49 protein-coding genes (1 of these 49 cut by a window edge) are annotated in these 56,929 nt (G+C 65.0%); 26 read left to right on the forward strand and 23 right to left on the reverse strand.

Translation table 11 applies throughout. From position 1 onward, the window contains the following. Window positions 1-156: 156 nt before the first annotated feature. From IEX32_RS04375 to IEX32_RS04385, 3 genes are read left to right on the forward strand one after another with little or no spacing between them, the layout of a single operon-like run. Window positions 157-1,293 carry a thiolase family protein gene (locus tag IEX32_RS04375; protein WP_188768781.1) on the forward strand — a complete coding sequence of 379 codons (1,137 nt, stop codon included), beginning with the start codon at window positions 157-159 and terminating at the stop codon, window positions 1,291-1,293. Further along, window positions 1,290-3,620 (forward strand): 3-hydroxyacyl-CoA dehydrogenase/enoyl-CoA hydratase family protein, encoded by a 2,331-nt coding sequence (locus IEX32_RS04380; protein ID WP_188768783.1) that lies wholly within the window; start codon window positions 1,290-1,292, stop codon window positions 3,618-3,620. Before IEX32_RS04375 ends, IEX32_RS04380 begins: the two co-directional genes overlap by 4 nt. 60 nt (window positions 3,621-3,680) lie before the next feature. Then, window positions 3,681-5,471, forward strand: a complete 1,791-nt coding sequence (locus IEX32_RS04385; protein ID WP_188768784.1) for an acyl-CoA dehydrogenase C-terminal domain-containing protein — start codon at window positions 3,681-3,683, stop codon at window positions 5,469-5,471. 120 nt (window positions 5,472-5,591) lie between these two features. Here the strand turns inward: IEX32_RS04385 and IEX32_RS04390 are convergent, their stop codons facing one another. Together IEX32_RS04390 and IEX32_RS04395 are read right to left on the reverse strand one after the other, a co-directional pair. After that, a complete protein-coding gene (locus IEX32_RS04390) occupies window positions 5,592-6,938 on the reverse strand; it encodes a TldD/PmbA family protein (RefSeq protein WP_188768786.1) in 1,347 nt (448 codons plus the stop codon). A 137-nt stretch (window positions 6,939-7,075) separates the two neighbouring features. Continuing rightward, window positions 7,076-7,456, reverse strand: a complete 381-nt coding sequence (locus tag IEX32_RS04395; RefSeq protein ID WP_229735951.1) for a hypothetical protein — start codon at window positions 7,454-7,456, stop codon at window positions 7,076-7,078. A gap of 204 nt (window positions 7,457-7,660) precedes the next feature. Here IEX32_RS04395 and lptB point away from each other — a divergent pair, with 204 nt between their 5' ends. The 3 genes from lptB to IEX32_RS04410 all read left to right on the forward strand — a co-directional run bounded on the left by lptB (window position 7,661) and on the right by IEX32_RS04410 (window position 10,834). After that, window positions 7,661-8,449, forward strand: a complete 789-nt coding sequence (gene lptB / locus IEX32_RS04400) for an LPS export ABC transporter ATP-binding protein (RefSeq protein ID WP_188768787.1) — start codon at window positions 7,661-7,663, stop codon at window positions 8,447-8,449. 26 nt (window positions 8,450-8,475) lie between these two features. Beyond that, entirely contained in the window at window positions 8,476-9,999 is a 1,524-nt protein-coding gene (rpoN, locus tag IEX32_RS04405) for an RNA polymerase factor sigma-54 (RefSeq protein ID WP_188768788.1), read from the forward strand. 163 nt (window positions 10,000-10,162) lie between these two features. Continuing rightward, the gene (locus IEX32_RS04410; RefSeq protein ID WP_188768790.1) at window positions 10,163-10,834 is read left to right on the forward strand and encodes an energy transducer TonB; all 672 of its coding nucleotides are present in this window, start codon (window positions 10,163-10,165) and stop codon (window positions 10,832-10,834) included. A gap of 728 nt (window positions 10,835-11,562) precedes the next feature. Here IEX32_RS04410 and IEX32_RS04415 read toward each other — a convergent pair. The 4 genes from IEX32_RS04415 to IEX32_RS04430 are packed head-to-tail and all read right to left on the reverse strand — an operon-like array spanning window position 11,563 to window position 15,899. Next, window positions 11,563-12,798, reverse strand: a complete 1,236-nt coding sequence (locus IEX32_RS04415) for a DUF1214 domain-containing protein (protein WP_188768792.1) — start codon at window positions 12,796-12,798, stop codon at window positions 11,563-11,565. 2 nt (window positions 12,799-12,800) lie between these two features. Next, on the reverse strand, window positions 12,801-13,610 hold the full coding sequence (locus IEX32_RS04420; protein WP_188768795.1) for a sugar phosphate isomerase/epimerase family protein: 810 nt from the start codon (window positions 13,608-13,610) through the stop codon (window positions 12,801-12,803). A gap of 2 nt (window positions 13,611-13,612) precedes the next feature. Further along, window positions 13,613-14,779 (reverse strand): sulfotransferase family protein, encoded by a 1,167-nt coding sequence (locus IEX32_RS04425; RefSeq protein WP_188768797.1) that lies wholly within the window; start codon window positions 14,777-14,779, stop codon window positions 13,613-13,615. Window position 14,780: 1 nt separating this feature from the next. Then, window positions 14,781-15,899, reverse strand: a complete 1,119-nt coding sequence (locus tag IEX32_RS04430; RefSeq protein ID WP_188768799.1) for an LLM class flavin-dependent oxidoreductase — start codon at window positions 15,897-15,899, stop codon at window positions 14,781-14,783. Window positions 15,900-16,025: 126 nt separating this feature from the next. On the opposite strand from IEX32_RS04430, the gene IEX32_RS04435 reads away from it, so the two are divergent. From IEX32_RS04435 to IEX32_RS04450, 4 genes are all read left to right on the forward strand, one after another. After that, window positions 16,026-17,138, forward strand: a complete 1,113-nt coding sequence (locus tag IEX32_RS04435) for a helix-turn-helix transcriptional regulator (protein WP_188768801.1) — start codon at window positions 16,026-16,028, stop codon at window positions 17,136-17,138. Between the two features lie 156 nt (window positions 17,139-17,294). Next, entirely contained in the window at window positions 17,295-18,047 is a 753-nt protein-coding gene (locus tag IEX32_RS04440; RefSeq protein WP_188768803.1) for an SDR family oxidoreductase, read from the forward strand. Between the two features lie 31 nt (window positions 18,048-18,078). Beyond that, on the forward strand, window positions 18,079-18,888 hold the full coding sequence (locus IEX32_RS04445) for an SDR family NAD(P)-dependent oxidoreductase (protein ID WP_188768805.1): 810 nt from the start codon (window positions 18,079-18,081) through the stop codon (window positions 18,886-18,888). 87 nt (window positions 18,889-18,975) lie between these two features. Further along, window positions 18,976-19,407, forward strand: a complete 432-nt coding sequence (locus tag IEX32_RS04450; RefSeq protein ID WP_188768807.1) for a nuclear transport factor 2 family protein — start codon at window positions 18,976-18,978, stop codon at window positions 19,405-19,407. 33 nt (window positions 19,408-19,440) lie between these two features. Here the strand turns inward: IEX32_RS04450 and IEX32_RS20990 are convergent, their stop codons facing one another. Then, window positions 19,441-19,872 (reverse strand): hypothetical protein, encoded by a 432-nt coding sequence (locus IEX32_RS20990; protein ID WP_188768809.1) that lies wholly within the window; start codon window positions 19,870-19,872, stop codon window positions 19,441-19,443. Window positions 19,873-20,147: 275 nt separating this feature from the next. Between IEX32_RS20990 and IEX32_RS04460 the strand changes: the two genes are divergently transcribed. The 3 genes from IEX32_RS04460 (at window position 20,148) to IEX32_RS04470 (ending at window position 23,297) form a co-directional block, all read left to right on the forward strand. Then, window positions 20,148-21,302 carry an aminotransferase class I/II-fold pyridoxal phosphate-dependent enzyme gene (locus IEX32_RS04460; RefSeq protein ID WP_188768812.1) on the forward strand — a complete coding sequence of 385 codons (1,155 nt, stop codon included), beginning with the start codon at window positions 20,148-20,150 and terminating at the stop codon, window positions 21,300-21,302. 190 nt (window positions 21,303-21,492) lie between these two features. Further along, complete coding sequence (locus tag IEX32_RS04465) at window positions 21,493-21,927, forward strand: hypothetical protein (protein ID WP_188768814.1); 435 nt, start codon at window positions 21,493-21,495, stop codon at window positions 21,925-21,927. 300 nt (window positions 21,928-22,227) lie between these two features. Continuing rightward, window positions 22,228-23,297, forward strand: a protein-coding gene (locus tag IEX32_RS04470; protein ID WP_188768816.1) for an IS630 family transposase whose coding sequence is annotated in 2 segments (ribosomal slippage) — window positions 22,228-22,720 and window positions 22,720-23,297 — 1,071 coding nt in all. Because the reading frame shifts where the segments join, the coding sequence is not laid out codon by codon here. A 62-nt stretch (window positions 23,298-23,359) separates the two neighbouring features. Here the strand turns inward: IEX32_RS04470 and IEX32_RS04475 are convergent. Continuing rightward, window positions 23,360-23,962 (reverse strand): response regulator transcription factor, encoded by a 603-nt coding sequence (locus tag IEX32_RS04475; protein WP_188768818.1) that lies wholly within the window; start codon window positions 23,960-23,962, stop codon window positions 23,360-23,362. Window positions 23,963-24,130: 168 nt separating this feature from the next. Between IEX32_RS04475 and IEX32_RS04480 the strand changes: the two genes are divergently transcribed. Then, window positions 24,131-24,433, forward strand: a complete 303-nt coding sequence (locus IEX32_RS04480; RefSeq protein WP_373285413.1) for a GIY-YIG nuclease family protein — start codon at window positions 24,131-24,133, stop codon at window positions 24,431-24,433. Window positions 24,434-24,660: 227 nt separating this feature from the next. Here the strand turns inward: IEX32_RS04480 and IEX32_RS04485 are convergent, their stop codons facing one another. The 3 genes from IEX32_RS04485 to IEX32_RS04495 all read right to left on the reverse strand — a co-directional run bounded on the left by IEX32_RS04485 (window position 24,661) and on the right by IEX32_RS04495 (window position 27,107). Continuing rightward, window positions 24,661-25,332 (reverse strand): DUF4145 domain-containing protein, encoded by a 672-nt coding sequence (locus IEX32_RS04485; protein ID WP_188768820.1) that lies wholly within the window; start codon window positions 25,330-25,332, stop codon window positions 24,661-24,663. A gap of 8 nt (window positions 25,333-25,340) precedes the next feature. Next, window positions 25,341-26,402 (reverse strand): ribonucleotide-diphosphate reductase subunit beta, encoded by a 1,062-nt coding sequence (locus tag IEX32_RS04490; RefSeq protein WP_188768822.1) that lies wholly within the window; start codon window positions 26,400-26,402, stop codon window positions 25,341-25,343. A gap of 252 nt (window positions 26,403-26,654) precedes the next feature. Then, on the reverse strand, window positions 26,655-27,107 hold the full coding sequence (locus tag IEX32_RS04495; RefSeq protein WP_188768824.1) for a cupin domain-containing protein: 453 nt from the start codon (window positions 27,105-27,107) through the stop codon (window positions 26,655-26,657). A 117-nt stretch (window positions 27,108-27,224) separates the two neighbouring features. On the opposite strand from IEX32_RS04495, the gene IEX32_RS04500 reads away from it, so the two are divergent. The 3 genes from IEX32_RS04500 (at window position 27,225) to IEX32_RS04510 (ending at window position 30,203) form a co-directional block, all read left to right on the forward strand. Beyond that, window positions 27,225-27,509 carry a DUF2171 domain-containing protein gene (locus IEX32_RS04500; protein ID WP_229735953.1) on the forward strand — a complete coding sequence of 95 codons (285 nt, stop codon included), beginning with the start codon at window positions 27,225-27,227 and terminating at the stop codon, window positions 27,507-27,509. A 107-nt stretch (window positions 27,510-27,616) separates the two neighbouring features. After that, window positions 27,617-27,844, forward strand: a complete 228-nt coding sequence (locus tag IEX32_RS04505; protein WP_188768826.1) for a DUF2171 domain-containing protein — start codon at window positions 27,617-27,619, stop codon at window positions 27,842-27,844. A 187-nt stretch (window positions 27,845-28,031) separates the two neighbouring features. Continuing rightward, the gene (locus IEX32_RS04510) at window positions 28,032-30,203 is read left to right on the forward strand and encodes a PQQ-dependent dehydrogenase, methanol/ethanol family (RefSeq protein WP_229735954.1); all 2,172 of its coding nucleotides are present in this window, start codon (window positions 28,032-28,034) and stop codon (window positions 30,201-30,203) included. Between the two features lie 82 nt (window positions 30,204-30,285). On the opposite strand, the gene IEX32_RS04515 is transcribed toward IEX32_RS04510, so the two are convergent. Together IEX32_RS04515 and IEX32_RS04520 are read right to left on the reverse strand one after the other, a co-directional pair. Next, window positions 30,286-31,275, reverse strand: a complete 990-nt coding sequence (locus tag IEX32_RS04515) for a copper resistance protein B (RefSeq protein ID WP_188768828.1) — start codon at window positions 31,273-31,275, stop codon at window positions 30,286-30,288. Then, on the reverse strand, window positions 31,275-33,023 hold the full coding sequence (locus tag IEX32_RS04520) for a copper resistance system multicopper oxidase (RefSeq protein ID WP_229735959.1): 1,749 nt from the start codon (window positions 33,021-33,023) through the stop codon (window positions 31,275-31,277). Before IEX32_RS04520 ends, IEX32_RS04515 begins: the two co-directional genes overlap by 1 nt. Before the next feature lie 507 nt (window positions 33,024-33,530). Here IEX32_RS04520 and IEX32_RS04525 point away from each other — a divergent pair. Beyond that, complete coding sequence (locus IEX32_RS04525) at window positions 33,531-33,938, forward strand: hypothetical protein (protein ID WP_229735968.1); 408 nt, start codon at window positions 33,531-33,533, stop codon at window positions 33,936-33,938. A gap of 119 nt (window positions 33,939-34,057) precedes the next feature. Here the strand turns inward: IEX32_RS04525 and IEX32_RS04530 are convergent, their stop codons facing one another. Continuing rightward, a complete protein-coding gene (locus IEX32_RS04530; RefSeq protein WP_188768832.1) occupies window positions 34,058-34,369 on the reverse strand; it encodes a hypothetical protein in 312 nt (103 codons plus the stop codon). A gap of 4 nt (window positions 34,370-34,373) precedes the next feature. Next, window positions 34,374-36,350 carry a ribonucleoside-diphosphate reductase subunit alpha gene (locus IEX32_RS04535; RefSeq protein ID WP_188768996.1) on the reverse strand — a complete coding sequence of 659 codons (1,977 nt, stop codon included), beginning with the start codon at window positions 36,348-36,350 and terminating at the stop codon, window positions 34,374-34,376. 650 nt (window positions 36,351-37,000) lie between these two features. Between IEX32_RS04535 and IEX32_RS04540 the strand changes: the two genes are divergently transcribed. Next, a complete protein-coding gene (locus IEX32_RS04540) occupies window positions 37,001-37,246 on the forward strand; it encodes a GlsB/YeaQ/YmgE family stress response membrane protein (protein ID WP_188768834.1) in 246 nt (81 codons plus the stop codon). Between the two features lie 60 nt (window positions 37,247-37,306). Here the strand turns inward: IEX32_RS04540 and nadB are convergent, their stop codons facing one another. Both nadB and IEX32_RS04550 read right to left on the reverse strand, forming a co-directional pair. Further along, entirely contained in the window at window positions 37,307-38,905 is a 1,599-nt protein-coding gene (nadB, locus tag IEX32_RS04545; RefSeq protein WP_229735970.1) for an L-aspartate oxidase, read from the reverse strand. Window positions 38,906-39,349: 444 nt separating this feature from the next. Beyond that, on the reverse strand, window positions 39,350-40,303 hold the full coding sequence (locus IEX32_RS04550; RefSeq protein WP_188768835.1) for an ABC transporter ATP-binding protein: 954 nt from the start codon (window positions 40,301-40,303) through the stop codon (window positions 39,350-39,352). 197 nt (window positions 40,304-40,500) lie between these two features. Between IEX32_RS04550 and IEX32_RS04555 the strand changes: the two genes are divergently transcribed. The 6 genes from IEX32_RS04555 to IEX32_RS04580 all read left to right on the forward strand — a co-directional run bounded on the left by IEX32_RS04555 (window position 40,501) and on the right by IEX32_RS04580 (window position 47,374). Next, a complete protein-coding gene (locus tag IEX32_RS04555) occupies window positions 40,501-41,775 on the forward strand; it encodes a cytochrome P450 (RefSeq protein WP_188768837.1) in 1,275 nt (424 codons plus the stop codon). A 59-nt stretch (window positions 41,776-41,834) separates the two neighbouring features. Then, complete coding sequence (locus tag IEX32_RS04560) at window positions 41,835-42,047, forward strand: zinc-finger domain-containing protein (protein ID WP_188768839.1); 213 nt, start codon at window positions 41,835-41,837, stop codon at window positions 42,045-42,047. 168 nt (window positions 42,048-42,215) lie between these two features. Continuing rightward, window positions 42,216-43,634: a metalloprotease TldD gene (tldD, locus tag IEX32_RS04565; RefSeq protein WP_188768848.1), complete on the forward strand. Its 1,419-nt coding sequence runs from the start codon at window positions 42,216-42,218 to the stop codon at window positions 43,632-43,634. 71 nt (window positions 43,635-43,705) lie between these two features. Continuing rightward, on the forward strand, window positions 43,706-44,110 hold the full coding sequence (locus IEX32_RS04570; RefSeq protein WP_188768849.1) for a hypothetical protein: 405 nt from the start codon (window positions 43,706-43,708) through the stop codon (window positions 44,108-44,110). Between the two features lie 190 nt (window positions 44,111-44,300). After that, the gene (locus tag IEX32_RS04575; protein ID WP_188768852.1) at window positions 44,301-44,846 is read left to right on the forward strand and encodes a TetR/AcrR family transcriptional regulator; all 546 of its coding nucleotides are present in this window, start codon (window positions 44,301-44,303) and stop codon (window positions 44,844-44,846) included. Between the two features lie 269 nt (window positions 44,847-45,115). Continuing rightward, window positions 45,116-47,374 (forward strand): TonB-dependent receptor, encoded by a 2,259-nt coding sequence (locus tag IEX32_RS04580; protein ID WP_188768854.1) that lies wholly within the window; start codon window positions 45,116-45,118, stop codon window positions 47,372-47,374. A gap of 78 nt (window positions 47,375-47,452) precedes the next feature. Here IEX32_RS04580 and IEX32_RS04585 read toward each other — a convergent pair whose 3' ends face one another. The 4 genes from IEX32_RS04585 to IEX32_RS04600 all read right to left on the reverse strand — a co-directional run bounded on the left by IEX32_RS04585 (window position 47,453) and on the right by IEX32_RS04600 (window position 53,592). Then, window positions 47,453-47,887 (reverse strand): CHRD domain-containing protein, encoded by a 435-nt coding sequence (locus IEX32_RS04585; RefSeq protein ID WP_188768856.1) that lies wholly within the window; start codon window positions 47,885-47,887, stop codon window positions 47,453-47,455. Between the two features lie 166 nt (window positions 47,888-48,053). Continuing rightward, window positions 48,054-48,353, reverse strand: coding sequence for a hypothetical protein (locus tag IEX32_RS04590; RefSeq protein ID WP_229735972.1), 300 nt, complete (start codon window positions 48,351-48,353; stop codon window positions 48,054-48,056). A gap of 519 nt (window positions 48,354-48,872) precedes the next feature. After that, window positions 48,873-49,880: an SDR family oxidoreductase gene (locus tag IEX32_RS04595; RefSeq protein WP_188768858.1), complete on the reverse strand. Its 1,008-nt coding sequence runs from the start codon at window positions 49,878-49,880 to the stop codon at window positions 48,873-48,875. 94 nt (window positions 49,881-49,974) lie between these two features. Continuing rightward, on the reverse strand, window positions 49,975-53,592 hold the full coding sequence (locus IEX32_RS04600; RefSeq protein WP_188768860.1) for a hydantoinase B/oxoprolinase family protein: 3,618 nt from the start codon (window positions 53,590-53,592) through the stop codon (window positions 49,975-49,977). A 707-nt stretch (window positions 53,593-54,299) separates the two neighbouring features. Here IEX32_RS04600 and IEX32_RS04605 point away from each other — a divergent pair. Further along, window positions 54,300-54,545, forward strand: coding sequence for a hypothetical protein (locus tag IEX32_RS04605; RefSeq protein WP_188768862.1), 246 nt, complete (start codon window positions 54,300-54,302; stop codon window positions 54,543-54,545). 30 nt (window positions 54,546-54,575) lie between these two features. On the opposite strand, the gene IEX32_RS04610 is transcribed toward IEX32_RS04605, so the two are convergent. Beyond that, the gene (locus IEX32_RS04610) at window positions 54,576-56,639 is read right to left on the reverse strand and encodes a TonB-dependent siderophore receptor (protein ID WP_229735974.1); all 2,064 of its coding nucleotides are present in this window, start codon (window positions 56,637-56,639) and stop codon (window positions 54,576-54,578) included. A 184-nt stretch (window positions 56,640-56,823) separates the two neighbouring features. Beyond that, window positions 56,824-56,929, reverse strand: partial view of a DUF2238 domain-containing protein gene (locus IEX32_RS04615; protein ID WP_229735976.1) — the final stretch only. It continues 590 nt past the right edge of the window; only the last 106 of its 696 coding nucleotides appear in the window; the start codon falls outside the window, past its right edge; its stop codon occupies window positions 56,824-56,826.

Genomic DNA, 56,929 nt, shown 5'->3' on the forward strand with positions numbered 1-56,929 from the left:
CCGGCCTGTGTTCCCGTGAGCGGCTCGCCGATCGGTTTCCTCGGTAATCCGGATAACGCAAAATCTGCTTGACGTATAGGGAAAGAATCGCACCCTAAGGGAAGAAGGTTCCGCGGCCCGCGGTACGACGGGCTGGTCCGCTCATGGAGACTGTGCATGCAAAGCGTTGTGATCGCGGGTTACGCCCGTTCCCCGTTTCACCTTGCGGGCAAGGGTGCTCTGGCGCGCGTGCGGCCCGATGATCTCGCGGCCCAGGTGATTCGCGGGCTGATCGGAAAGACCGGCGTCGATCCGGCCGATGTCGAGGACCTGATCGTCGGCTGCGCTTTCCCAGAGGGCGAGCAGGGCCTCAACGTCGCGCGGCTGATCGGGCTGCTCGCGGATCTGCCGCTGAGCGTCGGCGGCATGACCGTGAACCGCTTCTGCGGTTCCTCGATGAGCGCGGTGCAGATCGCGATGGGCCAGATCGCGGTCGGCGCGGGCGACGTGTTCATCTGCGCCGGCGTGGAATCGATGAGCCGGGTGCCGATGATGGGCTTCAACCCGCTGCCCAATCCCGAACTGGCGAAGAAGAGCGCGGTTTACATGGGCATGGGCGAGACGGCCGAGAACGTCGCGGAGAAGTACCAGATCGGGCGTGCCGATCAGGAGGCGCTCGCGGTCGAGAGTCAGAAGCGCGCGGCGGCAGCGCGCGCGGCCGGCAAGCTCGCCGACGAGATCGTTCCGATCGAGACCAGGGGCGGCACCGTGAGCGAGGACGGCACCATTCGTCCCGATACGACTGCGGATGCGCTCGCCGGTCTCAAGCCGGCCTTCGACGCCAAGGGTTCCGTAACCGCCGGAACGTCCTCGCCGCTGACGGACGGAGCGAGCGCGGTGCTTGTCGCCACCGAGGACTATGCCCGCAAGCACAACCTGCCGATTCTGGCCCGGATCAAGTCGGTCAGCATCAGCGGCTGCGCGCCGGAGACCATGGGCCTCGGCCCCATCGAAGCGAGCCGGAAGGCCATGGAGCGCGCCGGCATTACCGCCGCCGATCTCGATGTGGTCGAACTCAACGAGGCTTTCGCCAGCCAGGCGCTCGCCTGCATCAAGGACATTGGCCTCGATCCGGCGAAGACCAACATCGACGGCGGCGCGATCGCCATCGGTCACCCGCTCGGGGCGACGGGGGCGCGCATTGTCGGAAAAGCGGCCTCACTGCTCAAGCGCGAAGGCGGCAGGTACGCGCTCGCCACGCAGTGTATCGGCGGGGGTCAGGGCATCGCCACTATCCTGGAGGCGGTGGAATGAGCGAACAGGCCATCCGGAAAGTCTGCGTGATCGGCGCCGGTACCATGGGCGCCGGCATCGCCGCGCAAGTTGCGAACGCCGGTGTGCCGGTGCTGCTGCTGGACATCGTTCCCAAGGACGGAAGCAACCGCAACGCGATTGCCGAAGGCGCGGTCGCGAAGATGCTCAAGACCGAGCCGGCGCCATTCATGAGCAAGGCGGCCGCCCGGCTGGTCGAAACCGGCAATATAGAGGATCATCTTGAGAAGGTCGCGGAATGCGACTGGGTGATCGAGGCGGTGATAGAGCGGCTCGATATCAAGCAGGGGCTCTACGCGAAGCTGGAAGCCGTGAAGCGGCCGGGCACGGCGGTGTCCTCCAACACCTCGACGATCCCGCTCGCCAATCTGGTCGAAGGGCGTTCTGATGCGTTCAGGCGCGATTTCCTGATTACCCATTTCTTCAACCCGCCGCGCTACATGCGCCTGCTGGAGATCGTCACCGGCCCCGCGACCGATGCCGGCGTTGCCGCCGCGGTCGAGCGTTTCGCCGACGTGGCGATGGGCAAGACGGTGGTTCACGCCAAGGATACTCCGGGCTTCATCGCCAACCGTATCGGCACTTACTGGATCCAGCTCGGCCTCAATGCGGCCTTCGACATGGGGCTGAGCGTCGAGCTTGCCGATGCCGTCGCCGGTCCGCCGATGGGCGTTCCCAAGACCGGCATCTTCGGCCTTGTTGATCTGGTCGGCATCGACCTCATGCCGCATCTGCAGGAGAGCCTGACCGCGACCCTGCCCGACGACGATCAGTACCACGCCATCGCGCAATCCCATCCGCTGATCGATAAGATGATCGCGGAAGGGTTCACCGGCCGCAAGGGCAAGGGCGGTTTCTACCGCCTTGCAAGGGACACCGATGGCCGCCGCAAGGAGGCCATTGACCTTGCGGCCGGTGAATACCGCCCGGCGATCAAGCCGCTCGGTCCCACCGGCCCCGCCGCCAGGGGCGATCTGCGGGCGTTGGTCGAGACGAAGGGCGTGATCGGCGATTATGCATGGGCGGTGCTGGGGGACACGCTGGCCTATGCCGCCGGTCTGGTGCCCTCGGCGGCGGCTGACGTGGTCGCGATCGATGATGCGATGAAGCTCGGCTATAACTGGAAAGCCGGGCCTTTCGAGATGATCGACAGGCTCGGCGCGAAATACCTCGCCGGGCGCCTGGAGGCCGAAGGCAAGCCCGTGCCGCAAATGCTGCGGATCGCGGGCGAGCGCACGTTCTATCGTGTCGAGAACGGCCAGCGCCGGTTCCTCGGCCTCGATGGCGAATACCACGACGTGGTGCGCCCCGAGGGCGTGCTGCGCCTTGCCGATATCAAGCTGGCGTCGAAACCGCTCCTCAAGAACGCCTCCGCCGCTCTCTGGGATGTGGGCGACGGTGTCGTCGCCCTCGAGTTCACCGGCAAGATGAACGCGCTCGACGGCGATGTCATGAAGCTGATCCTGCAGGCGATCCCGCTGATCCAGTCGCAGTACAAGGCACTCGTCATCTACAACGATGCGGACAGCTTCTCGGCCGGCGCCAATCTGGGCCTTGCGCTCTTTGCGCTGAACATTGCCGCATGGGGCGAGATCGAGAAGCTCGTCGCTGGGGGGCAGATGGCCTACAAGGGCCTGAAATACGCCCCGTTCCCGGTGGTTGGCGCGCCCGCGGGTCTTGCCGTAGGCGGCGGATGCGAGATCCTGCTTCATTGCGATGCGATCCAGGCCCATGCCGAGCTTTACACCGGCCTCGTCGAATGCGGCGTCGGCCTGATCCCCGGATGGGGCGGCAATGGCGAGATGATCGAGCGCGCCCGCAATGCGAAGATGATGCCTAAGGGCCCGATGCCCTCCGTCGCCAAGGTGTTCGAGACGGTCTCCACCGCTACGGTTTCGAAGTCGGCGGCCGAGGCGAAGGAGCTGCTGTTCCTGCGCCCCGAGGACGGAATCACCATGAACCGCGACCGGTTGCTCCACGATGCCAAGCAAAAGGCGCTTTCGATGGTGGAAGGCTACACCCCGCCCGAAGCGCCGACATTCCGGCTGCCCGGCGAAAGCGGCCACGTGGCGCTGAACATGGCGGCCGAGGGGTTCCGCAAGCGCGGCCTCGCGACCGACTACGACATGGTCGTCTCGGACGCGCTGGCGAGGGTGCTGAGCGGCGGCGAGGCTGATCTGGTCGATACCGTCAGCGAGCAGGATCTGCTTGGGCTGGAGCGCGAGACATTCATGCGGCTGGTGCGTGAACCGCGCTCGATCGCGCGGGTCGAGCACATGCTGGGAACCGGAAAGCCGCTGCGGAACTGATCGGGCGGGACAACGCCCCAGGATTGCATGGCGCGCCGCCGCGCGCGAGGAGAGTGAGAAATGCAGGTCTACGAAGCGCCATTGCGCGACATGAAGTTCGTGCTGCACGAGCTGCACACCGATGACGGCTTCGGCAATCTGGAGGCGCTGGAGGAATTCACGCCCGATCTCGTCGACGCTGTGCTGGAGGAAGCGGCCAAGGTAGCGCAGGAAGTGCTGCTGCCGCTCAACCGCGTCGGTGACATCGAGGGCTGCACGCTGGAAAACGGCGTGGTGCGCACGCCCAAGGGCTTCAGGGAAGCCTATGACCTGTTCCGCGAGGGCGGCTGGTGTGCGCTGGCTTCCGATCCCGAATGGGGCGGGCAGGGCCTGCCGGAGCAGGTCAACAAGATGACCGAGGAGATGATCTGCTCGGCCAATCTGGCGTTCAGCCTCTATCCCGGCCTGACCCACGGCGGCACCACTGCTATGGAAGGCTATGCCAGCGACGAGCTGAAGCAGGCCTATCTGCCGAAGATGGTCTCGGGCGAATGGTCGGGCACCATGTGCCTCACCGAACCGCACTGCGGCACCGATCTGGGTATGCTGCGCACCAAGGCCGTGCCGCAGGACGATGGCAGTTACAAGCTCTCCGGCGCCAAGATATTCATTTCCGCGGGCGAGCATGACCTGACGGAGAATATCGTCCACCTCGTCCTGGCCCGCCTGCCCGACGCGCCCGAGGGCGTAAAGGGAATCAGCCTGTTCCTCGTGCCCAAGTACCTGCCGAAAGACGATGGCACCCCCGGTCCGGCCAACGGGGTTTCGGTTGCCGCGATCGAGCACAAGATGGGCCTCAAGGGCTCGGCCACCTGCCAGCTCAATTTCGACGAATCGACCGGCTGGCTGGTCGGCAAGCCGAACAAGGGCATGGAGGCCATGTTCACGATGATGAACATCGAGCGCGTCTCGGTGGGCATCCAGGGGCTGGGCGTGGGCGAGGCGGCCTACCAGTCCGCGGTATGGTACGCGAAGGAGCGTCTGCAGGGCCGCTCGCTCTCGGGCGTGAAGAACCCGGACGGTCCGGCCGACCCCATCATCGTCCACCCGGACGTGCGGCGCATGCTGATGACCATGCGCGCCTACAACGAAGGTTGCCGCGCCATCTCCGGCTGGGTCAGCCGCGCGCTGGATGCGCAAAAGCATGCGACCGACCCGGAAGTGAAGCAGCGCGCCGAGGATTTCGTGGCGCTGATGACGCCGGTGGTGAAGGCGCTCTTCACCGACCTCGGCTTCGAAAGCGCGAACCTGGCGGTGCAGTGCTACGGCGGCCACGGCTACATCGCCGAAAGCGGCGTGGAGCAGTACGTGCGCGATGCGCGCATCGCCATGATCTATGAAGGCACCAACGGTATCCAGGCTCTTGACCTCGTCGGCCGTAAATTGCCGGCCCACACCGGGCGCTACCTGCGGGCGTTCTTTCACCCCGTCGCGCAGTTCATCGAGGCGCACAAGGAAGACGAGGCGGCGGGACCGATGATCGAGGCGCTGGAAAAGGCCTTCGGCGCGCTACAGCTCTCGACCGCGACAATTGCGCAGAAAGGCATGGCCGACCCCGAGGAAGCCGCCGCCGCCGCAACCGATTACCTGCGCCTGACCGGCCTCGTCGCCATGGGCTACTGTTTCGCCAGGGCGGCGCTGATCGCGCAGGCCAGGCTGGCGGAAGGCGTGGAGGACGCCGCGTTCTACAAGGCCAAGATCGCCACCGCGCGCTTTTTCTTCGACCGCATCCTGCCGCAGGCGACCGCCGCGTTCCTGGCGATCAAGTCGGGCAAGGCCTCGATAATGTCACTGGAGGTAGAGGCATTCTGAGGCGGGCGGGGTTTCCGGCGGAAAACGGCCATGTCGCCGGGGGGAGTGGACCTGCCAAATCCTCCCCGTTCCGGGAAGGATCTGGATGACAGCAGTGTCACGTAAGCCGCCGAACCAGAATCAATCTCCCGCGACGGTCATCCCGTCAACCCGCAGCGTCGGCACGTTGATCGCGCGGTACCATTCGAGGTCGCTTGCAGGTGTGAGCCCGGCGAATATTCCGAGCAGGTTCCCGGCGACGGTGAATTCCGCGACCGGACCGGCGATCTCGCCGCCCACGATGCGAAAGCCCGAGGCGCCGCGGCTGTAATCGCCGGTCACGCCGTTGACGCCCTGGCCGATCAGCTCGGTGACGTAGATGCCCTCGGCGATGTCCGCGATCAGTTCGGCGGGAGACAGCGGGCCTGCAGCGAGGTGGATATCGCCTACCGTTACCCCCGGCGCGCCGCCGCCGCTGCGCGCCGCGTGGCCGGTGGGTGCGAGGCCGAGCTGCCGCGCCGAGGCGCTGTCGAGCAGCCAGGTCGTGATCCTGCCGTCTTCCACCAGATTGCGCGCCCGGGTGGCCAGCCCCTCGCCATCGAACGGGCGGGCGCGCAGGCCGCGCCGTGTGTGCGGATCTTCCACCATTGTCGTGCCGGCGGGGAAGAGCTGTTCGCCCAGCTTGTCGAGCAGGAAACTCGACCGCCGCGCGATGGCCGCGCCCGACATCGCGCCGATCAGGTGGCCCAAGAGAGTCCCGCCCACGCGCGAATCGAATACGACCGGCATCGGGCCGCTCTTGACCCGGCCGGGGTTGAGCCGGGCTGTGGCGCGCGTGCCCGCCAGTTCGCCAATCTCGCGCGGTGGCGGCAGGTCTTCGGCGTGGCGGGCCTGCCGCGAGGTGTGATCGCGCTGCTTGCCGGCGCCTTCGCCGGCCACGACGGAGGCGCTGGTGGAATGGCTCGTCGCGCCATAGGCGCCCGCGAAGCCGTGGCTGGTCGCCAGCGCGAAGATCCCGAAGCCGGCGCTGGCTGTCGCGCCATCGGAATTGGTGACGCCGCGAACCGCGCGCGCCGCATCCTCGGCCTCTTCGGCGCGTTGCCGCAGGGCCGGCGGGCTGGGTTCGGCGGGATCGATCAGGTCGAGCTCGGGCCAGGGGGCGTGGCTCAGCAGCTCTTCGGGGGCAAGCCCGGCATAGCGGTCCTCGGGCGCCGCGCGGGCCATGGCGACCGCGCGCGCGGCGAGTTCGTCCAGCGCCGCGGGTGACAGGTCGGAAGAACCGATGCTGGCGGACCGCTGGCCGGTGAACACGCGCAGCGACATGTGTTCGCTTTCGGAGCGCTCGACGTCCTCCAGCTTGCCGAGCCGAACCTGGATCGCTTCGGCGGAGCTGGCGCCATAGGCGGCATCGGCGGCGTCCGCTCCGGCGCGGCGGGCACGTTCCACCAGATCCTGTGCGCGGTCTTTGGCCTGTTCCGGACTGAGCATCTCAGGTCGCTACTCCCTCTCCGAACGCACCATGCGAACGGAAAAGGCCAGCCCTAGTCGTCACGCGCGCCGAGGGCAAATGCGAGTTTACGCGGGCGCGGCCTGCCGGTGCTTCGGGACAAGGTGTTCCGGCGGCGTCAGGACAGGACGAGGGCGAGACCCTTGAACAGGCCCGTAAGCGCGAAGGGCATGCCGATCGCGAGCGCCCAGAGCGTGAAACGGTCATGCCGGTAGCGCGGCGCCAGCTCAGGGTCATGCGCCTGCTCATCGGTAAGAACGTTCCAGCGCGCCTCGAAACGGCGGCACGCGGGAATGATGGCGATGACGAGAATGATCAGCGCGAGATAGGGAAGCAGCGAACTGCCGCCCGATTTGAGCGCGCCCACGGTCACGAAGATCTGCAGCGCGGTGTAGACCAGCAGCGCGTAGGCAATATGATCGCTCATCTTGCGGCGCCAGTCGACCGACCTGCCCGCCGCGTGCGTGAACATACGCCGATGCTGCGTGGTTTTGCCCATACAAGCGACCCTTTCCCTCGACTCTCCGCTCTCAACTAGACCAGCAAATTGCGGGTAGATCAAGTCGTGTGAAATTTTTTGCAACTCGGCCCGGTTGCCGGGGATCGAATGCTGCGGGCATCATGCCGGAAACCTGCCGGCCGGGGGCAAGAGCGGAAATGCTCGCTTGCCGATGACGGGTCGCCTGCGTTAACGCGGTAGGCAATGACGGAAACCACGGAAATTGCGCAGGACCGGGACGTCGCCGCCGCTCCCATGTCGGTCGCCGAGCGGGGCGGGCTCGAAGTCATCTCGATCGCCAAGAGCTATGACAAGCGCGCGGTCCTGACCGATATCTCGCTGTCTGTGGCGAAGGGCGAGGTGCTGGGCCTGCTCGGCCCCAACGGTGCGGGCAAGACCACCTGCTTCTATTCGATCATGGGCCTCGTGCGCCCCGATTCGGGCCGGATCCTGATGGATGGCGAGGACGTCACGCGCCTGCCGATGTACCGCCGCGCGATCCTCGGCCTCGGCTACCTGCCGCAGGAAACCTCGATCTTTCGCGGCATGACCGTGGAGCAGAACATCAGCGCGGTGCTCGAACTCAACGAGCCGGACCGCGACGCCTGCGCGGCGGAGCTGGACCGCCTGCTCGACGAATTCGGCCTGACGCGTTTGCGTTCGAGCGCGGCCATGGCGCTTTCGGGCGGTGAACGCCGGCGCTGCGAGATTGCCCGCGCGCTGGCCGCCAAGCCTTCGATCATGCTGCTCGACGAGCCTTTCGCGGGCATCGACCCGCTTTCGATTGCCGACATCCGCGATCTCGTCAGGGATCTCAAGACGCGCGGCATCGGTGTGCTCATCACCGATCACAACGTGCGCGAGACGCTCGACATCGTCGACCGGGCCTGCATCATCTACGGGGGCCAGGTGCTTTTCGCCGGCAGCCCGGAGGCGCTGGTGGCCGACGAGAACGTGCGCAGGCTCTATCTGGGTGAGGGGTTCACGCTGTGAGGCCCGTCGTCCGGGAATTCTGAACCATGGCACTGGGGCCGCGGCTTGACCTGAGGCAGAGCCAGTCGCTGGTGATGACGCCGCAGCTCCAGCAGGCGATCAAGCTGCTGGCGCTGTCCAATCTCGAAGTCGAGGCCTTCATCGGCGGGGCGCTGGACGCGAACCCGCTGCTAGATGTGGGTTCCGAGCCGCCCGCGCCCGCCAGCGACGTCGCTGAGATGCCCGAGGAGGCCCGGCGCACCACGCTCGAAGGCTCGCCGGTCGACCAGCTCATCGGCGAAGGCAAGGCGGGTGACGACCGCCCGCTTGACATCGACGCCGGCGCGCTCGACCGGGATCGGGACACCGGGGACGGGGAAAGGTCAGGTCCGTCGTCCGGCGGCGGCGACAACTGGGCCAGCGAATTCCGTCTCGGGAGCGGCGAGGACGGGCCGGGCATAGAGGATCATGCCGCAGCGTCGGAATCGCTGGCGGCGCACCTCGAGGCACAGGTGGGGGCGGCGGCAGGCGATCCGCTGCTCGCGGGAATCGCGCGCTATATCATCGGGCAGCTCGACGAAGCCGGCTACCTTCATGCCTCGGTCACCGAACTGGCTGGCGATCTGGGCCTTTCGGCGCGGGAGATCGAGGAGGGGCTGGCGATCGTCCAGTCGCTCGAGCCCACCGGTGTGGGCGCGCGGACGCTGTCCGAGTGCATCGCGTTGCAGGCCAGGGAGGCCGACCGCTACGATCCGTGCATGGCCAGGCTGATCGACAACCTCGATCTCGTCGCACGCGGCGAACTGGCGCGACTGAAGCGCATGTGCGGCGTGGATGATGAGGATTTCGCGGACATGCTCGCCGAGCTGCGAAACTACGATCCCAAGCCGGGCGCGCGCTTCGGCGGCGAGCCGGGCGCGGCGGTCACGCCCGACATTCTCGTCACCCCCCGTAGCGACGGCGGCTGGGACATCGCGCTCAACCAGGCGACGCTGCCGCGCCTGATCGTCAATCGCGGCTACTACGTCGAACTCAAGGGCACCTGCGCGGACAAGACCTCCCGCGCGTGGCTGTCGGAAAAGCTGACCGACGCCAACTGGCTGATCAAGGCGCTCGACCAGCGGCAGAAGACGATCCTGAAAGTCGCGAGCGAACTGGTGAAGCAGCAGGACGGCTTCTTCCGCAAGGGCGTCGCGCACCTCCGCCCGCTGACGCTGCGCGCCGTCGCCGAGGCCATCGGCATGCACGAATCCACCGTGAGCCGCGTGACCTCGAACAAGTTCCTCAATTGCCCGCGCGGGACGTTCGAGCTGAAATACTTCTTCAGCTCCGGCGTCGCCTCCGCCGGCAGCGAGGGCGGGGCGTCGGCCGAAGCGGTCAAGGCTGCGATCAGGCAGCTCATCGAGGCGGAGGACCCCAATGCGATCCTTTCCGACGACGCGCTGGTCGAGCTGCTCAGGGAAAAGGGCTTCGAACTCGCCCGCCGGACCGTGGCGAAGTACCGCGAGGCGATCGGCCTCGGCAGCTCGGTCCAGCGCCGCCGCCAGAAGGCTCTTGCCGCCGTGCGGTAGGGGGGTGAGGCGTGGCCATGTGAAGCGCCGCGCCGTCCAAATGCTTGCGTTGCTTAGCAAAAAGCTGTTCGCTCGTGGCGGTTACGTGATAAGTTCGCTTCCATGAAGTGAGCCGGGCCTGCGGCGCGCCGTGTGAGACCCGGTCACAAAGGAGAGGGTGACCATGTCTTACGTTGACCGTAAATCGGGCGGTAATCACAAGGCCCTGGTAAGCGGAATCGTTGCCTTGCTTCAGGGCGGTCTGGTGCTGGCCCTGATCAATGGCTTCGCAGTCACCATTTTCGAGCGCGAGGCGCCGCCGAGGCTCGCGGGTGAGCAGATCAAGCTGGAGCCCCTGCCGCCCAAGCCGACACCCGAGCCCGTGGTCGAACCGGAACGCCCGGTCGCGCCCCGCCCCGCGCAGGAACCGAGGCTTGCGCTGGAGCCCAACAGGCCGGTCGAAGTCACTCTGCCGACAGGCCCGATCGGCGACCTCACCTTCGGGAACGAACTGGTCCTGCCTCCCGCCAGGCCGACACTGAAATCGCCGCGTTTCGCGCCCAGCGCCGCGCGGCCCGGCAACGACCCGGCGGGCTGGGTGACGACCGACGACTATCCGACGCGCGAACTGAGGGCCGGCCATCAGGGCACGGTCCGCTTCGAACTGGCGATCGACGCGCGCGGCCGTGTGAGCCAGTGCACGATCCTCGCTTCCAGCGGCTATCCGGGCCTTGACGAGGCGACCTGCAAGTACGTCACCCGGCGCGCCCGTTTCGAGCCCGCGAGCAACGGGGATGGGGAGAAGGTGACGGGGGCCTATTCCGGCACGATCCGGTGGGTGATCCCCAAGGACTGACCGCACCCGGGTCAATCCCGGCCGGAGCGGCGGCCCGCAAATCATCGCTCCGGCCGCGCGGGCAAATTCCGCCAGCAATTGAGGACGGCTTTTCGACATCTTGATCCGAAAGCGGCCTGACTGGATACGCCGACTTTGCGGCCGTTAGCTAAGCCACGTTCCGTCAGATCGAGATCGAGCTTCAGAGTCGTTTTGATCAGGTGTGATAGAGGTCAGCCCAGAGAAGAATTTCCAGACGAACCATGCCATCAAGCCAAGTACGGGTAACAGCCAGAGGTATGCCATGATTTGGCTTACCACGTGATTTTCCAAGTTCCAAAGGAAGGCAGCATTCCCGAACTTTCCGACCGTTGGCCGTTCCAGACGCACTTGCTGAAACGGACATGACGGCTCTTCACAATTTTGATCCGAAACCTGCCTGTTCGGCCCCGCCAACGTTGCTGACGCACGCACCGCGATCCCAAAGTCGTCACCCTGAACTCGTTTCAGGGTCCATCAGGGGATCTGTCCTGCCGTTAGTATCGGGCCGCGACGCCAGCGATCAGACTGCTGGATCGCGAGTGCGGCGTGTCAATCGAAGGCCCGGTCGTGCGGCACCATGGATGCTGAAACAAGTTCAGCATGACGAGCGCCGAGATGTCATGATAACCCCCAACCTTCCCGCCATTCCGCCCAGCTCACCCGCTTCCCGGTAGCGGACATGTCCGGGCCGGATTTCGGCCATGCACCTATATCCCGAAGCGGCGCTTGATCGCGCGGTAGCGGTCGAGGCGCATCGCGGCGCGCTCGCTCTTCGATACCGTGGTGGTGTCCGCCGGTAACTGGCCGAGCACGTCGCCGCGCTTCACCAGTTTCGTGCGGAAGTTCGCCGGGCTTTGGCTCAGCAGGTTGCGATAGGTGAGGTTGCCGTCCGAAAACCCTTGCGTATCGAGCCAGTTGTGTACGCCCGGATCGTCGTGGGCGATCACCAGACGGACGACGCCGTCGGCATCAACGCTGGTTCGCGCGGGGGTGTAGCTGACCGGGCGGTAGAGGAAGTCCATCGATCCCATCATCGCCCCGCCCATGCCGAAGATCCAGAAGCCCTCGTGCATGTCCATCTCGACGATCAGTGCCTCGTCGGGTTCGAGGTGCCAGAGCATGTGCGCCGCCATGCGTCCGCGCCGGGCGTCGGAGGCATCGTTCGCGGACTTGTCCGCGGGAAAGGCATTGAGGCAGGCGGGATCGCACACGCCGCCCGAGGTGAGCCACGCGTGTTCGGGCCATTGCTCCATGAGGTCGGCGACGAAACGGCCCGCCCAGTCCATCGCGTCGATTATGCGTCCCGGCGAGGGCATCGGGCGGGGTTCGGCCATGCCGATGCGCTCTATGGTGAGAGAGGTCGGCGTCTCGCCCCAGGCGTCGAAGGCCTCGCGGATGAAGAGCTTGCGGCTGCCGGGCGTGGTGGGCAGCCAGTTGTGCTCGCGCTGTTGGCCGCCGATGAAGAGTTCGAAGTTGCCCCGCGCATCGGTTTCAATCTGCGAGCCGAGGATGTTGCGTTCCGGAATGTCGCCGAAGGGCTCGTGCAGGCTGGGCCAATCGGTGCCGGTAATGGTGGCGGGGCGCGGGCCTTGCACCGTAATGTTGAGCCAGCGCGCGGTGCCGCGACGGCCGGTCAGGCGGTAGGCGTGCTCGCCGGAGATCCACGCCTGGCGATAGGTGAAATCGGCAACATCGCCGCCCAGCTTCATCGTCGGCGTGGTGAACCAGTGGATCTGCGGAAACGCGGCGTCCTTGGTCTCCAGAGCGAGATCGAAGGCCTGTCCCAGGTTCTGCGTCAGGAAGCGGAAGGCATCGGCGCGCTGGAGCGCATTGGCGGGGTTGGCGTCCTTGAAGGCAAGGGCGCCGGCTTCTTTCAGCCGCTCGCAGAACTGATCCCATGCGGCCTTGAGATCGGTGTCGGCGGGCGCGTCGCCAAAGGCCATCGTCAGGCTCCCAGTCTCGTGAGCAGTTCGGAAAGGTTTTCAGCGGCGCGGGTGAAGGCCTTGCGGTGGCCCTCGGCCTCGATGCGCGGGCCGGTGAGTTCGATGTCGAACACGCCGGCATAACCGAGATCGAGCAACTCGCCGATCCTGCGTTCGAGTGGAATCACCCCGTCTCCCGGCACAGCGCGGCAGGGTGTCGACCGGTCGCCGAGCACGTAGTCGCTTATCTGGACCAGGCTGGTCAGCGGCATGGCGCGGGCGAACTTGGCTTTCAGCCCGCCTTCGAACCAACAGGCGCCAAGATCGATGGTCACGCCGATCCCGGCGATCTCGGCGGCGCGGATGGTATCGTCCAGGGTGTGAGCGATGTGGATGTCCGCGTTGAGCAGGTTGGCGGTCTCCACCATCAGCGTGACGCCGCGCGCGGCGGCCAGATCGCGGCAGGGCGCGATCAGTTCGGCAAGCCTTGCGGCGGCCTGCTCCCAGTCGAGCGAACCGCGCGCGCCGGTGACGATGTAGAGATTGGGCGCGCCGAGCCGCGCTGCCGCCTCGATAGCCTCATTGAGATGGGCCGCCGCACCGCCTTCGTCGCGTTCGAGATCGGGATAGCGGGCGAAGGGCTGGGTGATGTTGGTTGCGTTCGTGCCGCCGGGGGCAAGCGCAGCGTCGGTTTCGGCGAGCGCATCGGGACCCAGCATGTGCGGGTTTGCCAGCGTCATGTGGCGGACGCCGATCTCGCGGCAGAAGGCGACGAATGCGGTCGTGGGCTCGCTGAGGAAGCCGACCTGGTGCAGGCAGACGCGGGGGTGCATGATTACTCCCGCACCTCTATCGGCACGCCGAAGCGTTCGCGGAACGGCGCGAACTCGTCGTTCAGTTCGTCGATGTCGTATCCCGCGTCGGTCAGCACCCTGGTCGAATAGTGGAACTTGCCGTGCCGGTCGCCCTTGTTGTTGGCGAGATAGTCGCGCATCGCCGCCTCCTGCCGCTCGCCGAAGGGACGGCCGGCGAATTCATAATAGCCCCGCACCGTCCCGACGGGATCGGCCACGAAATCGCGGTAGAGCACGTGATGGATGCGCGGGTCGTCGACCATGGGATTGCTCATGGTATTGCCGATCGACCAGCGCGTCCGTTCGAGATGCATCTTTGCTTCCTTCACGAGGTCGATCTTGCCGACGATGCCTTCCATGATGTCCGCCATCATCATTGTCGAGCTGGCGGCGACCATCACCGGGTCGCGGTGCAGCCAGACGAGCGTGGCGTCGGGATAGGTACCGAAGAATTCCTTGAGCCGCGTGGTGTGGAAGCCCTTGAGCACCCAGTACTTCTTCTCGCGCTTGTACTGGAATGCCTGCAGCATGGCCTTGTGGATGCGGTACTGCGCGGCAGGATCGGCGGGCAGGCCGAAGGAAAGGTTCTGCATCGGCACGCGCCACCAGGCGGTGGGGGTCATCACCCGGAAGTCGAAGGCCCAGGTGCGCTCGTCCTCGGGCAGGCCGCCGCCCAGCATGTCGTTGTAGGGGTGGCAGTGCAGCCACTTCCACATCTTGGCGTTGATCTCGCGCCACTCGTCATCGGCCTGCGCCTTGCGGGGGTCCTCGCCGGCGACCGTGCCCGGCGGAGGAGAGGGGTGCATGACTTCCCGGAAGCGCAGCGCCCGCGCATCGGGATCGACCGACATCAGCGCATGCATCAGCGTGGTTCCCGAACGCGGTTCGCCGCTGGCGAACAGGGGGCGTCCGATCACCTCCCCGGCCAGCGGATAGTCCTTGCGATCCTGAAAGAACCTGAGGCGGTCGGTCAGCAGCCAGTGGATGTTCCGTGCCGCCGCGTCGCGCCCGGCCTCGTCCATCGGAATGCCGTTGATGTGCTGCACGGCAAGCGCGAAACGCTCCGGAAAGGTGTCGTCGGCCCAGTCCGAGAGGCCGGTTTCCTCCATGGCGTGCCGCAGCAACTGCCGCGGGTCGAGGTCCATCATTTCAGCCCTCCACCAGCTTCTGGATCTCGTCCTCGGTCTCGCGGACCTTTGCTGCGGACCTGGCGGAGAACTTCATGCCGCCCATGCCGCCATATTCCATCAGCTTGTAGACGCGCATCCCGGCGTCGGCGAAGCCCTTGATCTCGAGCGCCACTTCCCTGGGCGTACCGACCGGGAAGATGTCGCGGATGGCCTGCGGGTTCATCTCGTCGCAGAACTTCAGCATGGCCTCGCGGCTGAGCTTGACCGGATCGAAGTCCATGATGCCGCGCCAGTCCGGTCCCATCGGGTGCTCGTAGCCGAACTGCGCGAGGTCTTTCGCAGTCAGCATCAGGATGATCGACTTGACCATCGGCGCCCGCAGCATCTCGTCGATCTCGTCCGGCTCGCCAATCAGGCAGATCTGGGTGATCGCCGGCGTGAAAGCGCTCATGTCGCGCCCGGCGGCATCGCCCGCATCGAGGATCGTCTTCAGCTTCGCGGCATAGTCTTCGGGCGTGTACGAACCGGCCGGCCACCAGCCGTCGGCCTCGCGGCCGGTGATGCCGAGCATGCGCGGGCCGGCCGCGCCGAGCCAGATCGGCGGCGCCTTGCCGTCGTAAAACTCCGTGTCCATGCGCGCGTGCTCGAGGCGGAAGAACTCGCCTTCGAAATCGACCGTGCCCTGCGAATGCCACAGCAGCTTGATGACCTTGATCGCTTCCTCGAGCCGGCTCACCGGTTTCCTGAAATCGAACCCATAAGGGACGGTGTTCTCCAGCTCGCCCGATCCCAGCCCGAGGATGAAGCGCCCCTTCGACAGGTGGCTGATCGTCAGCGCGCCCTGCGCCAGCAGCGAGGGGTGGCGGCGCACGGTATCGACCACGGTGGTCGCGAGCGGCGCGTTCTTCGTCAGCACCGCCGCCGCCGCCGCTACCGCCATGCCGTCGAGGTGGCGGTGCGGGCTGGGCGAGGCCTTGGCAAGATCGGTGAATTCGGGCGTCCAGATCGAATCGGGCCAGAAGCTGACCATGTGATCGGGCAGCCAGATCGAGTGATAGCGCCCGGAATCGTATTCGCTCACCATGTCGATGCCGAGCGGCAGGGTCGTGCGCAGGAATGCGGCGGGTTGCACTTTCATCGCGTGGGTTCCTCTCCCGGGCGTCCGTGCGAACCGCTGGAGTGATGTGTTCCGGACGCCTCGTTGTCTTGGCCCGGATAGTGGGATAGGCACCGCAGGAAGAGAATTCCCATTTGGGGATAAGACATGGACACGGGCGAAGATGTCGGCGCATTGATTGTGCCGCTGATCGAAGGGCTGGTGGAGGATCCGCCGTGGCGCGTATTTCTCGATGCCTTGCGCGATCGGGTGGAGGGCGATTACGCCAGCCTCGTGTTTCGTCCGCTTCCGCTCGGCACGCCGGAGGCGCGGGTGATCCACCTCTATTCCGGCCAGCCCTCGCCGCCGCAGGTCTCGCGCCATTATCGCGAAAACCTCTACCTGCGCGATCCTCTGCCCTATCACGAGATGCAGGAGGGGCGGGTCTATGCGCTGCGCGAACTGCTGCAGTTCGGCGTGCCGAAGCACGATGCCTATCTGACGCAACTGCTGATGCCCTCGGGCATGAACCACTTGCGCATGATCCGCTTTGCCGAACCGGGCGGCGTCAGCGGCTGGATCACGGTCACGCGCCGCGAGGGGGAATTTGGCAAGGGCGTCGACGGGTTGCTGCAAGGTCTTTCGCGTTACATGCGCGCTGCGCTTGCCAGCTTCGTCAGGCTGGAGCGCGAGCGGATGACGGCGTCGGTCGCCAAGGAAGCGGTGCGGCGGATGAGCTTCGGTTGGGTCACGCTCGACAGCGAAGGGCGGATTCTCGACGCCGACGTTTATGGCGCACAGGTGCTTGCCGGTTCAGGGAGCCTCACGCGCAGCAAGGAAGGGCGCCTCACCGCGCGCGACCCGGCGCTGCGCCGTCAGGTGCAGGCAGCCGTCGCCGACCTGGCGAACAATCCGCAGGCCCGCCCGCGCGCGATCGTCCTCAGCCGGGAACCCTGGCTGGACCTGCTGCTGGTCCCCTCGGGCCAGCGCATGGGCACGACCCAGGCCGCGCCCGCGATCATCTGCTATCTTCATGCCGACACCTGGTCGTCGGCCGACCGCTGCGAGCAGCTCGCCCAGCTCTTCGACCTTGCCCCCAGCGAGGCGCGGCTGGCGCTGGCGCTGAGCCGGGGCATGTCGATCAGCGAGGCCGCGCCCGAACTGGGTCTGACAGTGGAATCGGCGCGGACCTACTCGAAGCGGATCTATGCCAAGACCGGCGCGAGAGGTCAGGCGGATCTGGTGCGCTTCATCCATCGCAGCGTGCTGGTGATCGCGTGACGAACGCACTTTGGATACATAATGCGCGCGCGTCGCAGCGATTTTGAGCACCTGCTCAGCAAAATCTGTTGACTCTCGCGAACGAGATTGTCAGCTCATGGATACGATCTGCCGCCAAGGGGTGGTGTTTGATACTTGCCGGGAGAGAGCGAAAAGATGCCAAGGCTGCTCGCAGGAAAAGTCGCGCTGGTAACGGGCGCATCGTCGGGAATTGGCGAGGCCACCGCGCTGTGCCTTGCCGAGGCAGGGGCCGCTGTCGCCATGTCGGCGCGCCGGGCGGATCGCCTCTCGGGCCTCGTCGAAAAGATCGAGACCTCGGGCGGCACGGCGGTCGCCATTCCGGGCGACATGACGGTCGAGGCCGATGCGAAGCGGGCCGTGGAGGAGACCGTGGCAACGCTTGGCGGGATCGACATCCTCGTCAATTCCGCCGGGGTGATGCAGGCGGGCGGGATCGAGAACTGCGATACCGATCTCTACAGGAAGGTGATCGACATCAATCTGATGGGCACCGTCTACACTTGCGCGGCCGCCGTGCCGCACATGCTCGCCAAGGGCGAGGGGGACATCATCACCATTTCCTCGCTCGCCGGACGCAAGGGCGGGCCGATGACCAGCGCCTATTCGGCCAGCAAGCATGCGGTCAACTTCATGACCGATGGCATGCGGCAGGAACTGGGCGACCGCAACATCCGGGTCTGCACACTGATGCCCGGCGCGACCGAGACCGAAGTGGGTGACAATATCGCCGACCCGAACTGGCGCACCGCGATCAAGGCGCATGTCTCGAAGGAGGGCGCGGTCAAGCCGCGCGACATCGGTGAGGCCATCGTCTTCATCCTGTCGATGCCGCGCCGGACCAATATTTCGGAAATCGCGATCCGCCCGACCATAGACACATCGGCCTGACCGGTCGCGACAACGCACAAGGGAGAGTGACATGACTGGCAGGTTGCAGGGCAAGGTCGCGGTCATCACCGGCGCCGGTTCGGGGATGGGTAGGGCCATGGCCGAGCTGTTTTTCGCGGAGGGCGCGCGGCTGGTGCTGGCCGACATTTCGGGCAAGCAGCTCGACGTCGCCAGGTCGCTGGGCGACGGCGCCGTGGGCGTGCATTGCGACGTCTCGGACGAGGCCGACGTCAAGGCGATGATCGCCGCTGCCGAGGAGAACTTCGGCAGGCTAGACGTGCTGTGCAACAACGCCGGCTTCGGCGGCCCGATGGCACCGCTGCACACCCAGACAGCAGAGACCTGGGACAAGGTTCACGCCACCAATTGTCGCGGCGTGTTCCTCGGCATGAAGTACGGCATCTCCTCGATGCTCAGGACCGGCGGCGGCGTGATCGTCAACACGACTTCGGCCTCGGGCGTGGTCGGCTGGAAGCATCACAGCGTCTATGGCGCGGCCAAGGCGGGAGTGAACCAGCTCACCCGGGCCGCCGCGCTCGACTATTCGGACAGGAACATCCGTATCAACGCGGTGGCTCCGGGCACGATGTGGACGGGGCTTGTGCAAGCCTCGCAGACCCATGCCGAGCCGCCCGCCGATTTCCCGACGCTTGCCGGCATTCCGATGGGGCGCTGGGGAATGGCGAAGGACATCGCCCAGGCCGCGCTCTATCTTGCCAGCGACGAGGCGGCCTATGTAACGGGCGTGATCCTGCCCGTTGACGGCGGGTACTGCATCGGCTTTTCCGGCATGGGTGCCGAACGTCCGGGCATCGCCAGCGTCAACACCGACGGAACCTGAGCGGGAAAACATGGTGGCAACCGAATTGGACCTCGACCCGATTGAGCCCGGCCCTGTTTGCGCAGTGCCTCGCGCGACGGCTTCGGCATGAGCGATCTTGTCCGGCGCATCGAGCGTATCGAAGCCGAATCCGCCATCGCCGACCTCGTCCATGCCTATGCGCGCGCAGTCCGGCGCGAGGAGGTCGAGCGGCTTGTCGACCTGTTCATTCCCACCGGCGCCTTCGAAGTGCGCGGCGGACATCCTGATCGCGCCGAATACAAGGTGCGGATGCGCTTCGAGACACCGGACGCGCTCCTCGCCTTTCTGCTGGAGGGAAAGGGCAAGCCGCATCCGGTGCCGTTGATCCACAATCTGATGATCGAGGTGGACGGAGACAGCGCGACCGCCAACAGCATGATGGCCGCCCCGATCCATGGCACGGACCGTGAGATCCTGGGCGAATACCGCGACAGTTTCGTGCGCGTGGCCGGGCGTTGGCTGTTCTCGGAGCGGATCTATACCGTCTACGATGGGTAAGCAGCCGGCTGGCATCACTGTTTGAGGGCGAGTTCAGCCTTTCCCGCCCTTCGGCCCGTTGCCGCTGGAGCCGTTGCCGCTCGAACCGTTGCCGCTTGAGCCGTTGCCGCTCGAACCGTTGCCGCTCGAACCGTTGCCGCTCGAACCGTTGCCGCTTGAGCCGTTGCCGCTTGAGCCGTTGCCGCTCGAACCATTGCCGCTCGAGCCGCTTCCACCGCTCGTGCCCCCGCCGGACGTTGCTCCGCCTGACGAATCACCGCCCGATGAGCTGGCCCCGGATCCGCCGCCGCTTCCCGATCCGCCATTCGCACCTGCAAGCTGGGCCGCCTGGCCATTCACGGCGTTCTCGATCGAATTTCCGAGAAGCGCCGCCGAAACGCCTATGCCGCCGCCCATCAGTGCAAGCAGCAGAGCGTATTCAGCCGCCGAACCGCCAGCCTCGTCGCGTAGAAACCGCAGCATCATTCAAGTCCACCCCAAGGCAAACGGTGATCGAGACTTTGTCGCCAAATCCCGCCTCCCCAAGAATGATGCAATTCGCGCACGAATACCCTTACTAATTCGGATATGGCCCGCGACGAGATATTATCTCATATTTTCACATCCCTATATGCACTCTTGTGGTTAGAGATAACCCGAGAGGGTAGGCTGTAAACTCATTAGCGCCGTCACTGGTCCGAACGATGTCAGGGCTGCGGGCTAAACTTGTGCAATGCGCGGCCTGCGCCTAGCAACCGGGCATGGTTGCCCAGGTCGAACCTTTCCACGCGATGGCCATAGGCCGGCTCGCCTATGAGCTGGCCGAAGCGGGACGCGACGTGATCCACATGGAATATGGCCAGCCCTCCACGGGCGCTCCGGCCGAAGCGATCGCCGCCGCGCACAAGGTGCTGGACAGCGATCCGGGCGGATACTGGGAAAGCACCGCGCTGATGGAACGGATCGCCCGCCACTATGGCGAGGCCTATGGCGTGGCGGTGGACCGGGAGCAGGTGGTCCTCACCTGCGGCGCTTCGCCCGCATTCGTGCTGGCGCTCTCCAGTCTGTTCGAGCCGGGCGCGCGGGTGGCGCTGGCGCGGCCGGGATACGTCGCCTACCGCAATACGCTGAAGACGCTCTACCTTGAGCCGGTGGAGGTTCCCTGCGGCCCGGCCGAGCGCTACCAGATCACCGCCGCCGCGCTCGACGCGCTCGATCCGGTGCCGCAGGGCGTGATCGTCGCCAGCCCGGCCAATCCGACCGGCACGATCATCGCGCCCGAAGAGCTGGCCGCCATTGCCGAAGTCTGCGCGCGCAAGGGCATCTGCGTCGTCTCGGATGAGATCTACCACGGTCTTGGCTATACTGGTGCGGCGCAATCTATGCTGCAGCACACGGCCGATGCCCTCGTGGTGAACAGCTTTTCCAAGTACTACTCGATGGCCGGCTGGCGGCTCGGCTGGCTTCTGGTCCCGCCCTTGCTGGTGGACGCGGCACGGGCACGCATGACGAACCTGTTCCTGACGCCTTCGGTGCTCGCCCAGCACGCGGGGCTGATCGCCTTCGATTGCAGGGACGAGCTGGAGGGCCATGTGCGCACATATGCGCGCAACCGGGAACTGCTGCTGGCGGCGCTGCCGCGCCTCGGCTTGCAGCGGATCGCGCCCCCGGACGGGGCGTTCTACATCTATGCCGACGTGGGGCACCTGACCGACGACAGCCTTTCGCTCTGCCAGCAATTGCTGCGCGACACCGGCGTCGCCTCCGCGCCGGGGATCGACTTCGATCCCGTTGACGGCCACCGCTTTATCCGGTTCAGCTTCGCCGTTTCGACCTCGCTGGTCGAGGAAGCGATAGAGCGGATGGTGCCGTGGTTCGAGGAACGCACCCGGTCGGCCAACGCGACCACGCCGTGATCTCCGGGATGTGGCGGACCGGTTCTGCGACGGGCCGTTTATCCTCAATGACGGTTCACCAATTGCAGTCAGGCTGTAGCAAGGTGGCACGCGCTTTCATGTTGCGCGAATTGTGCGGATTGACAGCACGGTCCGCGTCCCCCCCTGTGGCCATTGCGGCATGGCCGACACCACCACAATGGCAATTGTCTTGAGCAAACGACCTTTCGATTTCGACGTCTGGGCGGCCCGGCTGCGGGACTTCCTGAATGACTGCGTTGCAAGCGCCGCTTGCGAGGAAGCCGATCGCGTTCGCGAGGCCTGCCTGCTGTTGCAGGGTACGCCGCTGTCGAACCGCGAGGTTTCCGATTTCGCCGCGATCGAGGCGATGCTGGCTTGCGGGGCGGCTGCAAGCGCCGCTTTGGCGATTCTGGGGCCGGAGGTATCTTTCATGCTGTCGCGCGGCGCCAGCGGTTCGTGCCTCGCCACCGTCGTGGTCGATGACGATTCGGAGGAAATGATGTCGGAAGGCGCGACCGTCGCGCTGGCGCTGCTGGCGGCGCATGCCTCTCTGCTGATCTCGCGGCTGGATGGCGACCTGGAAGCCCGTTCGATGACGCCTCCGCCCTCTGGCCGATTGCACTGAGAGGGTCATAGCGCGCGGGTGCAGCCGGAAGGGGCAGGCCCGGTCGTTGGAGATGGTTGGCCGGGCCTGCCGAGTATGTTTGTCCCCGGGGGGATCGGATGCCGATCGGGGGTAGGGGGTGACCGGCAGGAGTGTGATATTCGCGGTATCGCTAAAGCTTCGTGCCGCAACGGCTACGTTCAACCACCGTCAGTATTGCCCCCTTACGTTGTAATACCAATCGTCTGACGCCGTGACTCGGGTGGGGATTCCCAAACGCGCCGGATTATGATTCTTTGGCCTGACATTTGGCGGGAGGCGATGATGGCGATTGGGATAGTGCGTGACGATCTGGACGCAGCAGGTTTGCGGGCGGCGGCATCGGCGAGCCGGGATGGCGCTGCGGCGCGTCGGATGCTGGCGCTGGCGCTTGTTGTGGAAGGCGTGGATCGCACGACGGCGGCGCGAACATGTGGGATGGACCGGCAGACGCTGCGCGACTGGGTGCATCGCTACAACGAGGCTGGTCTGGCTGGGCTGTCGAACAGGCATGGCGGCGGGCCTGCGCCGCTGTTGACGGCAGCGCAGAAGGACGAATTGAAACAGATCGTGCTGGCAGGGCCCGACCTTGCCAAAGATGGCGTTGTGCGATGGCGCTGCGTCGATCTTCAGCGGGTCATCGAGGAACGCTTCAAGGTGACGATGGCCGAGCGAACGGTCGCCAAGCTGCTGCACGCGTTGGGCCTTTCGCGCCTGACGCCGCGTCCGCGCCATCCCAAGCAAGCGCCTCAAGCGCAGGAGGATTTTAAAAAAGCTTCGCGCAGGACCTGAACGCGCTGTTGCCGGATCGCGCCAAAGACAAGCCGATCGAGGTGTGGTTTCAGGACGAAGCACGGGTCGGACAAAAGGGATCGCTCACCCATATCTGGGCCGAGCGCGGCTCCCGACCACCGCGGCTGCGCGACCAGCGCCACGGCTCGGTCTGGCTGTTCGGCGCGGTCTGCGCCGCACGCGGGGTTGGTGCTGGCCTTGTGACGGGGTGCATCAATGCCGAAGCGATGAGCCTGCACCTCGACGAGATCAGCTTCCATGTCGCGCCTGGCGCGCATGCCGTGGTCGTGCTCGACGGCGCGGGCTGGCACCAAACCGGAGGACGACTCCGGGTGCCCGACAACGTCACCTTGATGCCGCTGCCGCCCTATTGTCCGGAATTGAACCCGGTCGAAAATATCTGGCAATATCTCCGCCAGAACGAATTCAGCTTCACCGTCTGGGACGGCGTCGACGCCATCGTCGATGCTTGCTGCGCCGCTTGGAACAAACTCATCAGCGCGCCAGAGACCATCACCTCAATCGCCACTCGGCATTGGGCAAACGTGTCAGTTCATTAGGCGATCGGTATAATACGGAGGTTTTCGGGTCGAATCCTGGCCGCGAGCCCCGGGGGCCGCGTTCAGGCGACCAGCGCCGCCTCGATCGCGATGCGGATCGCGTCGGAAGTGTGGTTCGCGCCAAGCTTGTTGAGCATGTTGGCGCGGTGGATTTCGACCGTGCGCGGACTGATGGACAGCCGCTCGCCGATCAGCCGGTTCGAAAGGCCGATGGCAACGCCGCCCAGCACTTCCCGTTCGCGGCGGGTGAGCCGGTCGATCCGGGCACGCGCCATGATTTCGCGCATCTTGGCATTGCCGGAGCTGGCTGTGCGCGTGGCGGCCCGTTCGAGTGCGGCGTTGAGTTCTTCGGCGGAAATGGGCCAGGCGATGTAGTCGATGGCGCCATTCAGGATGGCCTGGACCACGCGCTGCGAGGAAGGCGCCTCGCTGAAGGCGATGATCGGGAACGCTTCGCCCCGATGGGCCATTTTCTCCACCAGCAGTCCGATCGAGCCGGCCTCGTCGTGGATAAGAACCACACCCGAGCGCGGCCAGGAGCCGGAAAGCTCGGACACGTTCTCGAAAGGCTCGACATGGATTTTGCCGTTCGACAGCGCATGGCTGATCGCCGCGCGGCGACGCGTGTCGTTGTCGATGAGGATGAGATTGCCGTTCCGCTCCACGAGCCGCCTCCTGCTTCGGTTATCCCCTAGTACCGCGCCACAGAGATTATGACGGTTTGGCTTATCGCAGGACGGGCAGCGCTTCGGGGGCGACCAGGAGCTGAATGCTTCGGGCGGCGCCCGGCTCACGNCTACCGTCCCCTTACAAGGCGGGGCGACGAATATCGGATGGAGAGGGTGAAAGGCGGCTGGGTCTACATCATGACCAACGGCGCACACGGCACGCTCTACATCGGCGTAACCGCCAACCTGCCCGCCCGCATAACCCGGCATCGCGAAGGGCGCGGCTCCGAGTTCTGCCGGGAGCATGGCCTCGTCCGCCTCGTCTACGCCGAACGCCATGATGACATCCGCGACGCCGTCGCCCGCGAGAAGGCGATGAAAAAGTGGAAACGCCAGTGGAAACTGCGCCTGATCCGCCGCCTCAACCCCGACTGGCGCGACCTCTACGAAGACCTCACGCTGCTCTGATCCGCCCACACGGCGCACACACCCGACACAGGGTCCCGATCGGCTCCCTCCGCACGCCCCCGCTCCGCCCACCAAAACATCGTCACCCCTGCGAAGGCAGGGGCGACGGTATGGGACAGAGGAGTGAGCGCCGAGACTTGCCGAACCGTCAGGTGAGGCTAGCCGCAGCGGGGTGGGCTAGCTGGGCGTGACGATAGACGGGGGATTTAGACTGTATCACGGCAAATCTAGGCTGCCGCTTCTTCTGCACATCCAGTCATATCTTTCGCTTCCCGCTTTGCCCTATTACGAGCAACCATTCTGGGCAATGAAAACGAGTAAGTGAGAAATGCCTCAGAAAACTTTTGTAAAATGGTGACATCGGTCTCAGTTTCTGGCGCCTCGTCGTGAACAGCATCATTGCCGTCCAGTCGAATCTCGTGTGACCAGGCTCCCATCGCCTCGGTGAGATGACCGTCGGAAACCAGTTTCTCTATTCTTTTGAATAGAGAAAGAGATTTGTCGCTAGGACCTAGTATCTTTGTGGCGACATCTAACGTCTTTCGAAACATTGCTCCCGCAGCATCCCAACGGGCGGAGGCTAAGTTTTCAAGTCCCTGCTGGTAAAAATGTTGTACGTTTGGGGGGAGGTCGTGTGGTATCGATGTATTCGGGGCGGGAGATATACCAAACATTTCATAAGGATACTTAGGAAAATCAAAGGTGTGTTTAACGGCATCCGGGAAGCTTCCACCGCCCCTCTTAGTGGCGTGAACAATCACGCCTTTATTGCAAATACCGCAAACAGAGAGCAAGTAGGCTTGCTCAGATTTGTCACTCAAATTCCACTGGAATACGACTTGAAAGCCGGCATTCCTTGTCAAACAATGAGGACAATCACTCCGAAACTGAACAGCCATTTACCCCCTCACTCCGCCGCCTGCGCACCCCCACGCTCGCCGAACATATCCGGCTCGCTGCCGTCGTCGCCCTCGTCGACGTCGTTCGCCTTGGCCTTGCGCCGGGCGTCGAAGTTGCCCCACACCGTGTTCCAGTCGCCGCGGGTGGCGCCTTTCGAGTATTCGGTGGCGCGGGTTTCGAAGAAGTTGGCGTGCTCCACGCCGTTGAGCAGCGGGGTCAGCCAGGGCAGCGGGTGTTCGTCGATCATGTAGACGGCATCGAGGCCGAGCTGGCCCAGGCGCCAGTCGGCAATGTAGCGGATGTAGCGCTTGATGTCCTTGGCGCTCATGCCCGGCACCGGGCCCATTTCGAAGGCGAGGTCGATGAAGGCGTCTTCCAGCCGCACCGTCTTCTGGCAGCAGTCGATGATGTCTTCCTTCACCGCCTTGGTCAGGCAGCCGCGTTCCTTGACGAAGGCGTGGAACAGGCGGGTGATGCCTTCGCAGTGCAGGCTCTCGTCGCGCACCGACCAGCTGACGATCTGGCCCATGCCCTTCATCTTGTTGAAGCGCGGGAAGTTCATCAGCATGGCGAAGCTGGCGAAAAGCTGCAGCCCCTCGGTGAAGCCGCCGAACATGGCCAGGGTGCGGGCGATGTCCTCGTCGCTGTCGACGCCGAACTGCTGCAGGTAATCGTGCTTGTCGCGCATCTCCTGGTATTCCAGGAACATACCATACTCGCTTTCCGGCATGCCGATGGTGTCGAGCAGGTGCGAGTAGGCTGCGATGTGCACCGTTTCCATGTTGGAGAAGGCGGCGAGCATCATCTTGATCTCGGTCGGCTTGAAAACCCGCGCGTATTTCTCGTGGTAGCAATCCTGCACTTCCACGTCGGCCTGCGTGAAGAAGCGGAAGATCTGCGTCAGCAGGTTGCGCTCGTGCTCGCTGATCTTCTGCGCCCAGTCGCGGCAGTCTTCTCCCAGCGGCACTTCCTCCGGCATCCAGTGAATCTGCTGCTGGCGCTTCCAGAAGTCGTAGGCCCAGGGGTATTCGAAGGGCTTGTAGGTCTTGCGGGCTTCGAGAAGGGGCATGGGCGCGGACTCCGGTGGATCGGTTCAATTTCCTTGCCCGGTCGATTCGGCTGGCCGTTCAGGCGGCGCGGCGGGACTTTCCGGGGCGAAAGCCGACGATAACCAAAAAACCGTCCGCAAGGGGAGCGTCGGCCCGATTCTTTGCACAGCTTTACATGCACATCTTGCGGCTGCGGCTATATGGGGACGCAAGCCCTTGTATTCCACCCCAGCGCCTGCGCGACTCGTGGATGTTCCCCGGTTTGCGGCGGGTCAGATGGTCCGCCCGCCGCCCACCGGCCCGGCCGGCAGGTTGACGACAGCGCAAACGCAGGGCTCGTCGAAAGGATTGCGCCAGCCATGCATGACGCCGCGAACGACCACGAAATCGCCCGCTCCGACCGTGACTTCGCCGGCCTCCAGCACCATGCACACGCGGCCCTTGAGGACCACGAGATAATCGATCGTATCGGTGGCGTGCATATAGGCTTCGGTACACGGTGGAAACGTGCAGAGCGCGAAGTTCGAGCCGCCGGAATGGAGGTGATCGATCTCGTAGGGCACGGCGGTGTCCTCCCTGCCCGAATTGTCAGCCGGCAGGCTTTCAGTGCGCCAGGCGTAGGCCGCGATGGCCGATTCGAAATCGGGGATCGGACCGTCGATCACCACGCAGGAACGTCCTTCGTCGTCGAGCCCGGTGACGACGCGCCGGCAGGTTGAAATCATCCGCTCCATCTCCTCTTTCCTCTCCCCATTTTCCTGAGGAACCGTCAAGGCGCACGGGGTATTATCCCTAGTATAGCGTGGGCCGGCGCGCCCCGGCCCGTCAACAGGAGACATCCCGTGACACGGCAAACGACGCAACAACCCGGTCGGCAACCGGGCGATGAAACGGCGTGGACGACGGTCGTCGGAACCATTCGCAAGGGCATGCCGGTGATTGACGCCGACGGCACCCGCATCGGCAAGGTCGCTTACCTAGACGGGGAGGAAATCGTGCTGGAACCGGACGAGCCGGGGCAGGACGCGGAATTCGTCGCCCTCACGCAGGTTGACGGTGTGGACGAGACCAGCGTGCTCCTGTCCGGCAGGGGCGATGCCACGTTCGGGCTCGGCGGAGAGCCGTGAAGGCCAGTGAGCCGCAAGCCGTGGCCGCAGTGCGACCAGCCCCGGAACGATCGCGCGCCCTTCTTCGTTGTATGGATGCAACCTTTTGAATTAAAAGGAGACGAATGATGTTCGAAAAGCTCCGCATCCGTGAACACATGGAAGTAGCCACCAACACCGGTCAGCACGTGGGTACCGTCGACGAGATTGAAAATGACCAGATCAAGCTGACCCGTTCCGATAGCAAGGACGGTGCGCACCACTACATCGCGGTCGACAGCGTCGACAGGATCGACGACAACCGCGTCTATCTGAAGGAGGGTACGCCGATCCCAATGGGCACCGGCGCACGTTGAACCTCCCGGAATCGCGGGACAATACCTGTCCCTCGCGAGGCCCCGGCCATCAGCAGATGGCCGGGGCTGTGCGTCCGCGCGATGATCGCGCAGTCCGAAGATATGATACACAAAGGATAACAACTCTTCCCACGCTGCGTTCTTGGTGATAGCCGGTAGCCAACGAGAGGACATCGGGGGAATAGGCGTGACGCCAGGAATTGTGAGGACTTTGGCCGGTTATCTGCTCGCGGCTCTGATGCCGCTGGCGCTTGCTGCCTGCGATCGGACCGCGCAACCGGTCGAGCCGGAAATGACTGCCAATCCGGACGAATGGCCCAGCTGGGGTCGCAACGGCCTCGAAACCCATTACTCCCCGCTCGACGAGATCGACACCGGCAACGTCACCGATCTCGCCCTTTCCTGGCACTACGATCTCGAGCCCGGCTACACGCCGAGCACTCCACTGATGGCCGAGAGCAAGGTCTTCATCACTACCGGGCATTCGCACATCCGCGCCTTCGATGCGGAGACAGGCCGTGAGCTGTGGGAATACGATGGCGGCACCCGCGAAAGGGCGACCTCCTCGCTGCAGATGACCTGGGGGAACAAGGGCATTGGCTATTCGGATGGCCACGTCTTCCTCGTCACCACCGACGGCTACGTCATCTCACTCGATGCGAAGTCCGGCAAGGAAGCGTGGAAGACCTACGACTTTCCGGACGACGCTCCGCGCAATGCCAACGGGGCGCCGCGCGTCTTCGGCGGCAAGGTGATTGTCGGTTTCGGGGGGGCGGATATCAGCCCGTCACGCGGCTTCGTCACCGCCTATGACGCGAAGACCGGCAAGCGCGCGTGGCGCTTCTATACGGTGCCGGGGGACGAGGTGACACCGGCGGGTCGCAAGGCCGAAGCGGTCATGCGCAAGACCTGGCCGGGCGGCTGGAAGAACCCCGACGGCACCCGGCGCGGCGGCGGCGGCACGGCATGGAACGCCTTCAGCTACGACCCCGAGCTCAACTATATCTACCTCGGCGTCGGCAACGGCTTTCCCTATGCCCAGCACCTGCGCAGCCCCGAAGGCGGGGACAACCTGTTCCTCGCCTCGATCGTGGCGGTCGATGCGGATACCGGCGAATACAAATGGCACTACCAGGTCTGTCCCGCCGAACAGTGGGATTGCACCGCCACCACCGACATGACGCTCGCCACGCTCAAGATTGACGGCAGGGACCGCAAGGTGCTGATGCAGGCGCCGAAGAACGGCTTCTTCTACGTCCTGGACCGCAAGACCGGCGAATTCATCTCCGCCGAAAAGATCGCCAAGGTCACATGGGCCGAGAGGATCGACGCGAAGACCGGCCGCCCGGTCGAGAACCCCGGCATCCGCTACCAGGGCAAACCGGGCCTTTTCGAGTTGTGGCCGGGCCCGACCGGCGCGCATAGCTGGATGCCGCAGGCCTACAGTCCGCAAACCGGCCTCGTCTATATCCCCGTGCTCGAACAGGGCGCGCTGATCGGCGAAGGCCAGGAAGGTGGCGGCGAGATCGCGGCCGGAATGGGCGTTACCCTCATCCCCGAAGTCGAGCTGCCCGATGGACGCAAGAGCTTCCTCAAGGCCTGGAATCCCGTTACGCAGACCGAGGCTTGGCGCGTGGAACTACCCGGCACCTGGCCCGGCGGGGTCATGGCGACAGCGGGCGGCCTCGTTTTCCAGGGGCAGATCGACGGCAGGTTCGTCGCGCGCGATGCCAGGACAGGCAAGGAACTCTGGTCGTTCAAGACCGAGAGCCCGATTGTCGGGGCGCCGATCTCCTATCGGGTGAACGGCCGTCAGTACGTCACCGTCATCACTGGCTCGGGCGGACAGGGCGCCGGCATGCAGACGCTCGGCAGCCAGGCGTTCCGCACAGACTATCGCCTGCCCCGCCGCGTCCTGACTTTCGCGATTGGCGGCACGGACACGGTGCAGCCCGTCGCAATGCCCGAACGCGTGCCGCCCGAGGATCCGCAGTTCCAGCCAGACCCGGAGCGCATCGGGGCCGGTGCCATGCTCTTCGGCACCCGCTCGTGCGTAGTCTGCCACGGATGGAACGCCATCGGCGGCGGCGCGGCGCCTGACTTGCGCTTCTCGCCGATCATCACCGACGCGGCGACGTTCAAGGCGGTGGTCAAGGAAGGCGCGCTCAAAATGAACGGCATGCCGCCTTTCCCGAACTTCACCGACGAGGAACTGGAAACCCTGCGCTTCTACCTGCGCGCCCGCGCCCGGGCTGTGCCCGAGGAGCAGAAAGCACATCTCGACAAGTCCGGAACCGTGCAGAAGAACACGGCCGCGAGCCGGCCGGTGCCGGGTTCACGCTTGCCTCGCACAGGATAGCCGGCGGCATCGTTCAAAGCCGCCGGCTCGACCGGATACACCCCGACACGCGGCAGCCGGCCATGTGACCCGGCACGACCGGTCAGAACCAGATGCGGATGCCGGCCACGGCCGAAACGGCAGACGCCCTCTCGCCATGTGCCCGCACATGATCGGCGCTGCCGCCCAGCCTGCGTTCCCAGAACACGCCGACATATGGCGCGAACATGCGCGTCACTTCGTAGCGCAGCCGCGCCGAGGCCTCAATTTTCTCGAAACCGGAAGCGATGCCCAGTTCAGGCACGTCCTGAAAGGCGAAGTCGGCCTCCAGTTCGGGTTCCAGGATCAGCCGCTGGGTGATGCGCTGGTCATAGGCAGCCACCAAGCGGGCATGAACGTCGCCCTTGTTCGATATGAAGACCTGTCCCTCGACCTCGAACCAGTAAGGCGCCAGCCCCTGGATGCCGGCCATCGCGTAAGTGCGATCCGGGTCGGGGCGAAAGTCATGCCGGACGCCGAGTTGCAGGTTGAACCAGGGATCGAGCGCGCGGCGCCAATAGGCGCTGACCTCGATATTCTCCGGCTTCTCTCCAAAGGCCCCCTCGCCCTCGAAGTCGACGACGGCGCGGTCGATGTCACCGCCGTACCACGCAGAACCCTCGAAGCCGTAACCGTCCTGTCCGGAACGCGCCCGGTATTCGAGCTGATCGATCTGCAAGGCGAAAGTGCGGAAGGTCATCTCCCGGTACATCGCCGCCAGCGAACGTTCCATCGCCGCGGGCGGGAAGAACGCGTCGGCGGCCCTGTCCGTCGGCACCGGCGGCGGCGGAGCATCGCCGGGGGTATCGTCGGCGGCCCGCTCGGGTTCCATCGCGTGGCCCATGTGCATGGAATGGTCCACGTCGGCGTCCTGCGCCTGGCCATGGTCCATCTCGCCGTGGTCCATCGCTGAATGGTCCATCCCCGCATGCCCGGTGGTCTGGTCCCCGGCCGGAGCGGAATTGGCATGCACCGCATGTCCGCCGTGCGCATCCTGCGCGAACGCGGGGCTGGCCAGGCCGCAAGCGAGCGCGACAAGCGCAAGGCGGCGCATCAGGCCTCTCCTCGCTCACGGCGGACCGTGACCACGCGCATCATCCCCGAATGCATGTGGTGCAGCATGTGGCAGTGGAAGGCCCAGTCGCCCTCGCCGTCGGCGGTGAGATCGAACGAGACCCTGCCGCCGGGCAGCACGTTGACCGTATGCTTGCGCGGCCGGTGCCCCGGCTCTCCCGTCACCAGCTCGAAGAAATGCCCGTGCAGGTGGATCGGATGCGGCATCATCGTGTGGTTGATGAGGTTAACCCGCACGCGCTCGTTCAGGCGGAACGGGATCGGCTGTGCCCCTTCGGACAGCGCGACGCCGTCCATCGACCACATGTAGCGTTCCATGTTGGCGGTAAGGTGCACGTCGACCTGGCGGCTCGGCGTGCGCGGATCGGGGTTCTTCTCCCGCGCGCGCAAATCGGCATACGTGAGCACGCGATGATCGACGTCCTCCAGCCCTGTCGGCCGGTCGGCAAGGCGATCGGCCGGCATCGGCGAAAGCGTCGCGACGCCTGGCCCCAGCGGCACGTCCGGCGCCACCGAGGGATCGCGCATCGACATGGAATGCTCCTCCATGCCTTCGTTCGCGGGCCTGCTGAGGTCGATCACGCCGCCCTCGTCCATATCCATGCCGGACATGTCCATGCCCATGTCGCGCATGTTCAGCAGTGGGCGATTGCGTAGTTCCGGGATCGGCGCAGCAAGGCCGACCCGCCGCGCCAGCGTCGCGCGGACAAGGCCGGAGCGGTCGATCGCCTCGGCAATGATGCCATAGGCCGCTTCCTCGCCGGGCGTGACGATGAAATCGTAAGTCTCGGCGATCGCGATCTGCACTTCGTCGGTCTCGACCGGCTGCACCGGAAGACCGTCGGCGGCGACCACGCTCAGCGGCAGGCCGGGGACACGGAAGTTGAAATTCGTCATGGCCGAGGCGTTGATGACGCGCAGCCGCACCCTCTCGCCCGGCGCGAAAAGGCCGGTCCAGTTCTCAGGCGTGCCGTGGCCGTTGACGAGGAAGCTGTAGGTCATGCCGGTCACGTCCGATATGTCGGTCGGGTCCATGCGCATGGCCGCCCATTCTAGGCGCTCCTTCAGCGTCTGGTCCCTGCCCGCGAGCAGGCCGGCCAGCGTCTGCTTCTGCCGGTTGAAGTACCCGCCCATCAGCTTGAGCCGGCGAAGCTGCTCGTGCGGGTGCATCGGGCTCCAGTCGGACAGCACCAGCACATGCTCGCGCTCGTACGGCTCATGCGGACCGTCAGTCGGATCGATCACCATCGGGCCATAGTGCCCCATGGCCTCCTGCATCCCCGAATGGCTGTGATACCAGTAGGTGCCGGACTGGATGAGCGGGAACTCGTAGACAAACGTCTCGCCCGGGTCGATGCCGGGGAAACTCACGCCCGGCACGCCGTCCATCTGGAATGGCAGCAGCAGGCCGTGCCAGTGGATGGAGGTCTGCTCTGCGAGGCGGTTGGTCACCGCGATGCGCACGTTCTGCCCCTCGCGCAGGCGAATGAGCGGCGCGGGCAGCGTGCCGTTGACTGTTATCGCATGGGCCGAACGACCGCCGGTCGCGAAATGGCTTTCGCCGATGGTAAGGGCGATCTCCTTGCCGGACAGCACGTCCGGCGAAGGCAGGCCGGCCGAGCCGCTGCGCGCCCACGCCGGGAACAGGCTTGCGGTTCCGAACGAAGCGGCCAGCAGGCCGGACACACCAAGGAAGCGGCGACGGTTGAACGAAGGTTTCATGATCATCGAAAGGAACTACGCAAGCGGCGCGCTAAACCCTCAAGAAGTTTCGACAATTTCCGCCTCGCCTGGTATATGCGGGTCTCCGCGGCCTTGCGGCTGATGTCGAGCAGTGCGGCGGCTTCGTCCTGCGCCATGCCTTCCGTCGGGCAGAACTGCAGCGGGCCCTTGAGGCCGGGGGCAGACGCCGCGTCCATTTTCGTCATCATCGCCTCCCGCCCGTACGCTTCGGACACGAAAGACGCAACGCCGCTCCAACAACTACGCTCACGCGGCGTCGCTGTCGCTCACCGGACTACGGCCAGGGATGCAGCGCCCCTACTCGGGATAAGTACCACTTTGTGGTTAATAAGGGCTACCGGATATAGTCCTTTATCAGTACAGTGCGGCGCAGAACACGATCGGAAAAACATTCGGGTACGCAGAATCGTGGGCACACAACAGATTTTCATACCATTTTTCAAATGGTTATTTTTGCCTGTCATTCTTCAGCGGAGCGCTCGTCGAAGGGCGATGCCCGCGAACGACAATTGCGCACCGTCCATCACCCCGGATGACAGGACGCTGTTCCTGCACGGGCGGGGGGAATACCGGCACGAATGCGTGAAGACTTCGCAGTACCAGTCCGAACTGCGTGACATCGCGAGCCGAAAGACCCGGCACGAATGCGTCGCGAGCCTGGCGCTCGATGACAGCAACGCGAAGGACCGCAGCAGGGTGACCGTCTCCATCGAGGACATGGTCACCGGCGTCTTCCCCCGCAACCTGAGCACACAGTACCGCGAATGGCTGAAGCGGTGGCACCTGTCGGATGCCGTCGTGAAGTGCAAGGCCGTGATCGTCACCAGCACCGTGAGCGGCCGGGCGGATTACCGCGTGAAGCTCGACATCGACGTACCGTTCAGAATGACCGTGGAGTGATCGCGAAGTACTGAGCGCGGGCGCGGGTCTTGGCGCGGAGCCACCACCCCCCCTCTGAAGAGGGGGAGAATGGCTTGCAAAGTCGGTCAGGCTCCTGCCTTCGCAGGAGCGACGCATCATCAATCGATCACGCGCTTTTCGATCACCCGGTCGCGGTACACCACGCGCTTGCCGCCATGCGCGCCGACACCGAGGAACATCACGCCCACGAAATAGCCGAAATCGTACCAGCCGCCGTTATTGGGCACGGCGTAGATCGCAACATTATCGAGGAACAGCGACAGGACCCAGGCGACCGGGAAGATGAAGCCGTGCCACACGCCGAGCAGGAAACCGGGCGCCTCCGGCGCGACCGCCGTGGTCACCTGACGCGCGCAACCCGCGAGCGCGAGGAGCGCGGCGACCGGAAGGAGGCGCGCGGATCCGGTCATGGCTTTACTGACAGGCCAGGCACTCGTCGTAATCCGTCGTCTCGCCGATTTCGAAGCGGGGCGCCACGGCGGTGTTATCCGCTTCCACGCCGCCGGCAAAGCCGGCGCGCTGCACGCTTTTCGAACGCAGGTAGTAGAGCGACTTGATACCCTTTTCCCACGCCTGGAAGTGCAGCATCATCAGGTCCCACTTGTCGACGTCGGCGGGAATGAACAGGTTCAGTGACTGCGCCTGGTCGATATAGGGTGTGCGGTCGGCGGCGAATTCGAGCAGCCAGCGCTGGTCTATCTCGAAGCTGGTCTTGTAGACCGCCTTCTCCTCGGGGCTGAGGAAGTCGAGGTGCTGCACCGAGCCGCCATGCTCGAGGATCGAATTCCACACGTTGTTGGAATCCTTGCTCTTCGAGGCGAACAGCTTCTGCAGGTAGGGGTTCTTCACCACGAACGAGCCCGAGAGCGTCTTGTGGGTGTAGATGTTGGCCGGGATCGGCTCGATGCAGGCCGAGGTGCCGCCGCAGATGATCGAGATCGAGGCCGTGGGCGCGATCGCCATCTTGCAGGAAAAGCGCTCCATCACGCCCTGATCGGCGGCGTCGGGGCACGGCCCGCGTTCCTTCGCCAGCAGCATAGAGGCCTCGTTGGCCTTCTGGTTTATGTACTGGAACATCTGCAGGTTGAGCGCCTTGGCCATCGCGCTTTCGAAGGCGATGCCCTTTTTCTGCAGGTAGGAGTGGAAGCCCATCACCCCCATGCCGACCGAGCGTTCGCGCATCGCCGAATACTTGGCGCGGGCCATCTCGTCCGGGGCGCGGTCGATATAGTCCTGCAGCACGTTGTCGAGGAAGCGCAGCACGTCCTCGACGAAGCGCTTTTCGCCCTTCCACTCTTCCCAGGTCTCGAGGTTGAGCGAGGAGAGGCAGCATACCGCCGTGCGATCGTTGCCGAGGTGGTCGCGGCCCGTGGGCAGCGTGATTTCCGAGCACAGGTTCGACGTCGAGACCTTGAGACCGAGATCGCGGTGATGCTTGGGCATCATGCGGTTCACGGTGTCGGAGAAGACGATGTAGGGCTCGCCGGTGGCAAGGCGCGTCTCGACCAGCTTCTGGAACAGCGAACGCGCATTGACCTTGCCGCGCGCTTCGCCGGTCTTCGGGCTCCTCAGTTCGAATTCGGCGCCATCGCGCACGGCTTCCATGAATTCGTCGGTCAGGAGCACGCCATGGTGCAGGTTGAGCGCCTTGCGGTTGAAGTCGCCCGAAGGTTTGCGGATCTCGAGGAACTCCTCGATCTCGGGGTGCGATACATCGAGGTAGCAGGCCGCCGAGCCGCGCCGCAGCGAGCCCTGGCTGATCGCCAGCGTGAGCGAGTCCATCACGCGCACGAAGGGGATGATGCCGCTGGTCTTGCCGTTGAGGCCCACCGGCTCGCCGATGCCGCGCACCGCGCCCCAGTACGTGCCGATGCCGCCCCCGCGCGAGGCGAGCCAGACGTTCTCGTTCCAGGTCGCGACAATGCCCTCGAGGCTGTCGTCGACCGAGTTCAGATAGCATGAGATCGGCAGGCCGCGCCCGGTGCCGCCGTTCGAGAGCACCGGAGTCGCCGGCATGAACCACAGCTTCGAGATATAGTCGTAGAGCCGCTGGGCGTGCTCCTGATCGTCGGCATAGGCATCGGCGACGCGGGCGAAGAGGTCCTGGTACTTCTCGCCGGGCAACAGGTAGCGGTCATCCAGCGTTTCCCGGCCGAAATCGGTCAGCAGCGCGTCGCGGCCGTCATCGGTGACGATGTTGAAGCGGCGATCGTGGATCGTCTTCGAATCGCTGGGCGCCTTGGCGGGCGCCTCGACCAGATCGGCCGTTCCGGTGTCGGTCTTTTCCATCGCGATTGCCGGGCTCTTGCCCGTCTCCTTGTTCACGTCGGCGGAGCCCTGCGTGCCCGCATCGCCGGAGGCTTCCGGTGCATCCGCCCCGGAATGGCCCATCTCAGCACTTCCCACCAGATCGTCGCTTCCGTTCCTGAAATCCACTTTCGCCCCCCAATGTCCTCACAACCGCCCGTCAGCCGGCAGTGCCGGCGCGATTCGGCGGGCGTTCTTCCGCACACCCGCTTATCAGAGTCAGCACAAAAAGAGAACAAATCTCCCGCCTGAACTCTGACGCACGGCATTTTCGAGGCCCCGCCCTCACCCGGACTCATCCTCGGCAGACGATGATCCGCCTGCCTGGATTCCTCAAGGTGTTGAGCCCCGGCACCCCTCGCGCCACAACCCATAGTGCTCTTTCTGAAATTCGGCGCAAGGGGTGCCTGTCCGGGCCGGAGCAGCGGCGAAGCGGAGGCTGGACAGCCAAGCCGGGCTCACGACGCGTGGAAAGTCCTTCACCCGTGCCGATGGCAAGGGGTAATGTCGGCCCGCGCCGGAAATATTTTTCCCCAAAATTTTGCCGACAAGCCGAATCAGATTTGCGACGAGCGGAGTTCCGAAGAGTGCCCCGGACTCCACAAGGGATTCAGCATCTTGTGCCCGGCGCTACCGGCGCCCGCCGATGCATGCAACCGAGTTGCCATCCGGCGATTAACGGGCAAGTAAAGGGAGGAGTGCGGCGAGGCCATGCGAAGGAGCAGGACAGGACAATGTTGAATATCATCGGTGCCATCATCAGCGGGCTCATCATCGGCGTGCTCGCGCGCTTCTTCTATCCCGGCGCGGTCGAGATGGGATGGGTCGCGACGATACTGCTCGGCATCGGCGGCTCGCTGGTCGCCGGCCTCGTCACCAGCCGCGGCCGGCGCGACTTCAGCCGCGCGGGCTGCCTTGCTTCGGTAGTCGGCGCGATCGCGTTGATCTTCCTCGGGAGGCTTCTCGGCATCGGCGCCTGAACCCGCCGGCGCGCGATTGAATGCCGGCGGAGGCGCAGCCCCGCCGCCGGCGGATCCGCATCACGGCACAAGCACGGTGTCCTGCGGTTCCGCCAGCGTGTCGGGATAATCCAGGGTATAGTGCAACCCCCTGCTCTCGTGCCGCTTGAGTGCCGAGCCGACGATCAGTTCGGCGGACTGGAGCAGGTTGCGCAGTTCGATCAGGTCGGTCGAGACACGGAAGTGCCGGTAATATTCCTCGACCTCGGTATTGAGCAACTGGATGCGGTGCATCGCCCGTTCCAGCCGCTTGGTCGTGCGCACGATGCCGACATAGTTCCACATGAACCGGCGGATCTCGGTCCAGTTCTGCTTGATGACGACTTCCTCGTCAGAATCGGTAACGCGGCTCTCGTCCCAAGCGCGCACGGGCGGCGGGATGTCGAAGGTGTCCCAGTGCTCGAGGATATGCGCGGCCGACGCCTCGCCAAAGACAAAGCATTCGAGCAGCGAATTGGACGCGAGGCGATTGGCCCCGTGAAGGCCGCTCTCGGTACATTCGCCGGCGGCATAGAGACCGGGCAGGTCGGTCCTGCCTGCAAGATCGACGAGGATGCCGCCGCAGGTATAGTGCTGCGCCGGCACGACCGGGATCGGCTGGCTGGTCATGTCGATGCCAAGCGAAAGGAGCTTCTCGTGAATGGTCGGGAAATGCTCCTTCACGAACTCCGGCGGCTTGTGGCTGATATCGAGGTGGACGAAATCCAGGCCATAGCGCTTGATCTGGTCGTCGATCGCGCGGGCAACGATATCGCGCGGCGCGAGTTCGGCGCGCTCGTCATAGTCGGGCATGAAGCGGTGCCCGGTCTCCGGGTGTTTCAGATGCCCGCCCTCGCCCCGCACCGCCTCGGTGATGAGGAAGTTCTTGACCTCCAGATTGTAGAGGCAGGTCGGGTGGAACTGCATCATCTCCATGTTGGAAACCCGCGCGCCCGCGCGCCAGGCCATGGCGATGCCATCCCCCGTTGCGCCGCGCGGCGCGGTGCTGAACCGGTAGACGCGGCCCGCCCCGCCGGTCGCGAGAACCGTCGCGCGGGCGGTGTGCGCCTCGACGTGTCCCGTTTCCTCGTCGAGCGCATAGACGCCCCATACCCGGCCCGAGCCCGAGTAGCGCATCTCGTGCCGCCCGGTGATAAGGTCGATGCAGGACCGTCCGGGAAGGAGGGTAATGTTGGGATTGGCCTTGGCCGCCTCCAGCAGGGCTTGGTGCACCGCCCAGCCGGTCGCGTCGTTGACGTGGACGATGCGGCGATGCGAATGGCCGCCTTCGCGCGTGAGGTGGAGGGCGCTGCCGTCCATGTTGAAAGGCACGCCCAGCTCGACGAGGCGGTCGATCGCCCCCGGTGCGCGCTCCACGACATATTCGACGGTCTCGATCCGGTTGAGCCCCGCCCCGGCCACCATGGTATCGCGGATATGTTCCTCGAAGGTATCGCCGGCGGCGAGGACCGCGGCGATCCCGCCTTGCGCCCAGGCGGTCGAGCCGCCGGTGAGCGGGCCCTTGGCAAGGACGAGGACCTTCAGCTTGTCGGCGAGCGCCAGCGCCGCGGTAAGTCCTGCCGCGCCGGAACCAACGACGACGACGTCGTGGCAGCTATGATCGGGATTCATCGATTCCATCTGCTCTCATTTACGGCTGCCGCGACCGATCGCAACATTTTGGCACATCGCCGCCTATTGCATTGCACTGCACCATGAAGCGGCTAGGGCGTGACGCGAGGTCGCACGTACCCCGTGTGCTCCTTGCCGGACGCGGAAGAACGCCCGGCCTATCGGTCGCCACCGCCATGCGAGACAGTACTCATGCCAGTACAAACGCTTTTATGCCTCTTGAACAGACACCAACCGGTCCGCGAAGATGTCTGCAAGGACGCATTCAGCTACGTCGGAAACTGCAGATGTTGCGGCCGCAGGATAAGACGGAAAAGTCACAGGACCTGGAGGCGCGAATGGTTGCGTAACGCCCCGCCGTCGCCCATCCCCGGCCGGTCCTCCAAAACCGGGGTTGGCCGGGAGGGAAATTCGGCGCCCTGAAAAACGGCTCGGGATAACATCCATTCCAGATCAGCCGCCGGCATTCGCCTGGCTGGTGAGGCTGACGAAAACGTCTTCGAGATCCGCTTCCCGGGTCGTCACATCGACGATCGAAAAGCCTTGCGCCTGCAGGGCGGAGAGAATCTCGCCGGCATTGGCGCGGTCCTTGTCGTAAGTGATCTCCAGCATCCGCTCGCCGCTCGCCTCGCAGCGCACGAAACCGGGATGGCGGGGCATCTCGGTGTGGTCGCGATCGAGCGTCAGCACCAGGATCTTCTCGCGCGCCATGCCGACCAGCTCGCGGGTAGGCTTGTTGGCGATGAGTTCGCCGTGATTGATGATCGCGATGCGGTCGCACAGTTCTTCCGCCTCTTCGAGGTAATGCGTGGTGAGCACGATGGTCACGCCCTCGCGGTTCATCTCGGAGACCAGCTCCCACAACTGGCGGCGCAATTCGACGTCGACGCCCGCCGTCGGCTCGTCGAGCACCAGCACAGGCGGCTGGTGGACCAGCGCCTTGGCAATCAGCAGGCGCCGCTTCATGCCGCCGGAAAGCGTGCGGGCATAGGCATTGCGCTTGTCGGCGAGATGCACCGCCCGCAGCAGTTCGTCGCTACGGCGCAGATGCCTGGCAATACCGTAGAGCCCGCCCTGGTTTTCGAGCACCTCGTACGGCGTGAAGAAGGGATCGAAGACGATCTCCTGCGGAACGATGCCGATCGCGCGCTTGGCGTTGCGCTGATCGCGGTCGATGTCGAAACCCCAGATGTTCACCGAGCCGGAGGTCTTCCTCACCAGCCCGGCCATGATGTTGATGAGCGTCGACTTGCCCGCGCCGTTTGGCCCCAGCAGACCGAAGATCCCCCCTTCGGGCACGTCGAAGGACACTCCCTTGAGCGCCAGCTTCCCTTCCCCGCCGCCGGCCGGCGCGTAGCGCTTGACAATGTCGCGGATCGAGATGGCGGGCTCGGCAGTGCTGATCATGCCCGCGCATTTGGGGGAAGTTTCGAGGCGGGTAAAGCCCCACCGCGGCCGTTACACGCAAAGACGCGGCATTGCGAAAGGGTCGCGCAATTGCGCGGGAGGCGTAAGCGTTGACGCGCGTTCGCCCGGCGAATATGATCCACTATATATCATTTATGCCGGGAACGAGTCGTCCCGGCGCGCCCGGGAGAGCGACCATGGCTACCGCCGCCCAGATCATCGAGAAGGATTATTTCACCGACCATTCCGTCCTGCTCGATCCTTATGAGTACTTCGAGCAGATCCGCAGCAACGGTCCGGTCTATCAGATGAAGAGCCGCGAGGACGTGGTCATCGTCACCGGCTTTCGCGAGGCGATCGAAGTCCTGCTCAACACGCGCGACTTCTCCTCCTGGCTCAATCCCGACCCCCTGCTGAAGCTGCCCTTTGCCATCGAGGGCGACGACATCGGCGCGCAGCTCGAATCCCATACCGGCAATCCGATGGAACTGATGGTCTCCTACGACGGGGAAAGGCATGCCGCCGCCCGTTCGCTGCTCAATCCGCTGTTCACGCCTTCGCGCCTGAAGGCCAACGAGGCATTCATGCGTGACTATGCGGACAGCGTTGTTCGCGACGTGGTGGCGCGCGGCGGGTGCGAGCTTATCGGCGAGGTGGCCACGCCCTACGTCACCATGGTCATTGCCGACCTGCTCGGTGTCCCGGCCGAAGACCGCGAAACCTTTCGCCAGGTGATCGACGCCGGCCCTCCGCCGGGCAACATGGACGCGGGCGAAACCGGGCAGTCCATGCACCCGCTGATGGTCATGGCCGGCTACTTCGCGCGCTACATCGCCGAGCGGCGCGCCAGTCCGCAGGACGACGTCATGACGGAAATGGCGCTGGCGAAGTATCCTGACGGATCGACGCCCGATGCGATGGAAGTGGTCAAGTCGGCGATGTTCCTCTTTGCCGCCGGGCAGGACACCAGTGCCAAACTGATCGGCAACGGCATGCGCCTCCTTGCCGAGCAGCAGGGCCTGCAGCAGCAGCTGCGCGAGGACCGCAGCCTGATCGGCCCGTTCCTGGAGGAGAACCTGCGCCTCGAAGGATCGACCAAGGCAACCTTCCGCATTGCCCGTCGCAAGACGCGCATCGGCGAAGTCGAAATCCCGGCGGGCACGCGCATCGTCGTCTCGCTTTCCGCCGCTAATCGCGATCCGGCGCGCTGGGACGATCCCGAAGCCTTCGTGCTCGGACGGGCCAGGATCAGGGAGCACCTGGCCTTCGGTCGGGGCGCGCACACCTGCGCCGGGGCGCCGCTCGCCCGCGCCGAAGTCGCGGTGATCCTCGACCGCTTTTTCGACCATACCCGATCGTTCACGCTCGACGAGGAGCATCACGGCCCCAGGGGTGCGCGACGGATCAGCTACGAGCCGAGCTACATCATCCGGGGGCTCGACAAGCTCCATGTGAAGTTCGAGCCCGCGTGAGACGCTCGTCATTGCGAGACATCTGGAAATGTCCCCTGCCCCCTGCTAATGGCGCGCCCATGAGCAACGCGCCCGAAACCGTCTACACCGATTCCCCCCGCGTCTCCTGCGACGGAGCCACGGATATTCGCGCCAACGGGAACTACACGCCCGCCGCGCTCGGCCACCCGCGCGTCTGGCTGGAAATCGACGAGAAGGGCTATGTCGAATGCGGCTATTGCGACCGCCGCTTCGTGCTGAAGAGCGGCCCCGCGGACCAGCAGGCGGCCTGAAGAAAGCTCCCGTCATCCCGGGCTCGACCCGGGACCGGTGGCGGTGTTTACGCGCAGCCTTGCCGAGAGGGCTTGCCGAACGACCTCCACCGGTCCCGGATCACGTCCGGGATGACGGAGTGCGCCGTCGGCATTTTAATTCCCGCCACGTCGCCTATATTCCGGCGTATGACCCTCACCGACCCCCGTTCGCTCCTTTACCGCCAGCTCACGCCCGAGGATGCGCAGGCGCTTGCCGCCGAGACCTTGCGCGCCTGCGATGACGGCGAACTCTACATGCAGTTCCTGGCGACCGAATCGTTTGGCTTCGATGACGGACGCCTCAAGACCGCCGACTATTCGCGCGACGCCGGCTTCGGCCTGCGCGGCGTTTCCGGCGAGATGACAGGCTTTGCCCACGCCAACGAGATTTCCGCCCCGGCCATCCGCCGCGCCGGCGAGACGCTGCAACTGCTGGATCCCGCGGCCGGCCAGCGCGCCGCGGCGCCGCAGAAGAGCAACCGCCACCTCTATACCGAGGCATCGCCGCTCGACCTTCTCGGTTTCGCCGAGAAAGTCTCGCTGCTCGAGACCATCGACGCCGCCGCCCGCGCCCGCGATCCGCGCGTCTCGCAAGTGAGCGCCAGCCTCTCCGGTTCGTGGTCGGTGGTCGAGATCGTGCGCGCCGACGGGTTCGTCGCGACTGATGTGCGCCCGCTGGTGCGCCTCAATGTCACCATTGTGGCCGAAGCGAACGGACGGCGCGAAACGGGTTCGTTCGGCATGGGCGGCCGCTGGCTCTACGACGACCTGTTCAAGCCCGAGAACTGGAACCGCGCCATCGATACCGCGCTCCAGCGCGCGCTCATAAACCTCGAAAGCGTCGATGCCCCGGCGGGTGAGATGACCGTGCTGCTCGGCCCCGGCTGGCCGGGCGTGCTGCTGCACGAGGCTATCGGCCACGGCCTGGAAGGCGATTTCAACCGCAAGGGAACGTCCGCCTTCACCGGCCGCATCGGGGAGCGCGTCGGCGCGCCGGGCGTGACCATCGTCGACGACGGCTCGATCGCGGGCCGGCGCGGTTCGCTCTCGATCGATGACGAAGGCACGCCGACGAAGGAGACGGTGCTCATCGAGGACGGCATCCTCAAGGGCTACATGCAGGACCGCCTCAACGCCCGCCTCATGGGCGTCGAGCCGACCGGCAACGGCCGCCGCGAGAACTATGCCCACGCCCCGATGCCGCGCATGACAAACACTTTCATGAAGGCCGGCGGCGACGATCCCGAGGAACTGCTGAGCCGTATCGGCAACGGCATCTACGCGAAGAATTTCGGCGGCGGCCAGGTCGACATCGTCTCGGGCAAGTTCGTGTTCTCCTGCACCGAGGCCTACAAGGTGGAAAACGGTAGGCTGGGCGCGCCGATCAAGGGCGCTACGCTGATTGGCGACGGCCCCTCGGTGCTCACCCGCGTCAAGGGCATCGGCAACGACATGGAACTCGACGAAGGCGTGGGCATGTGCGGCAAAGGCGGCCAGAGCGTGCCCGCCGGCGTCGGCCAGCCCACACTGCTGATCGAGGGCATCACCGTGGGCGGCACCGCCTGAGCGGTCAGCTACGGTTCAGGCGGCCAGTGCCATAAACGGGACAAAAGGAAGTGGGAAAAGGAGAGAAAGACATGCGCAAGATCGTCGCTGCCCTCGCCGTAGCCGCCTCGCTTCTCGCGGTCCCCGCCGCTCAGGCCCGTGACGAGTTGACCGGCGAGCAACGGCTCGCCAAGATGCTTGAAGGCCGTGAGGCCGGAAAACCTGTCAATTGCATTCCCCTGTCCCAGGCCACGGGAACGACCGTCATCGACAAGACCGCCATCGTCTACCGCATCGGCAGGACGCTGTACGTCAACCGGCCTTCCAATGCCGAAGCGCTCGACAACGACGACATCCTCGTGACCAGGCTGTGGGGCTCGCAGCTGTGCAGCGTCGATACCGTGCACCTGCACGACCGCTCGATGCCTTCCATGTGGAGCGGGTTCGTCGGCCTGCGGGAATTCGTGCCGTACAAGAAGGTGGCCTCGGCCAAGTAACGGCCGGCCCGACTACAAGGTCCCCTGAGGAAGACGGCCGGGAGCACCTCGCGGCCGTCTTCTGCTTTGCAGCGTGTCCTTTTCAGATCGCCCGTTCTACGAAATTGCATTTCCGCCGCCAATCCTTACGATCGCCGCGATGGTTGCCAATCGCGGATATCAATCGACGGGCGCAAGAACCCGATTGCAGTTGATCGAGGCAGCCTCGGCAATCCTCGACGAAGAAGGTTATCCGGCCTTCACCGTCCGCCGCATCGCCGGCAAGGCCGGGGTCAAGCCGCAACTGCTCCATTACTATTTCCGCTCGATGGAAGAGCTCGTCGTCATCGTCTTCCAGCGGTCCTGCGCCAGCTATTTCCAGATGCACGACGAAGCGCTCTCCAGCCCTCGCCCGCTCCGCGCGCTGTGGAAACTCAACTGCGACCTTCCCGAAGCACGCCGCGTGCTGGAATATGTCGCGCTCGCGAAGATCTACCCCGCCTTGCGCGCCGAGATGCGCGCCGCGGGTATGCGCTTCCGGGCCCTGCAGATCGAGGCGATCGAAACGGTCTGCGCGCAGCGCGGCATCACGCACCCGCCGATGAACGCCCCGGCCCTCGCCGCCCTCATGTCCGCCGTTGCGCGAAACATCGTGATCGAAGGCAACGTCAGCATGACCGCCGCCCATGACGATGTCCGCGCCTTCATGGACCAGGTGCTCGCAGCCTACGAGCCGAGACAGCCCGTAAACCCGTAAACCCGTAAACCCGTAAACGGCACCATCGACAGCGGCATCGCGTAAAAAGCCCACACCCGGCCTCGGACCGCCATTTCCGCGACAGTCGCGAACGATGTCCACTCCGGGCAGACCGTGAGCAAATATACTGCTTGACGGGTGTACAGTCGCGCGCAACCTTGTGTACATTGTTCGAGCCGAAAGATGGAGACCGGAAAAACGGCTCCCGCCGGCGAAGCAATGGGGCCCCGGGGATCAACCCACCGGGGAAGGACAGAGGGAGGAAACTGATGGCTGATGGCATCGATCGGACGCGCGTGCGCGCCCTGTATGGAACGGCACTGGCAGGCTTGCTTGCGCTATCCGCGCCGGCACAGGCGCAATCCGCCGGGGACGTACCGGAGCAGACAACATCGCGCGGTCTCTCCGAAATCATCGTGACTGCGCAACGCCGCGCGGAAAACCTGCAGGAAGTGCCGATCGCCATCGCCGCGGTCACCGCCGAAGCGCTCGACAGGGCCGGCATCAACGAGACCAACACGATCAGCCAGATCGTTCCCTCGGTCAACTTCCAGCGCTCCGGCGCGAGCGGGCTGTTCTTCGTGCGCGGCGTGGGCACTACCAACGCCTCGGTCGGCGACGAGGGCTCCAACGCCTTCTATGTCGACGGCGTATACGTTCCCGACCTCAGCGGCACCGTCACCCAGTTCAACAACATTGAGCGGATCGAGGTTCTCAAGGGGCCTCAGGGCACGCTGTTCGGCCGCAACGCCTTTGGCGGCCTCATCCACATCATCACCAAGGAGCCGGGCGAAACCTTCGAGGCATCGGGCGAAGCCGGGCTCGCCAACTACGAGACCGTTCACGGCAAGCTCTACGTCGGAGGACCGATCGCCGAGAACCTCAGCATGGACCTCGCGCTCACCGGCTACGACCAGGGCAAGGGCTGGGGCCGGAACCTGACGGTGGACCGCGACATCAAGAAGATGCAGTACTGGGGCGCCCGCTCCAAGCTCGTCTGGCGCGCCACCGACGATGTCAAGGTTACCCTCGGCGGCGACTACTACGACATGGACGACAACACCGCGATCGGCTGGTCGATCGACGAGGACTATCCGAGCCGCGGATTCACCGGCCCGGTCTTCTCGGTCGGCTCCATGGATACCCAGGCCAACGACTATTCGCTGACCAAGCTCGAATCCTGGGGCATCAACGGCACGATCGAGGCCGATCTCGGCCCGGTGAGCCTGACCAGCATCAGTTCTGTGCGCGACAGCAAGAATGTTTCCGACTTCGACGTGGATGGCGGCCCGCTACCGTGGCTGCGCATCGCGTTCACTTCGGGCTCGCGCGCCTACCAGCAGGAACTGCGCCTCGCCTCGAATGACACCGATCCGCTGAGCTGGCAGGTCGGCGCATTCTATCTGCGTTCGGAAGTGTTCAACAGGTCGATGTTCTCCGGTCTCGGCCTTTCGCCGCTGTCCGGCCTATTCATCGATGCGACGCTCGACACCGATTCCTATGCCGGCTTCGGTGAAGTGAGCTACAAGATCACACCGACCACGACGATAACCGGCGGCATCCGCTATACCGAGGACATCCGCAAGCTGGGCGGCGGCCAATCACCGATCGTGGGGACGACGATGCTCCCCCAGATTCCGACCGAAGACAAGATTTCCTACGGCAAGTTCACCTACCGCGCGGCGCTGCGCCAGGAACTGAGCGAGGACATCAGCGTCTATGCTTCCTACAATAGGGGCTTCAAAGCCGGCACCTATTCGCTGCAAAGCCCGGCCAACGCGCCGGTCAACCCGCAATTCATTGATGCTTTCGAGATCGGCGTGAAGTCGGAGCTGTTCAATCGCATGCTGCGCCTCAACGCTTCGGTCTTCCATTATGACATCTCGAACTACCAGATCCGGTCGGCCGCGCTCAGCAACCTCGGCTCGGCGGTGCTGCTCAACGCGGCTTCGGTGAAGGTCGACGGGCTCGACGTCGAATTCGAAGCGGCGCCGATGGACAGCCTGCGCCTGTTCGGCGGCTTCACCTTGCTCGATTCGCGCTTCGACAACTTCGGCGCGCCGGGGTCGGACTTCCAGGCGCCGTTCATCTACCCGCTCCCGGCGGTCTGCGATGCACCGGGCACCTCCGATCCGGGTACGAGCACCGGTACGCCTACCGGCGGCTTCCTGACCTGTCTGGGCGATGCCTCAGGCTTGCAGACGCCGGGCGCGCCCGACTTCACTGCGAGCCTGGGCATGAGCTATTCAGTCGACCTGGACGATCGGCGCAGCCTGCGCTTCAACTTGCTCGGCAGCTACAACAGCGGCTTCCCGTTCGAATCCGACGGAACCCTGCGGCAGAAGGAATATGCGCTGCTCAACGGCTCGGTGGCCTACTGGGTGACGGAGAACTGGGGCGTCGAGATCTGGGGCAAGAACATCACCGGGACCAAGTACTTCCAGCAGAAGATCTCGACCGGCCTCGGCGCCACCACGGCCCGCGCCGCTCCGTCGACTTATGGTGTCACCGTCAAGTTCGACTATTGAGCCATCCGCCGGCTGGCAACGAGATGCGCCCGGATCCACGCGATCCGGGCGCGTTTTTTTTTCACGTCGCGGCGTTCTTCACAGCCCCAGTTGGCCCCTGATGGCGCCGTTGGGGTAATCGGCGGTGTGAATGTTGACGTAGTAGCCGGTGAAGTTCGTCTTCATCGCGTCCTGCAGCCACTGCGGAGCGTCGGTGCAGCCCTTCAGGCCGCCTTCGGGCGCCTTGTTCAGCGTGATCACCGGCGGGCCATTCTCGCCCATCGCGCCTTCGTGGATATGCGCGGCCGTAATGGGACCGATATTCCGGATATCCCGGACCTGATAACAGATCCGGTCGAGGTTCCTGGCGACGCTGACCTCCGCTTTGGCCGATGCGTCAGGGTCGCCGGGGCCCACTTCCTGATCGCCGGTCAGAGTGGCGTTGTATGTCGTGGTGGTGGCCTGCACGGCGGCTTCCTCCACCGTGGCGCAGCCCGCCAGCACGACGGAGGCGAGGATCAGGGCGCGTTTCATGGCTCTCTCCACATACGTTCCAGGTCAAGCCGGATAACGTGCCGCGCGGGGGGATGTTCCGACCTGACTACCGGTGCTTGAAACTCTCGCGCGCATTTGCCGCGACTGGAGCAAGCCTCAAGGAGGCAAATGCCCCGCTACGGTAAGGTGATCGCACCCCATCAGATCACGCCCCACCGGTCCAGTCCTCGAACAGCACTTCGCGCACATTGTGCAGGATATACAGCAGCTTACCGCCATCGTCGAAGACCGGCGTATTGCTTGGGCGCCACCATTTGACCGTGAATGCGCCATGCGGATCCCGCACATCGTAGCGCTGGATCGGCATCGTATCGGACTTGCCGGTTTGGGAGGCATTGGACAATGAACGGTACAGGTTGCTTACACCATCGGCCTCAGGCTCGTCCGGATTGTCGGGGAACACGTCGAACAGGCGTTCGCCAAAGATCGCCAGCCCGTCCGACATGGTGCTCTCCAGATAGGCGCGGTTTGCACTGACGATCCGCAGACCGCGCCCGGGATGGAGCAACAGATACGGTTGGCTCGAACATTCTATCCCGTCTCGCACGATTCGAGCCGCGCGTGCTGCCGAAGTGGATCGGGGTCCGCTGGTGCTCATGGGCAACCCGGTCTGTCCGGCGTCCAGCAAGGCGCGATCGCGTGTCAGTTTCGCCAATAGTTCGATGATGGTCCTGCGCTCCCGCTGGTCGGACGTTCGCGCAAGAATGGTGCGATAACGCTCAATATCCTGAGTGATAATGAATCGCTGCGTAGCAACCTCCCGCGGACTGATGCAGGTCTCCTCCCGAAGCAACCTGCGCCACGGGATGAAAACTTTGGCGGAATACGTTTAAAAATGCATGGCCGACCCGCAAGTTCCGCAACTCGTCGCAGGGGCGATTTCCCGCACGCACGTCCGATGAACAAGGGCGATAGGCGCCGAGCGAGTATTGCGAGGCCGTGCCGGAGAATCGCCCGTGCCGCGTCAGTCGAGCACGGCCTCTGCCCAGGGGGCGTAACGTCCGTTGCCCAGAAGCGCTAGCTGGGTCTCTCTGGAAACCCTGTTGATCGCTTCCTGCGGCTTCGGCGCCGGGTGAACAGGACGGCGCAAGGGGCGGGTACCGGGGGGCATCGCGGCGATCTCGGCGATGGCGCGCGGAACCTCTTCCGGGTCGGGCATGTCGGCCATGGCGGCCGAGACGCTGCGTCCGCTCGCGCTCGACGACATGGCCGACACCATTTCGGGATAGCCGGCCTTGTGCTTCTCCTCCGCGCGGGCAAGCAGATCGGCGTTATACCGCGCGCGGTTCGCGCCGACCTTGGTGGGATATCCGCCGGGCTGGATGATGACCACCTCGATCCCGTGCGGCGCCAGTTCGTAGGCGAGTTGCTCGCTCATCGATTCAAGCGCGAACTTGGTGGCAGAATAGAGGCCCATGCCGGGCATGATGATGCGCCCCTGCTGCGAGGATACATTGACGATGAGCCCGGACTTGCGCTCGCGCATTCCCGGCAGCACGGCGCGCGCCAGCCGCTGGCAGCCGTAGACATTGGTGTCGAAGGCGAGCCGCGCCGCTTCCATATCGTGCAGCTCGACCGGGCCGCTGATGACTATGCCCGCATTGTTGATCAGCGCGTCCACGGGGCCGCCGTTGATACGCTCCGCCTCCCCGACAGCGGCCGTGACCTGATCGTCGGAAAGCACGTCGAGCGGCAGCACGGTGAGATCCAGCCTCTCGGCGCGGGCGATGCGCTCCAGGTCCGCCGCTTCGGGTCGGGGCAGATTGCGCATGGTGGCAAACACCCGCGCTCCCAGCCGCGCGTAGAGAAGCGCCCCCAGGTAGCCGAAGCCGGAGGAGGTGCCGGTGATGAGAAAGCTCTTGCCTTCAAGGCTGGTGGCGACAGGCTTTGCGCCCATGACAGGCGCAGCGCCGGCCACCGCGAACGCGGCGCCCGTTCCTGCCAGTATCTGACGACGATTGTAGTGGGTCATGCTCGCTCTCCCGCAGCAATGCGCGCGAATATAGACGACGACGCCCTGCTGTTAAGCGCTCGCTGCGGATCGGGTGCCCGGATTCCCGGCGTCGTCAAGGCGCGGCTGTCTGGCCCGGTTCGCCGAATCCTCCGCCGCCGGGCGTTTCTACGGTGACCGCATCGCCGGGAGCGAGATCGACCTGATCGGTACCTGCCAGTTCCATTCGTGTGCCGTCGGCGCGCTCCACCCATTGGCGGCCCGCTTGGCCGGCCTCGCCGCCGGCGAGGCCGAAAGGCCTTTCGATGCGCCGCGAGGAGACGATCGTGGCTGTCAGGCCCTGAAGCGCGCGGATCGTGCGGACCGTGCCGTCTCCGCCGGTCCTGCGGCCGGCACCGCCCGACCCGCGCCGGATGGAAAAACGCTCGAGCCGGACCGGATAGCGCAGTTCGAGGATCTCCGGATCGGTGATGCGCGTGTTGGTCATATGCGTCTGCACCGCCGAGGCGCCATCGAAATCCGCGCCCGCGCCCGCGCCCCCGCCGATCGTTTCGTAATACTGCGTGTCCTCGTTGCCGAAGAGCAGGTTGTTCATCGTGCCCTGCGCGCTGGCGACGGCGCCCAGCGCCCCCAGCAGGGCATTGCAGATCGCCTGGCTGACTTCCGTATTGCCCGCGACCACGGCCGCGCCCGGCTTCGGCGAGAGGAAGCTGCCTTCCGGCACGACGATTTCGATCGGCAGCTGGCATCCCTCATTGAGCGGAATGTCATCCTCGACGAGGCAGCGGAAGACATAGAGCACCGCCGCGCGCGTCACCGCCGGCGGCGCGTTGAAGTTGTTCGGCCGCTGCCCGCTGGTGCCGGTGAAGTCGATACGGGCAGTGCGTTCCCGGCGATCGACCGATACCGTGACGCGAAGCAGGGCATCGTCGTCCATGCGATAGTCGAAACTGCCGTCACGGATGCGGTCGATCACGCGGCGCACGTTCTCCTCGGCATTGGCCATGATGAACCGCATGTAGGCGCGCACCACGTGCCAGCCATAGCGGGCGACCACGGCGCCGATCTCGCGGATGCCCGCTTCGTTCGCGGCGATCTGCGCCTTGATGTCGGCCACGTTGATGTCCGGGCTGCGCGCCGGCCAGCGACCGCTCGCCAGCAGCGCGCGAAACTCCGCCTCGCGAAACGTCCCGCCGTCGCGAAGCAGGAAGTCGTCGATCACCACGCCTTCTTCGGCCAGCGTGGTCGAATTCGCGGGCATCGACCCCGGAGCGGTACCGCCGATGTCCGCATGGTGTCCGCGATTGGCGACGAAGAAGCGGATCTCCCGGCCATCGGGGGCGAACACCGGCGCGATCACCGTGACGTCGGGAAGATGCGTTCCGCCGCGAAACGGATTGTTGAGGACGACCATGTCGCCCGGCTTGAGGCTGGCGCGCCGGCTTTCGATCACCGTTCGCGCGCTATCGCCCATCGCCCCCAGATGCACCGGCACATGCGGCGCGTTAGCCACGAGATTGCCCGCGCCGTCGAAAAGCGCGCAGGAGAAATCCAGCCTTTCCTTGATATTGACGCTGGTGGAGGTGCGCTGCAGCACCGCTCCCATCTGTTCGGCAACGCTCATGAAGATGTTGTTGAAGAGCTCCAGCAGCATCGGATCGGGCGTGCCCCCGATCTCGATCTGCCTCGATCCGGCCGCGCTGCCGAGCTGGCGCAGGATGAGATTGCCGGTCCCGTCCACTTGCGCCTCCCAGCCCTGCTCGACGACGGTAGTGGCAAGTGCCTCGCGTATCCGGGCCGGGCCGGCAATCACGTCGCCTGCGAGCAGCGCCTCGCGATCATATACTGGCGCATGGTGCGAAGCGCCCTTGCTCCACAGCGGCGCGCGCCCGGCCGGCGCAGCCTGCCCGCCCCCGGGCCGACGCGGCAGCGGCATGCTGGCGATCCGTTGGCCGGCAAGCACGGTCTCCACCTCGATGCTTTCGATGAATATGCCGCGTCCCGGCGTCGCGAAGCCGAAGCGCCGGCGGTGAGCCGCCTCGAACTCGGCGGTCATCGCGGCAATGGGGCCGAACGAGACCTCGAGGGCGGTATCGGTACCCTCATAGCGCAGCAGCGCGCGCTTCGTCACGGCGACGTCGGCCGCGCCCATGTCGCGCGCCAGAACCGCGCGCCCTTCGTCGGCCAGCGCGGCCGCCAGGGCTGCCACCTCGCCGTGCGATGCCAGGTCAAGCGGGCGCTCGACCCCGCCACGGCGCACGTCGCGCTGATCGGCCAGACCCATGCCGTATGCCGAAAGTACGCCGGCGAAAGGGTGTAGCATGACCGTCGATATGCCAAGCTCCTCCGCCACCAGGCAGGCGTGCTGCCCGCCGGCGCCTCCGAAACACTGCAGCGTGAAGTCGGCCGCGTCGTGCCCGCGACTGGTTGACACTTCCTTGATCGCGCGCGCCATGCTGGCAACGGCGACGCGCACGAAATCCTCGGCCAGTTCGCGCGGGTCCATCGGCAGCCCGGTCGCAGCCGCCACCTCTTCCGTCAGCGCGCCGAACCCGCGTTCCACCACCTCCCGGTCAAGCGGCTCGTCGCCGCCGGGTCCGAAGATGGCGGGGAAGGAATCGGCGCTGATCTTGCCCAGCATGAGATTGGCATCGGTGATGGTCAGCGGGCCGCCCCGGCGATAGCAGGCCGGCCCCGGATTGGCGCCCGCGCTTTCCGGTCCCACGCGCAGCCGGGCACCGTCGAAGTGGAGGATCGAGCCGCCGCCGGCCGCAACGGTGTTGATCGCGATCATCGGCGCGCGGACCTGCACGCCCGCGACTTCGGCGTCGATCACCCGCTCCAGCTTGCCGGCATAGAGCGCGACGTCGGTGGAGGTGCCCCCCATGTCGAAGCCGATGATCCGGTCGAAGCCGGCCGCCTCGGCGGTGCGCGCGGCGCCGACCACGCCCCCTGCCGGCCCCGAGAGGATGGCATCCTTGCCGCGGAAACGGTCGCGCTCGGTCAGGCCGCCGCTGGACTGCATGAAGTACAGCCGGGTATCGCCCACCTGCTCCGCGATCCGCTCGACATAGTCGCGAAGCACCGGCGAGAGATAGGCGTCGATGACCGTGGTGGAGCCGCGCGCGACAAGGCCCGCCAACGCGCTGACCTCGTGGCTCACCGATACCTGAGTGAAGCCGGCGCGCCGTGCGAGTTCCGCCAGCCGGCGTTCCGCGCCCGGGTACATCCAGCCGTGGATGAGCGCGATGGAGCACGCGGTGATACCCCCTTCGCGGTGCCGCGAAAGCATCTCCATGACCGCGGCCTCGTCAAGCGGCACGATCGTGCGGCCGTCCACGTCGACACGCCCGCCGACTTCCGCGACCCGATCGAACAGCGGGCGGGGCAGGCGGATGTCGAGATCGAACAGGCGCGGACGACTCTGGTTGCCGATGGCCAGCAGATCGGCAAAGCCGTGGTCCACCAGCAGCAAAACCGGAACGCCTCGGCGTTCCAGCAGGGCATTGGTGGCGACGGTGGTGCCCATGCGAATGGAATCGATGGCGCGTGAAGACAATGGCGCGTCAGGCGCCAAGCCCATCAGCTGGCGGATACCCGCCGTGGCGGCATCGGCATAGCGCTCAGGATTTTCACTCAGCAGCTTGGTCGACGCAAAGCCGCCATCAGGCCGCAACGCGACGATGTCCGTGAACGTACCGCCCCGGTCGATCCAGAACTGCCAGTTCGCCATCGTGCCCTTTCCCTGCCGCAATATCCGCAAATCCCACCGATGATCCAGACCATTCCGGCAGCAGTCCCGGTGACGGATAGGCCGGCATTGCGGACGTTGCGTAAAAAGACCACCCCCAACCCCTCCCGCCTGCGGGAGGGGAGTTCCAGCGCCACGACGCTACAGGACGCGTCTCTGCCCTCCCGCAGGCGGGAGGGCGGCGAGACTTGGTGAGCCTTCAGGCGAGCGTAGTCGCAGCGGGGTGGGCTTTCTGCGACGCCCCGCCCACGCGCCCCTTCAGCCATTCAGGCCCGAACCCGTCCCCCCCGTACCGGCAGACTTGCGTAGTGACTCTCGGGCACGGTGATTCGCGCGTTCGGCAATGCCCTGTCCCAGCGTCATGCTTCATAATGGAACATTCGTCGGCTTTGAATCGGCCTCTCTCACGGGGCAGCCGCCCCCGGTTCCAACGCCCGATTTTGACGGCGGCACCGATCGAGATTCCTTGTCCCCGAATGGCATAGGCACAAGTGCCGCCCCGGGCCGGGCTCCTGCGGACCAGACCACCCGGCAAAGGCGGCCAGCATCCGTTCCTACTCCCATTTTCCGACTTGCGGATGATGGACAAAGGTTCATTCTGTTGGTTACGAAAGTCACTATAAAAGCAACCTATCGGGCCGCACTCGCGTTGTAGTGTTTCGACACGACACCTTCAGGGAGCCGGCATCATGGCAAGCCAATGCGTTGCGTTTCGGGATTCAAAGGGCGGACTGCATGCCAGTCTCGAGAAAGCCACTCTCGAGGATCTGGCGGGGGTCCTCGGCCGCGTCGGCGACGAGGGCGGCATGACCGCCGGGGTCGCCAAGCTCATCTTCGATAAGCGTCAGGAGATTGAGCGAATTTTTGCCGAACATGACGAAATTGCCGTGTCAAACCCCGGAGAAGCGAGAGTCGAGCGGCTGCACGCCGCCTGACACAGGATCGCCGCTACCTCCGGCGCCTTGTCAGAACCGCCCACTGAGCGTGAGGCGCCAGTTGCGGGGCGCGCCAGGCGTCGTCCAGACATTGGCGTAGCTATTGGCGATCGAGTACTTGTCGAAGATGTTATCGAGGTTGAAGCGGACAGAGAACTGGTCGTTGAGTTCGTAGCGCACGTCCGCCCGGGCAATCGTATAGCCGGGCAGGCGATAGCCCGTTCCGAAGGGATCGCCAACGCGCTCGCCAACGTGGCTGACGCCTGCGCCTATGGCAAAGCGGCCAAGCTTCTGATTGGCGTAGATGCTGCCAAGATGCCTGGGCACGTTTGACAGGCGCGTACCGATCAGAGCCGCATTCTGATCGCGGCGCACGGTAGCGTCGATGTAGCTGTACACCGCCGTCACGAAGAGGCCGCCGGAAAGATTCGCGGTCAGTTCGGTTTCGAACCCGCGTGAGCGCTGACGTCCGATCTGGGACTTCAGGAAGGGATCGACGGCGTTGGGATTGAGCACGTTGCGCTTGGTCATCGTGAACAGCGCCGACTGGCCAGTGATCGCACCGCCGAGCAGGCTGTACTTGGCACCGATTTCGGCCGAATCGCTTTTCTCGCCATCGAACCGGCTGGTCCCGTCCGACGGATTGAGGCGCAGCGATTCGCCCCAGCTCGTGTAGAGGGAAAAAGACGGGGAGAGCGCCCAGGTCAGCGCGGCGCGGGGCGTGATCCCCTTGTCCACGGTCTGGATCCGGGAGTCGCCGGCAAGGTGATTGGTCAGCGTTTCCCGGAATGAGTTCCACCGCGCGCCCACGAGCAGGGTGAAATCGCCGGCCGTAATGACGTCCTGGACATAGACGCTCTCGCTGCGGAACGAGACAAAGCGATCGGTAAAGGCTCCGGGCTCGGGCAGAGGCTGGCCGTACACCGGGTCGAACAGGTCGATCAGCAGGATCGGCGCCGACGGGGTGCCGCGTGCCCTCCGCATTTCGGCATCCATTCCGTGCCGCACCCGGTCTACACCCAGGCGCAGGTCGTGCTCGAGGCCCAGGAAATCGACCCTGGCGGTCAGCTCGGCGCGCAGCGAGAGGTCCTGCCAGTCGAAGTTGTGGTAACGGCGCTGGCGCCCAGCGGTGCGCAGATCGGCCTGCAGGCCGCGCGGGCCGAAATCGAGCATCGTCGCAAAGCCCTCGAGACCGCCGTCGCGATGGGAAAAGCCCAGTTCCAGCGAGACCATGTCCGAGAGCGCCGCGAACATGCTTCCCTGCTGCCAGAAGATGCGCTGGTCCATGCGGCCATCGGCCGGCTCTCCGAGGAACGTCGATCGGTCCATCGCGCGGGCATCGCCGGAAATGGCCACGATGCCGCGATCGAGCGGCACCCTGTTGCGCATGTACTCGGCCTGGTAAAGGAACCGCAGGCTGTCGCTCGGCGTGAACGAGATGGACGGCGCAATCAGCTCGCGGTTGGCATGGACCTTGTCTCGAAAGCTGCCCTTGTCCTCGACGACGCCGATCAGACGCACGGCGAGAGTATCGGAAAGCGGGCCTCCGGCGTCGCCCACCAGACGAACCGCATCCCAGCGGCCGACGCTGAGGCTGGCGGAACCGTGGGTCTCGTGCCTGGGGACCTTGGTGACGATGTTGAGCGAGCCACCCGGTTCGCCGCGCCCCGACAAGGCAGCGGCGGCTCCCCTCAGGAACTCAAAGCGCTCAACGGTTGCGGTGTCGATGGGGGCGTTGAAGCCCAGATTGCTGCCGAACCTGTTGATCAGGATGTCGGGGCCGCTGTTCTCGTCGCCAGCGAAGCCGCGGATCGAGTACTTGTCCCACAGCCCGCCGAAATCGTTCTGGCGGGCCACGCCGCCGGCAAGGTCGATCACGTTGTCGAGACGGGTGGCGCCGATGCGATCGAGCGCCGCTTCGTCGATCACGCGCACGCTTTGCGGATAGCGTTGCAGGTCGGTTCCCGTGCCGGTGATGCTCGCGCTGCTGTCGCGCAAGGCGGTGACGACGATAGCCGCGCCCTCATCGCCCTCTTCGGCAACGGCCGGCTGCGCCGCGATGACAGCGCCCATCGCCAGCAGCGATGCGCTCAATGACGTGGGTTTCATTATTCCCCCTAATGCGACCAAGACTATCCTGAACCGGCGCCCTCTAAGGATCGCAAATCCGGAGTCAAGCTAATTGATAATGGATGTCAATAACAATTACGTTGGCCCGGCGATAGGCCGGAACTCCGGGTCAGCGGCGCGAAGCCCTGCCCGGGAAGTACGGGGAAAGTCAGCCGGCCGCCCTGCGACCGCGCGCGGCGACGCGCCTGATGCCCCGCGCGATCAGGCTCCGCCGCCGGTGCGTGACATACCGCCAGCCCGCCAGACCCATGAGG

It is taken from the genome of Novosphingobium endophyticum, assembly GCF_014640675.1.
Lineage (GTDB): Bacteria > Pseudomonadota > Alphaproteobacteria > Sphingomonadales > Sphingomonadaceae > Novosphingobium > Novosphingobium endophyticum.

Excerpts from the sequence above, each read along its gene's own strand:
- IEX32_RS04375 (WP_188768781.1), top strand. The coding sequence starts at position 157 with ATGCAAAGCGTTGTGATCGCGGGTTACGCCCGTTCCCCGTTTCACCTT.
- IEX32_RS04380 (WP_188768783.1), top strand. The coding sequence starts at position 1,290 with ATGAGCGAACAGGCCATCCGGAAAGTCTGCGTGATCGGCGCCGGTACC.
- IEX32_RS04385 (WP_188768784.1), top strand. The coding sequence starts at position 3,681 with ATGCAGGTCTACGAAGCGCCATTGCGCGACATGAAGTTCGTGCTGCAC.
- IEX32_RS04390 (WP_188768786.1), bottom strand. The coding sequence starts at position 6,938 with ATGCTCAGTCCGGAACAGGCCAAAGACCGCGCACAGGATCTGGTGGAA.
- IEX32_RS04395 (WP_229735951.1), bottom strand. The coding sequence starts at position 7,456 with ATGGGCAAAACCACGCAGCATCGGCGTATGTTCACGCACGCGGCGGGC.
- lptB (WP_188768787.1), top strand. The coding sequence starts at position 7,661 with ATGACGGAAACCACGGAAATTGCGCAGGACCGGGACGTCGCCGCCGCT.
- rpoN (WP_188768788.1), top strand. The coding sequence starts at position 8,476 with ATGGCACTGGGGCCGCGGCTTGACCTGAGGCAGAGCCAGTCGCTGGTG.
- IEX32_RS04410 (WP_188768790.1), top strand. The coding sequence starts at position 10,163 with ATGTCTTACGTTGACCGTAAATCGGGCGGTAATCACAAGGCCCTGGTA.
- IEX32_RS04415 (WP_188768792.1), bottom strand. The coding sequence starts at position 12,798 with ATGGCCTTTGGCGACGCGCCCGCCGACACCGATCTCAAGGCCGCATGG.
- IEX32_RS04420 (WP_188768795.1), bottom strand. The coding sequence starts at position 13,610 with ATGCACCCCCGCGTCTGCCTGCACCAGGTCGGCTTCCTCAGCGAGCCC.
- IEX32_RS04425 (WP_188768797.1), bottom strand. The coding sequence starts at position 14,779 with ATGATGGACCTCGACCCGCGGCAGTTGCTGCGGCACGCCATGGAGGAA.
- IEX32_RS04430 (WP_188768799.1), bottom strand. The coding sequence starts at position 15,899 with ATGAAAGTGCAACCCGCCGCATTCCTGCGCACGACCCTGCCGCTCGGC.
- IEX32_RS04435 (WP_188768801.1), top strand. The coding sequence starts at position 16,026 with ATGGACACGGGCGAAGATGTCGGCGCATTGATTGTGCCGCTGATCGAA.
- IEX32_RS04440 (WP_188768803.1), top strand. The coding sequence starts at position 17,295 with ATGCCAAGGCTGCTCGCAGGAAAAGTCGCGCTGGTAACGGGCGCATCG.
- IEX32_RS04445 (WP_188768805.1), top strand. The coding sequence starts at position 18,079 with ATGACTGGCAGGTTGCAGGGCAAGGTCGCGGTCATCACCGGCGCCGGT.
- IEX32_RS04450 (WP_188768807.1), top strand. The coding sequence starts at position 18,976 with ATGAGCGATCTTGTCCGGCGCATCGAGCGTATCGAAGCCGAATCCGCC.
- IEX32_RS20990 (WP_188768809.1), bottom strand. The coding sequence starts at position 19,872 with ATGATGCTGCGGTTTCTACGCGACGAGGCTGGCGGTTCGGCGGCTGAA.
- IEX32_RS04460 (WP_188768812.1), top strand. The coding sequence starts at position 20,148 with ATGGTTGCCCAGGTCGAACCTTTCCACGCGATGGCCATAGGCCGGCTC.
- IEX32_RS04480 (WP_373285413.1), top strand. The coding sequence starts at position 24,131 with ATGGAGAGGGTGAAAGGCGGCTGGGTCTACATCATGACCAACGGCGCA.
- IEX32_RS04485 (WP_188768820.1), bottom strand. The coding sequence starts at position 25,332 with ATGGCTGTTCAGTTTCGGAGTGATTGTCCTCATTGTTTGACAAGGAAT.
- IEX32_RS04490 (WP_188768822.1), bottom strand. The coding sequence starts at position 26,402 with ATGCCCCTTCTCGAAGCCCGCAAGACCTACAAGCCCTTCGAATACCCC.
- IEX32_RS04495 (WP_188768824.1), bottom strand. The coding sequence starts at position 27,107 with ATGATTTCAACCTGCCGGCGCGTCGTCACCGGGCTCGACGACGAAGGA.
- IEX32_RS04505 (WP_188768826.1), top strand. The coding sequence starts at position 27,617 with ATGTTCGAAAAGCTCCGCATCCGTGAACACATGGAAGTAGCCACCAAC.
- IEX32_RS04515 (WP_188768828.1), bottom strand. The coding sequence starts at position 31,275 with ATGCGCCGCCTTGCGCTTGTCGCGCTCGCTTGCGGCCTGGCCAGCCCC.
- IEX32_RS04520 (WP_229735959.1), bottom strand. The coding sequence starts at position 33,023 with ATGATCATGAAACCTTCGTTCAACCGTCGCCGCTTCCTTGGTGTGTCC.
- IEX32_RS04525 (WP_229735968.1), top strand. The coding sequence starts at position 33,531 with ATGCCCGCGAACGACAATTGCGCACCGTCCATCACCCCGGATGACAGG.
- IEX32_RS04530 (WP_188768832.1), bottom strand. The coding sequence starts at position 34,369 with ATGACCGGATCCGCGCGCCTCCTTCCGGTCGCCGCGCTCCTCGCGCTC.
- IEX32_RS04535 (WP_188768996.1), bottom strand. The coding sequence starts at position 36,350 with ATGGGCCATTCCGGGGCGGATGCACCGGAAGCCTCCGGCGATGCGGGC.
- IEX32_RS04540 (WP_188768834.1), top strand. The coding sequence starts at position 37,001 with ATGTTGAATATCATCGGTGCCATCATCAGCGGGCTCATCATCGGCGTG.
- nadB (WP_229735970.1), bottom strand. The coding sequence starts at position 38,905 with ATGGAATCGATGAATCCCGATCATAGCTGCCACGACGTCGTCGTCGTT.
- IEX32_RS04550 (WP_188768835.1), bottom strand. The coding sequence starts at position 40,303 with ATGATCAGCACTGCCGAGCCCGCCATCTCGATCCGCGACATTGTCAAG.
- IEX32_RS04555 (WP_188768837.1), top strand. The coding sequence starts at position 40,501 with ATGGCTACCGCCGCCCAGATCATCGAGAAGGATTATTTCACCGACCAT.
- IEX32_RS04560 (WP_188768839.1), top strand. The coding sequence starts at position 41,835 with ATGAGCAACGCGCCCGAAACCGTCTACACCGATTCCCCCCGCGTCTCC.
- tldD (WP_188768848.1), top strand. The coding sequence starts at position 42,216 with ATGACCCTCACCGACCCCCGTTCGCTCCTTTACCGCCAGCTCACGCCC.
- IEX32_RS04570 (WP_188768849.1), top strand. The coding sequence starts at position 43,706 with ATGCGCAAGATCGTCGCTGCCCTCGCCGTAGCCGCCTCGCTTCTCGCG.
- IEX32_RS04580 (WP_188768854.1), top strand. The coding sequence starts at position 45,116 with ATGGCTGATGGCATCGATCGGACGCGCGTGCGCGCCCTGTATGGAACG.
- IEX32_RS04585 (WP_188768856.1), bottom strand. The coding sequence starts at position 47,887 with ATGAAACGCGCCCTGATCCTCGCCTCCGTCGTGCTGGCGGGCTGCGCC.
- IEX32_RS04590 (WP_229735972.1), bottom strand. The coding sequence starts at position 48,353 with ATGTCGGACGGGCTGGCGATCTTTGGCGAACGCCTGTTCGACGTGTTC.
- IEX32_RS04595 (WP_188768858.1), bottom strand. The coding sequence starts at position 49,880 with ATGACCCACTACAATCGTCGTCAGATACTGGCAGGAACGGGCGCCGCG.
- IEX32_RS04600 (WP_188768860.1), bottom strand. The coding sequence starts at position 53,592 with ATGGCGAACTGGCAGTTCTGGATCGACCGGGGCGGTACGTTCACGGAC.
- IEX32_RS04605 (WP_188768862.1), top strand. The coding sequence starts at position 54,300 with ATGGCAAGCCAATGCGTTGCGTTTCGGGATTCAAAGGGCGGACTGCAT.